The organism is Cupriavidus sp. CPT47-8839-RL05A, from assembly GCF_058792255.1.
Genome location: NZ_JBYTEG010000031.1, coordinates 1 through 56,907, shown reverse-complemented (window position 1 = coordinate 56,907; position 56,907 = coordinate 1). Strand labels below are relative to the sequence as shown.

At 68.1% G+C, this 56,907-nt stretch carries 49 protein-coding genes; 28 read left to right on the top strand and 21 right to left on the bottom strand.

Annotated elements, in window-relative coordinates:
- Window positions 1-59 precede the first annotated feature (59 nt).
- The 6 genes from AC3WVS_RS28935 (at window position 60) to AC3WVS_RS28910 (ending at window position 6,940) form a co-directional block, all read left to right on the top strand.
- Window positions 60-1,682, top strand: coding sequence for an ABC transporter substrate-binding protein (locus AC3WVS_RS28935; protein ID WP_492321393.1), 1,623 nt, complete (start codon window positions 60-62; stop codon window positions 1,680-1,682).
- Window positions 1,683-1,804: 122 nt separating this feature from the next.
- A complete protein-coding gene (locus AC3WVS_RS28930) occupies window positions 1,805-2,755 on the top strand; it encodes an ABC transporter permease (RefSeq protein ID WP_492321392.1) in 951 nt (316 codons plus the stop codon).
- 10 nt (window positions 2,756-2,765) lie between these two features.
- Complete coding sequence (locus tag AC3WVS_RS28925; protein WP_492321391.1) at window positions 2,766-3,653, top strand: ABC transporter permease; 888 nt, start codon at window positions 2,766-2,768, stop codon at window positions 3,651-3,653.
- A 3-nt stretch (window positions 3,654-3,656) separates the two neighbouring features.
- Window positions 3,657-4,688, top strand: coding sequence for an ABC transporter ATP-binding protein (locus AC3WVS_RS28920; RefSeq protein ID WP_492321390.1), 1,032 nt, complete (start codon window positions 3,657-3,659; stop codon window positions 4,686-4,688).
- 10 nt (window positions 4,689-4,698) lie between these two features.
- Window positions 4,699-5,712, top strand: coding sequence for an ABC transporter ATP-binding protein (locus tag AC3WVS_RS28915; protein ID WP_492321389.1), 1,014 nt, complete (start codon window positions 4,699-4,701; stop codon window positions 5,710-5,712).
- Between the two features lie 37 nt (window positions 5,713-5,749).
- Window positions 5,750-6,940, top strand: a complete 1,191-nt coding sequence (locus AC3WVS_RS28910) for an amidase (protein ID WP_492321388.1) — start codon at window positions 5,750-5,752, stop codon at window positions 6,938-6,940.
- Window positions 6,941-7,052: 112 nt separating this feature from the next.
- Here AC3WVS_RS28910 and AC3WVS_RS28905 read toward each other — a convergent pair whose 3' ends face one another.
- Together AC3WVS_RS28905 and AC3WVS_RS28900 are read right to left on the bottom strand one after the other, a co-directional pair.
- Window positions 7,053-10,166: an efflux RND transporter permease subunit gene (locus tag AC3WVS_RS28905; RefSeq protein WP_492321387.1), complete on the bottom strand. Its 3,114-nt coding sequence runs from the start codon at window positions 10,164-10,166 to the stop codon at window positions 7,053-7,055.
- Window positions 10,167-10,170: 4 nt separating this feature from the next.
- Entirely contained in the window at window positions 10,171-11,328 is a 1,158-nt protein-coding gene (locus AC3WVS_RS28900; RefSeq protein ID WP_492321386.1) for an efflux RND transporter periplasmic adaptor subunit, read from the bottom strand.
- Between the two features lie 382 nt (window positions 11,329-11,710).
- Here AC3WVS_RS28900 and hpnD point away from each other — a divergent pair, with 382 nt between their 5' ends.
- Together hpnD and AC3WVS_RS28890 are read left to right on the top strand one after the other, a co-directional pair.
- Window positions 11,711-12,547 carry a presqualene diphosphate synthase HpnD gene (gene hpnD / locus AC3WVS_RS28895; protein ID WP_492321385.1) on the top strand — a complete coding sequence of 279 codons (837 nt, stop codon included), beginning with the start codon at window positions 11,711-11,713 and terminating at the stop codon, window positions 12,545-12,547.
- A 43-nt stretch (window positions 12,548-12,590) separates the two neighbouring features.
- Window positions 12,591-13,853, top strand: a complete 1,263-nt coding sequence (locus AC3WVS_RS28890) for a Zn-dependent hydrolase (RefSeq protein WP_492321384.1) — start codon at window positions 12,591-12,593, stop codon at window positions 13,851-13,853.
- A 45-nt stretch (window positions 13,854-13,898) separates the two neighbouring features.
- Here AC3WVS_RS28890 and AC3WVS_RS28885 read toward each other — a convergent pair whose 3' ends face one another.
- Complete coding sequence (locus AC3WVS_RS28885; protein WP_492321383.1) at window positions 13,899-14,246, bottom strand: hypothetical protein; 348 nt, start codon at window positions 14,244-14,246, stop codon at window positions 13,899-13,901.
- 314 nt (window positions 14,247-14,560) lie between these two features.
- On the opposite strand from AC3WVS_RS28885, the gene ompR reads away from it, so the two are divergent.
- The 6 genes from ompR (at window position 14,561) to AC3WVS_RS28855 (ending at window position 20,425) form a co-directional block, all read left to right on the top strand.
- A complete protein-coding gene (gene ompR / locus AC3WVS_RS28880; protein ID WP_010810107.1) occupies window positions 14,561-15,283 on the top strand; it encodes an osmolarity response regulator transcription factor OmpR in 723 nt (240 codons plus the stop codon).
- Window positions 15,284-15,307: 24 nt separating this feature from the next.
- Entirely contained in the window at window positions 15,308-16,657 is a 1,350-nt protein-coding gene (locus tag AC3WVS_RS28875; RefSeq protein WP_492321382.1) for an ATP-binding protein, read from the top strand.
- A 235-nt stretch (window positions 16,658-16,892) separates the two neighbouring features.
- Window positions 16,893-18,194: an MFS transporter gene (locus AC3WVS_RS28870; protein WP_492321381.1), complete on the top strand. Its 1,302-nt coding sequence runs from the start codon at window positions 16,893-16,895 to the stop codon at window positions 18,192-18,194.
- 295 nt (window positions 18,195-18,489) lie between these two features.
- Window positions 18,490-19,038, top strand: coding sequence for a peroxiredoxin (locus AC3WVS_RS28865; RefSeq protein WP_010810110.1), 549 nt, complete (start codon window positions 18,490-18,492; stop codon window positions 19,036-19,038).
- 106 nt (window positions 19,039-19,144) lie between these two features.
- Window positions 19,145-19,666 carry a carboxymuconolactone decarboxylase family protein gene (locus AC3WVS_RS28860; RefSeq protein ID WP_492321380.1) on the top strand — a complete coding sequence of 174 codons (522 nt, stop codon included), beginning with the start codon at window positions 19,145-19,147 and terminating at the stop codon, window positions 19,664-19,666.
- A gap of 183 nt (window positions 19,667-19,849) precedes the next feature.
- Window positions 19,850-20,425: a GNAT family N-acetyltransferase gene (locus tag AC3WVS_RS28855; protein WP_010810112.1), complete on the top strand. Its 576-nt coding sequence runs from the start codon at window positions 19,850-19,852 to the stop codon at window positions 20,423-20,425.
- Here AC3WVS_RS28855 and ispF read toward each other — a convergent pair whose 3' ends face one another.
- Entirely contained in the window at window positions 20,426-20,935 is a 510-nt protein-coding gene (gene ispF, locus AC3WVS_RS28850) for a 2-C-methyl-D-erythritol 2,4-cyclodiphosphate synthase (protein ID WP_010810113.1), read from the bottom strand. It lies immediately after the preceding gene.
- Window positions 20,936-20,939: 4 nt separating this feature from the next.
- Window positions 20,940-21,752, bottom strand: coding sequence for a 2-C-methyl-D-erythritol 4-phosphate cytidylyltransferase (ispD, locus tag AC3WVS_RS28845; protein ID WP_492321379.1), 813 nt, complete (start codon window positions 21,750-21,752; stop codon window positions 20,940-20,942).
- Between the two features lie 149 nt (window positions 21,753-21,901).
- Between ispD and mfd the strand changes: the two genes are divergently transcribed.
- The 8 genes from mfd to AC3WVS_RS28805 all read left to right on the top strand — a co-directional run bounded on the left by mfd (window position 21,902) and on the right by AC3WVS_RS28805 (window position 31,884).
- Window positions 21,902-25,351 (top strand): transcription-repair coupling factor, encoded by a 3,450-nt coding sequence (gene mfd, locus AC3WVS_RS28840; protein ID WP_492321378.1) that lies wholly within the window; start codon window positions 21,902-21,904, stop codon window positions 25,349-25,351.
- A 70-nt stretch (window positions 25,352-25,421) separates the two neighbouring features.
- Window positions 25,422-26,639 carry an acetylornithine deacetylase gene (argE, locus tag AC3WVS_RS28835; RefSeq protein WP_492321377.1) on the top strand — a complete coding sequence of 406 codons (1,218 nt, stop codon included), beginning with the start codon at window positions 25,422-25,424 and terminating at the stop codon, window positions 26,637-26,639.
- Window positions 26,640-26,745: 106 nt separating this feature from the next.
- Window positions 26,746-28,113, top strand: a complete 1,368-nt coding sequence (locus AC3WVS_RS28830) for an amidohydrolase (protein WP_492321376.1) — start codon at window positions 26,746-26,748, stop codon at window positions 28,111-28,113.
- An 89-nt stretch (window positions 28,114-28,202) separates the two neighbouring features.
- Window positions 28,203-29,057, top strand: a complete 855-nt coding sequence (gene serB / locus AC3WVS_RS28825) for a phosphoserine phosphatase SerB (protein WP_492321375.1) — start codon at window positions 28,203-28,205, stop codon at window positions 29,055-29,057.
- Between the two features lie 213 nt (window positions 29,058-29,270).
- Window positions 29,271-29,558: a hypothetical protein gene (locus tag AC3WVS_RS28820; protein ID WP_492321374.1), complete on the top strand. Its 288-nt coding sequence runs from the start codon at window positions 29,271-29,273 to the stop codon at window positions 29,556-29,558.
- Complete coding sequence (locus AC3WVS_RS28815) at window positions 29,555-29,866, top strand: hypothetical protein (protein ID WP_492321373.1); 312 nt, start codon at window positions 29,555-29,557, stop codon at window positions 29,864-29,866. The genes AC3WVS_RS28820 and AC3WVS_RS28815 overlap by 4 nt, the downstream gene beginning before the upstream one ends.
- An 11-nt stretch (window positions 29,867-29,877) precedes the next feature.
- Window positions 29,878-31,527, top strand: a complete 1,650-nt coding sequence (locus AC3WVS_RS28810; RefSeq protein ID WP_492321372.1) for a PepSY-associated TM helix domain-containing protein — start codon at window positions 29,878-29,880, stop codon at window positions 31,525-31,527.
- Between the two features lie 117 nt (window positions 31,528-31,644).
- Window positions 31,645-31,884: a DUF2789 domain-containing protein gene (locus tag AC3WVS_RS28805; protein WP_010810122.1), complete on the top strand. Its 240-nt coding sequence runs from the start codon at window positions 31,645-31,647 to the stop codon at window positions 31,882-31,884.
- Window positions 31,885-31,890: 6 nt separating this feature from the next.
- On the opposite strand, the gene AC3WVS_RS28800 is transcribed toward AC3WVS_RS28805, so the two are convergent.
- From AC3WVS_RS28800 to AC3WVS_RS28780, 5 genes are all read right to left on the bottom strand, one after another.
- Window positions 31,891-33,114, bottom strand: coding sequence for a cystathionine beta-lyase (locus AC3WVS_RS28800; protein WP_492321371.1), 1,224 nt, complete (start codon window positions 33,112-33,114; stop codon window positions 31,891-31,893).
- A gap of 166 nt (window positions 33,115-33,280) precedes the next feature.
- Complete coding sequence (locus AC3WVS_RS28795) at window positions 33,281-33,895, bottom strand: hypothetical protein (protein ID WP_492321370.1); 615 nt, start codon at window positions 33,893-33,895, stop codon at window positions 33,281-33,283.
- 8 nt (window positions 33,896-33,903) lie between these two features.
- Complete coding sequence (gene bktB, locus AC3WVS_RS28790) at window positions 33,904-35,088, bottom strand: beta-ketothiolase BktB (protein WP_492321369.1); 1,185 nt, start codon at window positions 35,086-35,088, stop codon at window positions 33,904-33,906.
- 91 nt (window positions 35,089-35,179) lie between these two features.
- Window positions 35,180-36,538, bottom strand: coding sequence for a 30S ribosomal protein S12 methylthiotransferase RimO (gene rimO / locus AC3WVS_RS28785; protein WP_492321368.1), 1,359 nt, complete (start codon window positions 36,536-36,538; stop codon window positions 35,180-35,182).
- A gap of 156 nt (window positions 36,539-36,694) precedes the next feature.
- Window positions 36,695-37,663, bottom strand: a complete 969-nt coding sequence (locus AC3WVS_RS28780) for a tRNA dihydrouridine synthase (RefSeq protein WP_492321367.1) — start codon at window positions 37,661-37,663, stop codon at window positions 36,695-36,697.
- A 373-nt stretch (window positions 37,664-38,036) separates the two neighbouring features.
- Here AC3WVS_RS28780 and AC3WVS_RS28775 point away from each other — a divergent pair, with 373 nt between their 5' ends.
- Window positions 38,037-38,327, top strand: coding sequence for an addiction module antidote protein (locus AC3WVS_RS28775; RefSeq protein ID WP_492321366.1), 291 nt, complete (start codon window positions 38,037-38,039; stop codon window positions 38,325-38,327).
- A 55-nt stretch (window positions 38,328-38,382) separates the two neighbouring features.
- Here AC3WVS_RS28775 and phaR read toward each other — a convergent pair whose 3' ends face one another.
- The 4 genes from phaR to AC3WVS_RS28755 all read right to left on the bottom strand — a co-directional run bounded on the left by phaR (window position 38,383) and on the right by AC3WVS_RS28755 (window position 43,223).
- Window positions 38,383-38,934: a polyhydroxyalkanoate synthesis repressor PhaR gene (gene phaR / locus AC3WVS_RS28770; protein ID WP_010810130.1), complete on the bottom strand. Its 552-nt coding sequence runs from the start codon at window positions 38,932-38,934 to the stop codon at window positions 38,383-38,385.
- Between the two features lie 436 nt (window positions 38,935-39,370).
- Entirely contained in the window at window positions 39,371-40,111 is a 741-nt protein-coding gene (locus AC3WVS_RS28765; protein ID WP_010810131.1) for a 3-ketoacyl-ACP reductase, read from the bottom strand.
- A 76-nt stretch (window positions 40,112-40,187) separates the two neighbouring features.
- The gene (locus tag AC3WVS_RS28760) at window positions 40,188-41,369 is read right to left on the bottom strand and encodes an acetyl-CoA C-acetyltransferase (RefSeq protein WP_492321365.1); all 1,182 of its coding nucleotides are present in this window, start codon (window positions 41,367-41,369) and stop codon (window positions 40,188-40,190) included.
- A gap of 84 nt (window positions 41,370-41,453) precedes the next feature.
- Window positions 41,454-43,223: a class I poly(R)-hydroxyalkanoic acid synthase gene (locus AC3WVS_RS28755; RefSeq protein WP_492321364.1), complete on the bottom strand. Its 1,770-nt coding sequence runs from the start codon at window positions 43,221-43,223 to the stop codon at window positions 41,454-41,456.
- Between the two features lie 447 nt (window positions 43,224-43,670).
- Here AC3WVS_RS28755 and AC3WVS_RS28750 point away from each other — a divergent pair, with 447 nt between their 5' ends.
- Window positions 43,671-43,874 carry a hypothetical protein gene (locus tag AC3WVS_RS28750; RefSeq protein WP_492321363.1) on the top strand — a complete coding sequence of 68 codons (204 nt, stop codon included), beginning with the start codon at window positions 43,671-43,673 and terminating at the stop codon, window positions 43,872-43,874.
- Window positions 43,875-43,887: 13 nt separating this feature from the next.
- On the opposite strand, the gene pgeF is transcribed toward AC3WVS_RS28750, so the two are convergent.
- Together pgeF and AC3WVS_RS28740 are read right to left on the bottom strand one after the other, a co-directional pair.
- Window positions 43,888-44,685 carry a peptidoglycan editing factor PgeF gene (pgeF, locus tag AC3WVS_RS28745; protein ID WP_492321408.1) on the bottom strand — a complete coding sequence of 266 codons (798 nt, stop codon included), beginning with the start codon at window positions 44,683-44,685 and terminating at the stop codon, window positions 43,888-43,890.
- Complete coding sequence (locus AC3WVS_RS28740; protein WP_492321362.1) at window positions 44,669-45,931, bottom strand: RluA family pseudouridine synthase; 1,263 nt, start codon at window positions 45,929-45,931, stop codon at window positions 44,669-44,671. The genes pgeF and AC3WVS_RS28740 overlap by 17 nt, the downstream gene beginning before the upstream one ends.
- Before the next feature lie 17 nt (window positions 45,932-45,948).
- Between AC3WVS_RS28740 and AC3WVS_RS28735 the strand changes: the two genes are divergently transcribed.
- Window positions 45,949-46,779, top strand: a complete 831-nt coding sequence (locus AC3WVS_RS28735) for an outer membrane protein assembly factor BamD (RefSeq protein WP_011615082.1) — start codon at window positions 45,949-45,951, stop codon at window positions 46,777-46,779.
- A gap of 81 nt (window positions 46,780-46,860) precedes the next feature.
- Here the strand turns inward: AC3WVS_RS28735 and yoaA are convergent, their stop codons facing one another.
- The 3 genes from yoaA to AC3WVS_RS28720 all read right to left on the bottom strand — a co-directional run bounded on the left by yoaA (window position 46,861) and on the right by AC3WVS_RS28720 (window position 50,097).
- A complete protein-coding gene (gene yoaA / locus AC3WVS_RS28730) occupies window positions 46,861-48,996 on the bottom strand; it encodes a DNA repair helicase YoaA (RefSeq protein ID WP_492321361.1) in 2,136 nt (711 codons plus the stop codon).
- Between the two features lie 71 nt (window positions 48,997-49,067).
- Window positions 49,068-49,271 (bottom strand): DUF465 domain-containing protein, encoded by a 204-nt coding sequence (locus AC3WVS_RS28725; protein WP_010810139.1) that lies wholly within the window; start codon window positions 49,269-49,271, stop codon window positions 49,068-49,070.
- A gap of 34 nt (window positions 49,272-49,305) precedes the next feature.
- Entirely contained in the window at window positions 49,306-50,097 is a 792-nt protein-coding gene (locus AC3WVS_RS28720; protein ID WP_492321360.1) for a hypothetical protein, read from the bottom strand.
- Between the two features lie 169 nt (window positions 50,098-50,266).
- On the opposite strand from AC3WVS_RS28720, the gene AC3WVS_RS28715 reads away from it, so the two are divergent.
- The gene (locus tag AC3WVS_RS28715; RefSeq protein WP_492321359.1) at window positions 50,267-52,621 is read left to right on the top strand and encodes a Tex family protein; all 2,355 of its coding nucleotides are present in this window, start codon (window positions 50,267-50,269) and stop codon (window positions 52,619-52,621) included.
- A gap of 58 nt (window positions 52,622-52,679) precedes the next feature.
- Here AC3WVS_RS28715 and AC3WVS_RS28710 read toward each other — a convergent pair whose 3' ends face one another.
- Window positions 52,680-54,035 (bottom strand): ATP-binding protein, encoded by a 1,356-nt coding sequence (locus tag AC3WVS_RS28710; RefSeq protein WP_492321358.1) that lies wholly within the window; start codon window positions 54,033-54,035, stop codon window positions 52,680-52,682.
- On the bottom strand, window positions 54,032-54,703 hold the full coding sequence (locus AC3WVS_RS28705) for a response regulator (protein ID WP_492321357.1): 672 nt from the start codon (window positions 54,701-54,703) through the stop codon (window positions 54,032-54,034). The genes AC3WVS_RS28710 and AC3WVS_RS28705 overlap by 4 nt, the downstream gene beginning before the upstream one ends.
- A 217-nt stretch (window positions 54,704-54,920) precedes the next feature.
- Here AC3WVS_RS28705 and AC3WVS_RS28700 point away from each other — a divergent pair, with 217 nt between their 5' ends.
- Both AC3WVS_RS28700 and AC3WVS_RS28695 read left to right on the top strand, forming a co-directional pair.
- Complete coding sequence (locus tag AC3WVS_RS28700) at window positions 54,921-56,672, top strand: glycosyltransferase family 39 protein (protein ID WP_492321356.1); 1,752 nt, start codon at window positions 54,921-54,923, stop codon at window positions 56,670-56,672.
- 44 nt (window positions 56,673-56,716) lie between these two features.
- On the top strand, window positions 56,717-56,907 hold a 191-nt coding region (locus AC3WVS_RS28695; protein WP_492321355.1), incomplete at its 3' end, for an NAD-dependent epimerase/dehydratase family protein.

Genomic DNA, 56,907 nt, shown 5'->3' with positions numbered 1-56,907 from the left:
AGCCTGTGCACCACGATCCCTCCCTTCTCGCGAAAGGTCTCAAGTCAGCTGCCTCGGCCATGAGCGCCGCCGTGCTGGCGCTGCTCGCGCTGCCCGGTGCCGCCCATGCCGACAAGGTGCTGCGCATCGGCATGACCGCCGCGGACATCCCGCGCACGCTCGGCCAGCCCGACCAGGGCTTCGAGGGCAACCGCTTCTCCGGTATCCCGATGTACGACGGCCTCACCCAATGGGACCTGTCCCGGGGCAACGGCCCCAGCCTGCTGATCCCGGGCCTGGCCACCGAATGGAAGGTCGACGCCGCCGACAAGACCAGATGGGTGTTCAAGCTGCGCCCCGGCGTCAAGTTCCACGACGGCACCCCGTTCAACGCCGATGCCGTGGTCTGGAACGTCGGCAAAGTGCTGGACAAGACCGCCAGGCAGTTCGATCCCAGCCAGGTCGGCGTGACCGCCTCGCGCATGCCGACGCTGCGCACGGCCAAGAAGATCGACGACCTCACCGTGGAGCTGGTCACCTCCGAGCCGGATTCGTTCCTGCCCTACAACCTGACCAACCTGTTCATGGCCTCGCCCACGCAGTGGGAGAAGAAATTCGCCGCGGTGCCGGCCTCGGTCACCGATCCGGTCGAGCGCTCCAAGCAGGCCTGGGTCGCGTTTGCCGCCGACGCCGCCGGCACCGGGCCGTTCAGGATGAGCCGCTTCGTGCCGCGCGAGCGCCTGGAAGTGGTGCGCAATGCGCAATACTGGGACGCGAAGCGCGTGCCGAAGATCGACAAGGTGGTGATGGTGCCGATGCCCGAGGCCAACGCGCGCACCGCCGCGCTGCTGTCGGGCCAGGTCGACTGGATCGAAGCCCCGGCACCCGACGCCATCACCCAGATCAAGAGCCGCGGCTTCCAGGTCTATGCCAACGCGCAGCCGCATATGTGGCCGTGGCAGCTGTCGTTCGCGCCCGGCTCGCCATGGCTGGACAAGCGTGTGCGCCAGGCCGCCAACCTGTGCGTCAACCGCAGCGGCCTGAAGACCCTGCTGGGCGGGTACATGGCCGAGGCCAAGGGCATCGTCGAGACCGGCAATCCGTGGTGGGGCAATCCGAAGTTCGATATCAAGTACGACCCGGCCGCGGCGAAGAAGCTGATGCAGGAGGCCGGCTACTCGGCCGCCAAACCGGTCAAGGTCAAGGTGCAGGTGTCGGCGTCGGGCTCCGGCCAGATGCAGCCGCTGCCGATGAACGAGTACGTGCAGCAGAACCTGAAGGAGTGCTTTATCGACGTCGACTTCGACGTGGTCGAGTGGAACACCCTCTTCACCAACTGGCGCGTCGGCGCCAAGGACGCCAGCGCGCACGGCGCCAACGCAATCAACGTCAGCTTTGCGGCAATGGACCCGTTCTTTGCCATGGTCCGCTTCGTCAGCACCAAGACCCAGCCGCCGGTCTCGAACAACTGGGGCTACTTCGGCAATGCCGAGTTTGACAAGCTGATCGAGAACGCGCGCACCGCGTTTGACGAGAAATCGCGCGACGCGGCGCTGGCCAGGCTGCATGCCCGCATCGTCGAGGAGTCGCCGTTCGTGCTGATCGCGCACGACGTCGGCCCGCGCGCGATTTCGAAGAAGGTCAAGGGCGTGGTGCAGCCGCAGAGCTGGTTTATCGATATCGCGACAATGTCGATGGACTGATCCCGGCCGCGCCCGACGGACGCCGCGCGGCAGCCCGCCGCCCGCGCGGCCCGGCAACCCCGCCCGGTCTTCCCCGCGTGCCGCGCACGGCGCACGCACGCCCCAACTTGCCGGATCCTCCCATGCAATACCTGTTCCGCCGCATCCTCTATGCCATTCCCATCCTGCTCGGGGTGGCGCTGCTGTGCTTCTCGCTGGTCCATATCGCCCCCGGCGATCCGCTGGTGTCGGTGCTGCCGCCCGACGCCTCGGAAGACCTGCGCCGCCAGCTGACCGCACTCTACGGCTTCGACAAGCCCTTCCTGGAGCAATTCGTGCACTGGCTGGGCCGTGCGCTGCAGGGCGACCTGGGCACTTCGATCGCCACCAGCCGACCGGTGATGGCCGAAGTCGGCGCCGCCGTGGTCAATTCCCTGCGCCTGGCCACCGTGGCCACGCTGATCGGCTTCAGCTTCGGCTGCCTGTTCGGCTTTGTCGCCGGCTACCTGCGCGATTCCGTGGCCGACCGCACCGCGTCGCTGCTGTCGGTGCTGGGCGTCAGCATCCCGCACTACTGGCTGGGGATGGTGCTGGTGATCGCGTTCTCGGTGCTGCTGGGCTGGCTGCCGGCCACCGGCGCCGGGCCGGGCGGTTCGGGCGACTGGGCGTGGGACTGGGAGCACATGCAGTACATGCTGCTGCCGGCGGTGACCATGTCTGTGATCCCGATGGGCATCGTGGCGCGCACGGTGCGCGCGCTGGTGGCGGAGATCCTGGCCAACGAGTTCATCGTCGGCCTGCGCGCGCGCGGCCTGTCCGACCTGGCCGTGTTCCGCCACGTGCTCAAGAACGTGGCGCCAACCGCGCTGTCGGTAATGGGCCTGCAACTGGGCTACCTGCTGGGCGGCTCGATCCTGATCGAGACCGTGTTCTCGTGGCCCGGCACGGGCTTCCTGCTCAACGCCGCCATCTTCCAGCGCGACTTCCCGCTGCTGCAGGGGACCATCCTGGTGCTGGCGTTGTTCTTCGTGCTGCTCAACCTGCTGGTCGATGCGCTGCAGACGCTGTTCGACCCGCGCATCCAGCGCAACTGAGGAGGCCGACATGGACATGACCCTCGACCAATCACCGGCCGCCGCCGCGGTGCAGCGCTCGCCCGGCTACTGGACCACGGTCGGCCGGCGCCTGCTGCGCAACCGGCTGGCCATGCTGGCCGCGCTGGTGCTGCTGGGGCTGGTGCTGATGGCGCTGTTCGCCCCGGCACTGATGCCCGCCGATCCGTACGCGGCATCGATCCTCAAGCGCCTCAAGCCGATCGGCACCGAGCACTTTCCGCTCGGCACCGACGAGCTGGGACGCGACATGCTGTCGCGGCTGATGCTGGGCGCGCGGCTGTCGCTGTTCATGGGCATCACGCCGGTGCTGCTTGCCTTTGTCATCGGCAGCGCATTCGGCATCGTCGCCGGCTATGCCGGCGGCTGGACCAACACCGTGATCATGCGGCTCACCGACATCCTGTACGCCTTCCCGTCGGTGCTGCTGGCGATCGCGCTGTCAGGCACGCTGGGGGCGGGCGTGGGCAATGCGCTGCTGTCGCTGACCATCGTCTTTATCCCGCAGATCGTGCGCGTGGCTGAAAGCGTGACCACCCAGGTGCGCAACCGCGAGTTTGTCGACGCGGCGCGTGCTTCCGGGGCGTCGTCGCTGACCATCGTGCGCGCCCATGTGCTCAACAACGTGCTCGGGCCGATCTTCGTCTATGCCACCAGCCTGATCTCGGTGTCGATGATTCTGGCCTCGGGGCTGTCCTTCCTGGGCCTGGGCGTCAAGCCGCCCGAGCCGGAGTGGGGCCTGATGCTCAACACGCTGCGCACGGCCATCTACACCCAGCCGTGGGTTGCCGCCCTGCCCGGCGCCATGATCTTCCTGACCTCGGTCTCGTTCAACCTGCTGGCCGACGGCATCCGCTCGGCCATGGAAATCAAGGACTGAACCATGCCAGCACTGATGCAGGCCCCTTCGCCACAGGCCGGCCGCGATGTCGGCGGCCCGGCGCAGCCACTGGTGATCGCCCACCAGCTGGTCAAGCACTTTCCCATCAACTCCGGCCTGCCCGGCCTGCGCGCGCGCGCCGCGTCGGTGCGCGCGGTCGATGGCGTCAGCTTCGACGTGCTCAAGGGCGAGACCCTGGGCGTGGTCGGCGAGTCCGGCTGCGGCAAGTCCACCACCGCGCGGCTGCTGATGCAGCTGACGCAGCAGGACCGCGGCGAGCTGATCTTCGACGCGCAGGGCGTGGGCTCGGCCCAGCTGCCGATGAAGAAGTTCCGCAGCCAGGTGCAGATGGTGTTCCAGGACAGCTATTCGTCGCTGAACCCGCGCCTGACCATCGAGGCGTCGATCGCCTTCACGCCACGCGTCCATGGCGTGCCGGCGCGCGAAGCCACCGAGCGCGCCCGCTACCTGCTGCAGCGCGTCGGGCTGGACCCGGTGCGCTTTGCCGGGCGCTACCCGCACGAGCTGTCGGGCGGGCAGCGCCAGCGCGTCAACATTGCCCGCGCGCTGGCGCTGCGCCCGCGCCTGGTGATCCTGGACGAGGCGGTCTCGGCACTGGACAAGTCGGTGGAGGCGCAGGTGCTGAACCTGCTGCTGGACCTGAAGGCCGAGTTCGACCTGACCTACGTCTTCATCAGCCACGACCTCAACGTGATCCGCTACCTGTGCGACCGCGTGATGGTGATGTACCTGGGCAAGGTGGTGGAGATCGCGGATACCGAGACCCTTTATCAGCACCCGGCGCACCCATACACGCGCGCGCTGCTGGCGTCGATGCCGTCGATGGACCCGGACCGCCGCACCGCGGTCGCGCCGCTGACGGGCGACCCGCCCAACCCGATCAACCCGCCGTCCGGCTGCAGTTTCCATCCGCGCTGCGCCATGGCGCAGGACGTGTGCGGGCGGCGCGAGCCGCAGCTGACCGACCTGGTGGCCGGGCATCCGGTCGCCTGCCTGCTGGCCGCCGCGCCCTGAGGAGCCCACCATGTCCACCACCCCACAAAGCACACCCGGCGCGCCGATGATCTCGGTGCGGGACCTGCACGTCACCTTCTCCGGCGGCGGCAAGACCATCCGCGCCGTCAACGGCGTCTCGCTCGACGTGGGCGCCGGCGAGGCCGTGGCCCTGATCGGCGAATCCGGCTCCGGCAAGAGTGTCACGCTGCGCGCGCTGATGCGCCTGCACCCGCCGCGCCGCACCCGCATGGCAGGCCAGATCCGCGTCGACGGCGCCGACGTGATGGCGCTCGACCAGCGCGCGCTGGCCCGGCTGCGCGGCGGCACCATGGCGATGGTGTTCCAGGAGCCGCTGCTGGCGCTGGACCCGGTCTACACCGTGGGCCAGCAGATCGTCGAATGCATCCGCACCCACGACACGGTCTCGGCCGCCGAGGCGCGCGCGCGCGCGCTGCAGGCGCTCGAGTCCGTGCGCATTCCCAGCCCGGAGCGGCGGCTGGCAGCGTATCCGCACGAGCTGTCGGGCGGCATGCGCCAGCGCGCCATGATCGCACTGGCACTGTCGGCGCGGCCCAGGATCCTGCTGGCCGACGAGCCCACCACCGCGCTGGACGCCACCGTGCAGATCCAGGTGCTGATCCTGCTGCGCGAGCTGCAGCGCGAACTGGGGCTGTCCATTGTTTTCGTCACCCACGATATCGGCGCCGCGGTGGAGATCGCCGACCGCGTCGCGGTGATGTACGGCGGGCGCATTGTCGAGGAAGGCCCGATCCGCACCCTGCTGCGCGCGGCGCGCCACCCCTACACCATCGCCCTGCTGCAAAGCCGCCAGCATGGCATGGACCGCGGCCAGCGGCTGCAGGCCATCGGCGGCGCCCCGCCCGACCTGGCCGCGCTGCCGCCGGGCTGCACCTTCGCGCCACGCTGCCCGCATGCGCGCCCGCAATGCCTGGCCGAGGTGCCGCAGGCGCTCACCGTCGGCACCGGCCACCGCGTCAGCTGCGTGCTGGCCGCCGAGCCCGCGGTCGCCACCGCGGCATGACCCCCATCCCAGAACCCCAACGTATTCCAGGCCACCCATGACGCTTGCCACCCATCCTGCCCGTGCCTTCATGCCGTACCCACAGATCACCGTCCCGCACGCCGCCGGCGGCCCGCTGCGGGGCCTGAGCTTTGCCGTGAAGGACCTGTTCGACGTAGCTGGCTATCCGACCGGCGGCGGCAATCCGCACGTGCTGGCGCGCTCGGGCATCAAGGCCGCGACCGCGCCGGCGGTGCAGCGGCTGCTGGATGCCGGCGCCGCCTTCGTCGGCAAGACCCACACCGACGAGCTGGCCTTCTCCATGAACGGCCAGAACGCCCACTACGGGCGCCCGGTCAACGGCGCGGCACCGGAGCGCATCACCGGCGGCTCGTCGTCGGGCTCGGCCTCGGCGGTATCGAACGGCCTGTGCGACTTTGCGCTGGGCTCCGACACCGGCGGCTCGGTGCGCGCGCCGGCCAGCCATTGCGGCCTGTTCGGCATCCGGCCCACGCACGGGCGCATTTCACTGGAACGCTGCCTGCCGCTGTCCGAAAGCCTGGACACCTGCGGCTTCTTTGCGCGCGACATCGGCACCTTCGCGCGCGTGGCCGAGGTGCTGTTCGGGGCGGACCCGGCGCCGCTGCCGGCCGCGCCGCGGCTGCTGTTTGCCACCGACCTGTTCGGCCAGCCGACCCCGGAGGCCCGCGACGCGCTGGCGCCGGCTGCCGCCCGGATCGAAGCCGCGCTGGGCCACGCCGCGCCAGTCACCGTAGCCGACCGGCCGCTGTCCGAGCTGTGGTGGGCGTTCCGCTACGTGCAGGGCTGGGAGGCATGGCACAGCGACGGCGAACTGATCGAGCAACACGGACTGGAACTGGGTGCCGATGTCGCGGCACGCTTCGCCTTCTCGAAGGCCGTCACCCGCAGCCAGTTCGACGAAGCCAGTGCCGTGCGCCGCGACTTCACCGCGCACCTGGGCCGCCTGCTGGGGCCGGACGGCGTGCTGGTGCTGCCGACCATGCCCGATATCGCGCCGCTGCGCGCCGAACCGATCGAGTCCCTGGAGACCTACCGCAACCTCGCCGCCCAGACGCTGTGCCTGACGCCGCTGAGCGGCTTCCCGCAGCTGAACCTGCCGCTGGCCGGCCGCGACGGCGCACCGCTCGGCATCTCGCTGCTGGGGCCGGCGGGCAGTGACCGCAGCCTGGTCGCTCTGGCGGAGCGGATCATGGCGCACCAGGCTTGAACCAGTAACGCAAAGGGCACGCGGCATGCCGACGGCGAGGTCGATGCCGGCATCGTCTCGCCAGGACCGGCCCGCGGCTTCCGCGAAGCCGCAGCCTGAACCGCGCCGCGCCTCAAGTCGCCAGCGCCGACACCCCGCCCTCCGGCCGCTTGACGCGGAACCACGCCGCGTACAGCGCCGGCAGGAACAGCAGCGTCAGCACCGTGGCAATGATCAGCCCACCCATGATCGCCACCGCCATCGGCCCCCAGAACATCGAGCGCGACAGCGGGATCATCGCCAGCACCGCCGCGGCGGCGGTCAGGATGATCGGCCGGAAGCGGCGCACCGCGGCTTCGACGATGGCGGTCCACTGCGGCACGCCGGCGCTGACGTCCTGCTCGATCTGGTCGACCAGGATCACCGAGTTGCGGATGATCATGCCCAGCAGCGCGGTGATGCCCAGCTGCGCCACAAACCCCATCGGCGCGCGCAGCAGCAACAGCGTGGCGGCGGCGCCGATCAGGCCCAGCGGGCCGGTCAGGAACACCATGGCCGCGCGCGAGAAGCTGTGCAGCTGAAGCATCAGCAGCGTGAAGATGATGAAGATGCACAGCGGCAGCTGCGCCGCGATCGAGGCCCCGGCCTTGCCGCTCTCTTCTTCCGCGCCGGCCACGGTGATGCGGTAGCCCGGCGGCAACTGCGCGCGCAGCTTGTCCAGCTTCGGGTTGATCTGCGCGGTCACCGTCGGGCCCTGGATGCCGTCGACCACGTCGGACTGCACGGTCACGCCGAAGTCGCGGTTCTCGCGCCACACCACGCCCGGCTCCGAGCGCAGCGTCACGCGCGCCACCTGCGTCAGCGGCACCATGCGCCCGGTGTTGGTCGGCACCAGCATGTTGTTCAGGTCCGAGATCGCGTCGCGCTCACTGCGCGGGGTGCGCATCAGGATGTCGATCAGCTTGTCGCCGTCGCGGTACTGGCCCACCGGCACGCCGCTCAGCACGGTCTGCGTGACGCGGGCGATGGCATTGGTGGTCACGCCCAGTGCGCGCGCCTTGTCCTGGTCGATCTCCAGGCGCAGCATCTTGACGTTCTCATTCCAGTTGTCGTTGACCCCGACGGTGTTGGGGTTGGCGCGCATCTCGGCCTTGACCTGGTCGGCCAGCTGGCGCACCCCGGCGGCGTCCGGCCCGATCACGCGGAACTGCACCGGATAGGCCACCGGAGGCCCGTTGGGCAACAGCTTGACGCGGCCCCGCAGGTACGGGAATTCGGCATCCATCAGCTTGATGATGCGGCGGCGCAGCGCATCGCGCACCTCGGTGCTGACCGGCATCACGATCACCTGCGCCACATTGGTCTGCGGGAAGATCTGGTCCAGCGGCAGGTAGAAACGCGGCGCGCCGGTGCCGACGAAGGTGGTCAGGCTCTCGACCTCGCGGTCCTTGCCGACCAGCTGCTCGAAGCGCTTGGCCTCGGTTTCCATCTGGGCAAAGCTGGTGCCCTCGGGCATCCACAGTTCCACCATCAGCTCGGGGCGGCTGGAATCGGGGAAGAACTGCTTCTCGACAAACTTGAAGGCGTAGATCCCCAGCACAAAGGCCACCAGCGTGATCGCGATCACCACCTTGCGCCAGCTCACGCACCAGTCCACCAGCCGGCGAAAGCGCGCATAGAACGGCGTGTCGAAGACCTCGTGGGCCTCGCCCGCGCCGGGGCCGCGGCTCTTGAGCAGCAGGTAGCCCAGGTAGGGCGTGAAATAGACCGCCGCCAGCCACGACAGCACCAGCGCCAGCGCCGTCACCGCAAAGATCGCGAAGGTGTATTCGCCCACCGTCGAGCGCGCCAGGCCCACCGGCAGGAAGCCGGCCGCGGTGATCAGCGTGCCGGTCAGCATCGGCATCGCGGTGGAGGTATAGGCGAAGGTGGCCGCCTCCATCTTGGAGAAACCCTCTTCCAGCTTGCGCACCATCATCTCGACCGCGATGATGGCGTCGTCCACCAGCAGCCCCAGCGCCACGATCAAGGCCCCGAGCGAGATCTTGTGCAGGCCGATGCCGAAGATATGCATGAACAGGAAGGTCACGGCCAGCACCAGCGGGATCGTCAGCGCCACCACCAGCCCGGGACGCACGTCCAGCCGCAAGGGCCGCGTATGCAGGCCCAGCGCAATGAAACTGACCGCCAGCACGATCACCACCGCCTCGATCAGCACGCGCACGAACTCGCCGACCGAGCGCTTGACGGCTTGCGGCTGGTCCTGCACCTGGTCCATCTCGATGCCTACCGGCAGCTGGCCGCGCAGCTGGTCAAAGGCCGTGCGCAGGTTCTTGCCCAGCTCGATGATGTCGCCGCCCTTCTGCATCGAAATGCCCAGCCCGATCACGTCCTTGCCGTTGAAGCGCATGCGCGTCTGGGTCGGGTCGACATAGCCCCGGTAGACGTGCGCGATGTCGCCCAGGCGGATGTTGGCGATGCCGTTGGGCCCGCGCAGCACCAGGTTCTCCAGGTCTTCCACGCTGGCGAACTGGCCCGACAGGCGCACCTGCAGGTTGTCGGTCGGGGTGACCAGCACGCCGCTGCCGGTCAGGTTGTTCTGCTGCGAGATCTGGTCGGCGATGGCGTTGATATCCAGCCCCAGCTGGGCAAAGCGCGCCTGGTTGAATTCGATGAAGACCTTCTCGTCCTGCAGGCCGATCAGCGACACCTTGGCCACCGACGGCACGCGCAGCAGTTCCTGGCGCACCAGGTCGGCGTACTCGCGCAGCTCCTTGTAGTTGAAGCCGTCGGCGGAGAGCGCGTAGATGGTGCCGTACACGTCGCCAAACTCATCATTGAAGAACGGCCCGCGCACGCCCGCGGGCAGCGTCTGCTGGATATCGCCGATCTTCTTGCGCACGGTGTACCAGACCTGCGCGGTCTCCTTCGCCGGCGAGGTGTCCTTGAGCTGGAAGATCACCGTGGTCTCGCCCGGCTTGGAGAAGCTGCGGATCTTGTCCGCATAGGGCACTTCCTGCAGCTGGCGCTCGATCTTGTCCGTCACCTGGACGGCGATCTGCTCGGCGGTGGCGCCGGGCCAGAAGGCCTGCACCACCATCACGCGGAAGGTAAAGGGCGGATCCTCGTCCTGGCCCAGCTGGAAGAACGCCAGCATGCCGCCAAGCAGCAGCACCACCAGCAGGTAGCGGGTCAGCGGCTGGTGCTCGAGTGCCCAGCGCGACAGGTTGAAGCGGGAATGATCCATCCGCTCACCCCTGCTTCGGGGTGGCGGCCGGTGCCGATGCCGGGGCCGATGCAGGCCCTGCCGCAGGCGCGACCGTCTGCAGCGGGCGCACCTTCTGGCCTGCGCGCAAAAGGTGCACCCCGGCGGTGACGATGGTCTGGCCCGGGGCCAGGCCCTGGCGCACCTCCACCTCGTTGCCGATGGCCTCGCCCAGCGTCACCGGCACCGGCTTGACCGTGCCGGCGGCGGCGTCATAGATCCAGACCTGGTTGCGGCCCTGCTCCTGCAGCAGCGCGGTCAGCGGCACCCGGATGGCCGGGGTGGCGCCGGTGCGCATGAAGGTCACCACCGCGGTCATGCCGAGCTTGAGGTCGGCGGGCGGGTTCGGCACCGTCACGCGGGTGGCATAGGTGCGGGTGACCGGGTCGGCCGCCGCGGCAATCTCGCGCACGCGGCCAGGCAGCGTGCGCTGCGGCTCGGCCCAGGTATGGATGGTCACGTCGGTAATGCCGCGCAGCAGGTCGACCTGGTCTTCGGGCAGGCCGATCGCGACTTCCTTCTCTGCCGTCTGCGCCACGCGCACCACCGGCTGGCCCGGCGTCACCACCTGGCCCACCTCGGCATCGATCGCCGTGACCACGCCGTCGGCATCGGCATGCAGGACCGCGTAGCCGGTCTGGTTGGACTGGCTGCGCAGCCCGGCCTGGGCCTGGCGCAGCCGCGATTCGGCGGCGTCATAGTTGGCCTGGCGCCGGTGCTGCTCGGCAGCGCTGATAAAGCCCTTGGCGAACAGGTCGTTGTAGCGCTTCAGGTCGGCGGCGGCCAGGTCGCGGTCAGTCTTCGCGGCCTCGAACTGGGCGCGCGAGCCGGCCTCGGCCAGCGACAGGTCGGTGGGGTCCAGGCGCGCCAGCGGCTGGCCCTTGCTGACCACCGCGCCCACATCCACCAGCCTGGCGGCGATCTTGCCCCCGACGCGGAAGCCCAGCCGCGACTCCACGCGCGGGCGCACGTCGCCGGAGAACTCGAAGGCGGTCTTGCCATTGTGCGGGCTCAGCTGCATCAGGCGCACCGGGCGCACCTCCGGCGCCGGCTCGGCCTTCTTGCCGCAGCCGGCCAGGGCCAGCAGGCTGGCCGTCAAAAGTGTGGCCACGGCCACGCCTCGGCGGAGGTGGCGCGGCGGCATCGTAACAACAGGAGAATCTGCAGCCGCAACTTCCGGCACTTGGCAAAGCACTGGCATCGGTAGGCAACAAGTCGGATGGAACCACTGACAAGACTGGCCGGTGAGCGCAATCCCCTGCGCCCGGGAAGTCGTCGAGGCGCGGGGATGGCCGCGCGCAGCCGGCATCGGCAATAAATAACTTTCCGGTCAGTAATATAGCGACGCACCCCGGGTGCGTCAAACGGCAGGCGACGAAACCGCTGGAATGAAGACTCAGTTGCCGTTCCGGGCCGGTGAACTGCGCCGACAGGCTTCGGCATGCGCGACCATACCCTGCCCGGCGCGATGCTACAATCCGCCGCGCCGCTGGCGCTTCCCCCCACATCTTCGACCCGAGACCGGCGTGACGCCCGATCAGTATTGCCAAGAGAAAGTCGCCCAGAGCGGCTCGAGCTTCTATTACAGCTTCCTGTTCCTGCCGGCCGAGCGCCGCCGCGCCATCACCGCGCTGTACGCCTGGTGCCGCGAAGTCGACGACGTGGTCGACGACAGCCATGATGCTGGCCTGGCCCACCAGCAGCTGGACTGGTGGCGCGCCGAGCTGCGCCGCCTGTTCGAGGGCGAGCCGACCCATCCGACCACCAAGGCCCTGCAGCCGCATGTGCGCAGCGCCGGCCTGCCCCAGGGCGAGATGTCCGAAGTGCTGGAAGGCATGGAAATGGACCTGACCCAGACCCGCTACCTGGACGAGCCCGGCCTGGCCCGCTACTGCCATTGCGTGGCCGGCGTGGTCGGCACGCTCAGCGCGCGGCTGTTCGGCTATACCGACCCGCAGACCCTGGTGTTTGCCGAGAAGCTTGGCCAGTCGCTGCAACTGGTCAATATCCTGCGCGACGTCGGCGAGGACGCGCGGCGCGGGCGCATCTACCTGCCGGTCAATACCCTGCAGCAGTTCCAGGTGCCTGCATCCGAGATCCTGAAGGGCCAGCATTCCGATCGCTTTGTCGCGCTGATGCAGTACCACGCCGGCCGGGCCCGCGCGCTGTACCATGAGGCACTGGCGCTGCTGCCCAGGCAGGACCGCCGCGCCCAGCGCGCCGGCCTGCTGATGGGCGCGATCTACCACGCGCTGCTCGACGAACTGGAAGCGAGCCAGTTCCAGGTGCTGAACCAGCGCATTGCGCTGACCCCGCTGCGCAAGCTGTGGATTGCCTGGAAGACCTGGGTGCGCAACAGCTAGCGTCCTGCTCTCTTTCCTCTCCGACCCGCCAAGCCGTACCGCCATGACGCAGACATCCGCCTCCCTCGGCGACACCATCCTTGCCCACGCCAACCAGCTCGCCAGTTTCTCCGACATGGAAGGCGGCCTTACCTGCGCCTACCTGACCCCGGCCCACCGCGCCGCGCAGACCCGGCTTGCGCAGTGGATGGAGGCGGCCGGCATGCAGGTGCGGATCGACGCCATCGGCAACGTCATCGGCCGCTATGCAGCCGACCCGGCCGTGCCCGACGCGCGCGTGCTGATGACCGGCTCGCACTTCGACACCGTGCGCAATGGCGGGCGCTATGACGGACGGCTTGGCATCCTGCTGCCGATCGCCGTGGTCGGCGCGCTCAACCAGGCCGGCATCCGCCTGCCCTATCACTTTGAAGTGGTGGGGTTCGCCGAAGAGGAGGGCCTGCGCTTCAAGACCAGCTTCCTGGCCAGCAGTGTGCTGGCGGGCCGCTTCGACCCCGCCCTGCTGGAGCGCCAGGACGCGGACGGCATCACACTGCGCGAGGCACTGGCGGCATCGGACCTGCCCGGCGCGGGCGATTTGCAGGCCCTGCGCGCCGCGGCGGTCGATCCGGCGTCGCTGCTGGGCTTTGTCGAGGTGCATATCGAGCAGGGCCCGGTGCTGCTGCACCACGACCTGCCGCTGGGCGTGGTCACGCAGATCGCGGGCAGCAGCCGCTTTGCGGTGCGGGTCGAAGGCCTGGCCAGCCATGCCGGCACCACGCCGATGGGCATGCGCCGCGACGCCGCCGCGGGCGCTGCCGAGATGATCCTGCTGGTGGAGCAGCGCTGCGCGGCGGCGCCGACGCTGGTCGGAACGGTGGGCCAGCTGCAGGTGCCCAACGGGTCGAGCAATGTCATCCCGGCGGCCTGCACCTTCTCGATGGATATTCGCGCCGGCGAGGATGGCATCCGCGAGGCCGCCATCGCCGACATCGTGGCCGGCATCGGCCAGATCGCGGAACGGCGCGGGCTGGCCGCCCAGGTGGAGCGCGTGCCGCCGGTCAACAACGCGCCGTGCGCGCGCTGGCTGATGGACCAGTTCGGGGCGGTGCTGAAGAAGCGCGGGCTGCAGGCCTTCGAGCTGCCCTCCGGCGCCGGCCACGACGCCATGATGATGCAGCGCATCACCGACGTGGCCATGCTGTTCGTGCGCTGCGGCAACGGCGGCATCAGCCACAACCCGCTGGAAACCATCACGGCGGAGGATGCCCAGCTGGCGGCGGAGGTCTTCGTGGATTTCCTGCGGCACTTCCAGCCGCGCGCCTGAGCGCCACACTGGCGTACCATGGGGGCGGGGCACGATAAGAACGGATCAGCCGCCCTGGTAGATATCGCGCCCGAAGTCGTAGAGGTTCTTGCGCAGCTTGCGGCGCTCGTCCGGCGACAGGCGCGAGCCGCCGCGTTCGTCACCGCGCCGGCGCTCGGCGTCGCGCTGCTCGGCGCGATGGCGCTCGGCACGGGCCCGCGCCTCGCGCTGGCTGTTGCCTGGATCGCTGGCCTGGGTCGACGGGTGGCGCTTGAGCAGGTTGGCCATGCCGGCCGATTGCGCCTGCACCGTCCCGGCCGGAATGCACAGCGCCAGCACGGCCAGCGCCAGCGCAAGGCAGGCGCCGGCGACACCATGCTGCGGATGCCCGTGCCGGGTTCGGTTCACTTTCATTGATAATGGCGATCTTGGCTTCGGGAAAAACAGCCTTTGGACAGACTGGATGGACTGTCCCGAAGCCGGGAATTCCGGTACCCCGTCCGGCGCCGCGCCCTCTGCAAGCATCGCGCCAGCGCGAGCAAGGCAGGCTGGTCGAGACAGTGGTTCGTCGGTTGCAAATGCGTGGAAATCTGCCGCGCACGGCGCCCAAAAAGACGGATTGCGCAGTGTAATCGCACGATTGGTGCACACTGCCATACGCCGGGGTAAAGTATGTAACGTTTTGTTAAGCCATTTTGAGCGAAAGCGATAGTCGCTAAGATACCGCCATGGAAAATACCAGCCACAAGATTCTTGTCGTCGACGATGACCCGCGTCTGCGCGATTTGCTGCGCCGCTATCTGGGCGAACAGGGTTTCACCGTGCTGGTGGCGGAAAACGCCACCGCGATGAACAAGCTCTGGCTGCGCGAGCGTTTCGACCTGCTGGTGCTGGACCTGATGATGCCGGGCGAAGACGGCCTGTCGATCTGCCGCCGGCTGCGCGGGGCCAATGACCAGACCCCGATCATCATGCTCACCGCCAAGGGCGAGGACGTGGACCGCATCGTCGGCCTGGAAATGGGCGCCGACGACTACCTGCCCAAGCCCTTCAACCCGCGCGAGCTGATTGCGCGCATCCACGCGGTGCTGCGCCGCAAGGGCCCGGCCGAAGTGCCCGGCGCCCCGTCGGAAACGCCCGAGACCTTCGCCTTCGGCGACTTCGTGCTGAACCTGGCCACGCGCACGCTGACCAAGAACGACGAGGAAATCACGCTGACCACCGGCGAGTTCTCGGTCCTCAAGGTGTTCGCCCGCCATCCGCGCCAGCCGCTGTCGCGCGAGAAGCTGATGGAAATGGCACGCGGCCGTGAATATGAAGTCTTCGACCGCAGCCTGGACGTGCAGATCTCGCGCCTGCGCAAGCTGATCGAGCCGGACCCCAGCAACCCCCGTTTTATCCAGACGGTGTGGGGCCTGGGCTACGTCTTCATCCCCGATGGCGTGAAATAACCGATTACGGCCGCTGTTCCCATCGTGGCGACCGTTATCGGTAGAACCGCAACGCGGTTCTTTGGTTCGCTGTTCTGGCGAACCTTCATGCTTATCGCCCTGCTGCTGGCGATTTCGCTGGGCATCTGGTTCCAGAGCTACCGGCTGTTCGAACGCGCCCCGCGCGCGCAGCAGATCGCCATGCAGGTGGTCAGCGTGGTCAAGCTCACGCGCGCCGCGCTGCTCTATTCCGACCCCGCGCGGCGGCGCTTCCTGCTGCTCGACCTGGTGCAGAACGAAGGCATCAAGGTCTATCCGCGCGAGAAGGACGACGACTTCGCCGCGCCCACCGCCAACCCGTTCCTGACCGCCCTGGTGCAGCAGGAGATCCGCAGCCGCCTGGGCGAGGACACGGTGCTGGCCACCACCGTCAACGACATACCCGGCGTGTGGGTCAGCTTCGAGATCGAGGGCGACGACTACTGGGTGGCGATCAGCCCCGAGCGCTTCGAGCGCGTGCCCGGCATCCAGTGGCTGTGGTGGAGTATCGCCGCGCTGCTGCTGTCGATCATCGGCGCCGCCTTTATCACCGCGCGCGTCAACTACCCGCTCAAGCGGCTGGCCAACGCCGCGCGCGCCATCGGTGCCGGCGGCGACCCGCCGCCGCTGCCCGAGCACGGCGCCAGTGAGGTGGCGCTGGCCAACCACAGCTTCAACCAGATGGTGCGCGACCTGCGCCAGCTCGACGACGACCGCGTGGTGATGCTGGCCGGCATCTCGCACGACCTGCGCACGCCGCTGACGCGCCTGCGCCTGGAAACCGAGATGTCGCCGATGGACACCCCCACGCGCGACGCCATGATCGCCGACATCGAGCAGATGGACGCCATCATCGGACAGTTCCTCAACTACGCGCGCCCGCCGCTGGAAACCGTGGAACCGGTTGACCTGTCGGCGCTGGTGCACGATGCCGTGGGCGTCTACGCCGCGCATGACGACGTGCGCGTGCACGTGCGCGCCAACGAGCCGGTGATGGCCGTGGCCAACCGCATGGAAGTGCAGCGCATCCTGGACAACCTGGTCGAGAACGCGCGCCGCTATGCCAAGGACGAGCAAAGCGGCATGGCCGTGGTCGAGATCTCGACGCGCGTGGACGACAAGGAAGCCGTGCTGACCGTGGCCGACCACGGCAACGGCGTGCCCGACGGCCAGCTGTCGCTGCTGACGCGGCCCTTCTACCGGCTCGATGCCGCGCGCAGCGAGGCCAAGGGCGCCGGGCTGGGCATGTCCATCGTCAACCGCATCATGCAGCGCAACGGTGGCCGGCTGCTGCTGGCCAACCGCCCCGCCCCGGCCACGGGGCTGGTGGTCAGCGCCTGCTTCCGGCGCGCCTGAGCGTCAGCTGAGCGCGGCCTGAGCGCCATCCGCGGCGCATTGACAGGTTTTCGACAGCATTTGATAGCCTTCTGAAAGGCATTCGTCAGGGCAATGACAGGGTCGCGGCGCACACTGGCGCCCGTCATCAGGCGCGCGGCGAAATCCTTCCCACACGGCGTGACCCGCGCACGCCTGGCTGACTTCTCCGAACCATCATGCCGCCGGGACCGCCGGCGGTGCCTGAGAGACAGCCATGTCAGAGACCTCCGCAGCTACCCCCGCCGGGCAGCACGGGTTCCGCACCGTGTTCCGCGTCGTCAGCGGCAACTTCCTGGAAATGTATGACTTCATGGTGTACGGCTTCTACGCGGCCGCCATCGCCAGGACCTTCTTCCCCAGCGGCAACGAGTTCGCCTCGCTGATGCTTTCGCTCGCCACCTTTGGCGCGGGCTTCCTGATGCGGCCGCTGGGTGCGATCGTGCTGGGCGCCTACATCGACCGCCATGGCCGCCGCAAGGGCCTGATCATGACGCTGACGCTGATGGCCATGGGCACGCTGCTGATTGCCTGCGTGCCGGGCTACGCCACCATTGGCGTGGCCGCGCCGCTGCTGGTCTTGGCCGGGCGCCTGCTGCAGGGCTTCTCCGCGGGCGTTGAGCTGGGCGGCGTCTCGGTCTACCTGTCGGAAATCGCCAGGCCTGGCCGCAAGGGCTTCTATGTCGCGTGGCAATCGGGCAGCCAGCAGGTGGCGGTGATCTTCGCCGGCCTGCTGGGCGTGATCCTGCACGCCACGCTGGCGCCGGCGCAAATGGATGAATGGGGCTGGCGCATTCCCTTCCTGGTGGGCTGCCTGATCGTGCCGTTCCTGTTCCTGATCCGCCGTTCGCTGGAAGAGACCGAGGCCTTCAAGGCGCGCAAGCACCGCCCCGCCATCGACGAGATCTACCGCTCGATGCTGGACAACTGGCGCATCATCCTGGCCGGCTGCATGATGGTGGTGATGACCACGGTGTCGTTTTACATGATCACCGCATACACGCCGACCTTCGGCAAGACCGTGCTGAAGCTGGACGACACCGACAACCTGATCGTCACCATGTGCGTGGGCCTGTCCAACTTCATCTGGCTGCCGCTGATGGGCGCGCTGTCGGACCGCATCGGACGCAAGCCACTGCTGGTGTTCTTCACCGTGGCGACGCTGCTGACCGCGTACCCCGCCGTGTCATGGCTGGTGGCCGAGCCGTCGTTCTCGCGGCTGCTGATGGTGGAGCTGTGGCTGTCGTTCCTGTACGGCAGCTATAACGGCGCCATGGTGGTGGCGCTGACCGAGATCATGCCGCCCGCGGTGCGCACCACCGGCTTCTCGCTGGCCTACAGCCTGGCCACGGCGCTGTTCGGCGGCTTCACCCCGGCAATCTCGACCTGGCTGATCCACGCCACCGGCAACAAGGCGGCGCCGGGGCTGTGGCTGATGTTCGCCGCGCTGTGCGGACTGGTTGCCACGCTGGTGATCTTCCGGGCGCAACGAGTGGAGCCCGTCATGCATCCGGCCTGAACACGGCGGGTTGAACTCGCCGCCATCGTCACCAACTTGCCATAAGCGGGCCCAGCGCGCATGGCATACTTGCCCTTCCGCATCGAAGCCGCCTGGCCGATGCCGCGGCTTCCCATGCCGGGATTCGCTCCAGGCGTCACATGCCTTGCCTATCGGGCTCTTTGAGAATATCAATTAGCCCGGCACCTGGTGATGACGCATAATCACGTTTTGTCGCGGTAAGCCACGTAGCCGGCCCACGCCAGCCGCGCGGCAGCAGCGCCGCCCTCATTGCAACCGTATCAGGAGATAGTCTATGAAGACCGTTGGTGACAAGCTCGAAGCCTTCCACGTCGTCGGTGTCAAGCCGGGTTTCAACAATCACGAAGAGAACGGCCAGTCGGCTTTCGAAGACATCACCGAAAAGTCGTTCGAAGGCAAGTGGAAGATCATCTACTTCTACCCGAAGGACTTCACCTTCGTCTGCCCGACCGAAATCGTTGCCTTCGCCAAGCTGAACGGCGACTTCGCCGACCGCGACGCGATCGTGCTGGGCGGCTCGACCGACAACGAATTCGTCAAGCTGGCATGGCGCCGCGAACACAAGGACCTGAACAAGCTGAACCAGTGGCAATTCGCCGACGTGACCGGTTCGCTGATCGACCAGCTGGGCGTGCGTGACCACGCTGCCGGCGTTGCCCTGCGCGCGACCTTCATCGTCGACCCGGACAACGTAATCCAGCACGTGTCGGTGAACAACCTGAACGTGGGCCGCAACCCGGAAGAAGTCCTGCGTATCCTGGACGGTCTGCAAACGGACGAGCTGTGCCCGTGCAACCGTGCCGTTGGTGGCGCCACGCTGTAATTTGCTGTCAGTCGCCAGACACCGTCGCGATTCGCGGAGGGCGCTGCCCTCCGCACCAAAACCCGCTTGCGCGGGTTTTTTGGGCCCCTATCGATAGGAGAAATAAATGGAATTCCTCAGCACGATTAAGAATCTCATCCCCGATTACGCCAAGGACATCCGCCTGAACGTGGACGGCACCATCGCGCGCTCCTCGCTGGAAGGCAACGATGCGGTCGGCGTGGCGCTGGCGGCGGCATTCGCGGCGCAGAGCAAGGTGCTGGTGGATGCCATCCGCAATGCCGGCGTGCTGTCGCCCGAGGAAACCAACGGCGCGCTGACCGCTGCCGCGCTGATGGGCATGAACAACACCTGGTACCCGTACGTCGAGATGGCCGACGATCCGGACCTGGCCACCCAGCCGGCCGGCCTGCGCATGAACGCCTATGCCACCCATGGCGGCGCGGACAAGCGCCGTTTCGAGATGTACGCGCTGGCCGCCTCGATCGTGGGCAAGTGCCACTTCTGCGTGAAGTCGCACTACCAGCTGCTGAAGAATGAACAGGGCATGACCGCGCAGCAGCTGCGCGATGTCGGCCGCATTGCCGCCGTGATCGTGGCCGCCGCCAACGTGATCGCCGCGCAATAAGCCCCGCCACAGCGCGCCCCCGCGCCCTCCGCGGTGCCCTGCCACGGGCGCCGTAGCACAGCAGCCGGCAGCTTCCCATCAGGAGTTGCCGGCTGTTCCCATCCTGCAACCGCCCCGCGCCATGGCTGCACAGGTGCGGCGATCGGCCTACAATCCAGGCAGGACACGCACTTTCAGGCTGCCATGACCCTGCCTTCGCCGACTTCCCCCCGCTTCCACTACCGCCTCGCGGCGGTGCATGACTGGGGCGACATCGCCGCCGTCACGCAACAAGCCTACGGGCAATATGAGCTGGCCATCATGGAAGACTGCCGCGCGTCGTTCCAGCGCGGCATGCAGGCAGTGCTGGCGACCAGCCATCCGGATATGGAGTGGTGGGTGGCGGAAACCGATCACGGCATCATGGGGGCCGTCCTGTTCTGCCATCCGGGCGCCACGCTGCCGGCACTGGACGGCAGCACCATCACCCTGACCCAGCCGGAAGCGCGGCTGCTGTCGGTCAGCCCGCAGGCGCGCGGCCTGGGCCTGGGCCGCACGCTGATGCAGATCTGCATCCAGCGCGCGCGCGATATCGGCGCGTCAACGCTGGTGGTGCGCACCATGCCGGAAATGGCATCGGCCATCCGGCTGTGCCAGCAGATGGGCTTCACCAAGCGCACCGAAGCCGGTGCGCGCACCGGCGCAATGGCCCGCCTGATCGACTATACCTACGCGATCCCGCCGGAAAACGCCACGGCGCCAGACGCGGCGCGGCCCTGATCAGTCCTGCGCGTCGCCCACCGAGGCGCGCCAGAGCAGCACTGCGGCCTGCGCCACGATGCCTTCCTGGCGCCCTTCGAAGCCCAGCTTCTCGTTGGTCTTGGCCTTGACGTTGCAACGCCCGCGCGCAATCCCCAGGTCCTCCGCCAGGTTCGCCACCATCGCCCCGATATGCGGCGCCAGCTTGGGCGCCTGCGCGATCACGGTGGCATCGACATTGCCGATTTCATAGCCCGCCTCGCGCACGCGGCGCGCGGCCTCGCGCAGCAGCACGCGGCTGTCGGCGCCGGCGAACTGCGCGTCGGTGTCGGGGAAATGGCGGCCGATATCGCCCAGCGCGGCCGCGCCGAAGAGCGCGTCGGTGACCGCGTGCAGCAGCGCATCCGCATCGGAATGGCCAAGCAGGCCGCGGTCGTGCGGAATCTCGACCCCGCCCAGGATCAGCTTGCGGCCGGGCACCAGCGCGTGGACGTCATAGCCCTGTCCCACCCGGATATCGAAAGGCATCATGCGGTCAGTCTCCTTTGCCATCGTTGCCCAGCAGCACTTCGGCCAGTGCGAAGTCCTCCGGGTAGGTCACCTTGAAATTGCGCAGCGAGCCGTTGACCAGCCGCGGATGCAGCCCCAGACGCTCGATCGCGCTGGCCTCGTCGGTCACCACCGCGCCGGCCGCCATGGCGTCCTGCAGCGCCTGGCGCAGCACGCCCAGGCGGAACATCTGCGGCGTCTGCGCCTGCCACAGGCCCTCGCGCGGCACCGTGGCGCCGATGCGGGCGTCGTCCTGGGCGCGCTTGAGCGTGTCGGGCACCGGCACCGCCAGGATGCCGCCGATGGCGGCGTCCGGGTCGTCGTCGCCATCGCTTTCCACCGCGCGCACCAGCGCGTGGATCATCGCGGGGGTCAGGCCCGGGCGCGCGGCATCGTGCACCAGCACCCAGTCGCTGTCGGTCGCGCCCAGCTGCGCCAGGTGGTGCAGCCCGGCCAGCACCGAGGCATGGCGGGTCTCGCCGCCGACAAAGGCGGTATCGAAGCGCAGCCCGGCAAAGGCGGCCGCGCCGAAGCGCGATTCCAGCGGCATGTCGTCGGGCGCCAGCACCAGCGCGGTGGCGTTGATGGCGTCGCACGCCGAGAACGCCGCCAGCGCGTACCAGATCATCGGCCGGCCGGCCACGGTCTGGTATTGCTTGGGAACGGCGCCGCCGGCGCGGCTGCCGGTACCGGCACAGGGAATCAGGGCAAAGCGGCGAGCGGGCACAGGATCGGCGTTGAGTGAAAGAGGCGCGGGCGCCTGCTGGCCAGCATGGCCAGCGGGACAACCGGTGCGCATTCTATAATACGGCCCTTGCCCGTCGCCATGCCGCGCCATTCCGCATTGACGCGTGCCCGGCAGGCGCCACGGGCCGTTGAGGTCCCCTGCTCCGACCCCCGCCCGCAATGCCGGCGGGGTGTCGTCGTTTTGAACGCCCCGCTGCCCACATGCCTGACGCCAAGCCCGCCTTCCCCTTTGTCAACCTGCCGCTGGTCAAGCCGGGGCTGCGCCACAGCGTGGCCGGGCTGCGCGGCTCGGCCGATGCGCTGGCTGTGGCCGCGTACGCTCGGCAGCACCGCGAGCGCGCGCCGATGCTGGCCGTGGTCTGCTCCCACGCCGTCGATGCCCAGCGCCTGGCCGAGGAAATCCCCTGGTTCGCGCCCGAACTGCGCGTGCGCCTGCTGCCCGACTGGGAAACCCTGCCCTACGACAGCTTCTCGCCGCACCAGGACCTGGTGTCAGAGCGCCTGGCCACGCTGCACGACATCCAGACCGGGCAATGCGACGTGATGCTGGTGCCGGCCACCACCGCGCTGTACCGGCTGGCGCCGCCCGCGTTCCTGGCCGCCTACACCTTCTTCTTCAAGCAGGGCGAGCGGCTGGATGAAGCGGCGCTCAAGGCCCAGTTCACGCTGGCCGGCTACGAGCACGTCAGCGCGGTGATGCGCCCCGGCGAATACAGCGTGCGCGGCGGCCTGATCGACCTGTACCCGATGGGCTCGGCGCTGCCGTACCGGATCGACCTGTTCGGCGACGAGATCGAGACCATCCGCGCCTTCGACCCCGACACCCAGCGCAGCCTGTACCCGGTCAAGGAAGTGCGGCTGCTGCCCGGGCGCGAGTTCCCGCTCGACGAAGCCGCGCGCACCGCCTTCCGCGGCCGCTGGCGCGAGGTGTTCGAAGGCGACCCGACCAAGTCGCCGATCTACAAGGACATCGGCAACGGCGTGCCGTCGGCCGGCATCGAGTACTACCTGCCGCTGTTCTTCGAGCACAGCGCGACCGTGTTCGACTACCTGCCCGCCGATACGCAGCTCGCATTCGCCGGCAATGTCGACGAGGCCATCCGCCGCTTCTGGGCCGATACCACGCAGCGCTACAACTTCATGCGCCACGACCGCGAGCGCCCGCTGCTGCCGCCCGCGGACCTGTTCCTGTCCGAGGAGCAGTTCTTCGTCGCCGCCAAGCCGATGGCGCGCCTGGTGCTGCAGGCCGAAGCCAATGCGGACCAGGCGGCGTTCTCGGCCATCCTGCCCGACGTCGCGGTGAACCGCCGCGCCGATGATCCGCTGGTCAACCTGGAAGCACTGCTGCTCGACAAGCAGACCCGCGTGCTGATGTGCGCCGACTCGGCCGGGCGGCGCGAGACCCTGCTGCAGCTCTTTGCCGAAAGCGGCCTGCGCCCGCAGCCGGTGGACGACTTTGCCGCGTTCCTGGCCGGCGAAGCGCATTTCTCGATCGCGGTGGCGCCGCTGCAGAGCGGCTTTGCGCTGCCGCAGGGGCGGATCGCCTTTGTCACCGAGGCCGAGCTGTACGCCGGCACCGCGCGCCGCACCGGCCGCCGCAAGCAGGAGCAGGCCTCCGCCGTCGACTCGATGGTGCGCGACCTGGCCGAGCTGAAGGTCGGCGACCCGGTGGTGCACAGCGAGCACGGCATCGGCCGCTACCAGGGCCTGGTCACGCTCGACATGGGCCAGGGCGACGAGGAATTCCTGCACCTGGACTACGACAAGGGCAGCAAGCTGTACGTGCCGGTGCACCAGCTGCATGTGATTTCGCGCTATTCCGGCGCCGATCCCGATACCGCGCCGCTGCACCACCTGGGCTCGGGCCAGTGGGACAAGGCCAAGCGCAAGGCAGCCCAGCAGATCCGCGACACCGCCGCCGAGCTGCTCAACCTGTACGCGCGCCGCGCCGCGCGCGAGGGCTTTGCCTTCCCGCTCTCGCCCAAGGACTACGAGACCTTCGCCGAAAGCTTCGGCTTCGAGGAAACGCCGGACCAGGCCGCCGCCATTGCCGCGGTGATCGCCGACATGACCTCGGGCAAGCCGATGGACCGGCTGGTGTGCGGCGACGTGGGCTTCGGCAAGACCGAGGTGGCGCTGCGCGCGGCCTTTGTCGCGGTGCTGGGCGGCAAGCAGGTGGCGATGCTGGCACCGACCACGCTGCTGGCCGAGCAGCATTTCCAGACGCTGTCAGACCGCTTTGCCGAATGGCCGGTGCGCATCGTCGAGCTGTCGCGCTTCAAGACCAAGAAAGAGATCGACGCGGCCATCAAGCAGATCAACGAAGGCACCGTCGACATCGTCATCGGCACCCACAAGATCCTGTCCGACCAGGTCAGGTTCGAGCGCCTGGGGCTGGTCATCATCGACGAAGAACACCGCTTCGGCGTGCGCCAGAAGGAGGCGCTGAAGACCCTGCGCGCCGAGGTCGACGTGCTGACCCTGACCGCCACGCCGATCCCGCGCACGCTGGGCATGGCGCTGGAAGGGCTGCGCGACTTTTCGGTGATCGCGACCGCGCCGCAGAAGCGGCTGGCGATCAAGACCTTCGTGCGGCGCGAGGAAGACGGCGTGATCCGCGAGGCTATCCTGCGCGAGCTCAAGCGCGGCGGCCAGGTCTACTTCCTGCACAACGAGGTCGAGACCATCGAGAACAAGCGCGCGCGGCTGGCCGAGCTGGTGCCGGAAGCGCGCATTGCCGTCGCGCACGGCCAGATGCATGAGCGCGAGCTGGAGCGCGTGATGCGCGACTTCGTCGCGCGCCGCGACAACATCCTGCTGTGCACCACCATCATCGAGACCGGCATCGACGTGCCGACCGCCAACACCATCCTGATCCACCGCTCGGACAAGTTCGGCCTGGCGCAGCTGCACCAGCTGCGTGGCCGGGTCGGGCGCTCGCACCACCAGGCCTATGCCTACCTGCTGGTGCATGACGTCGAAGGCCTGACCAAGCAGGCGCAGCGCCGGCTCGAAGCGATCCAGCAGATGGAGGAACTGGGCTCGGGCTTCTACCTGGCCATGCACGACCTGGAAATCCGCGGCGCGGGCGAGGTGCTGGGCGACAAGCAGTCGGGCGAGATCCACGAGATCGGCTTCCAGCTCTACACCGACATGCTCAACGCCGCGGTCAAGGCGCTCAAGGCGGGCAAGGAGCCCGACCTGATGGCGCCGCTGGCCGCCACCACCGAGATCAACCTGGGCACGCCGGCGCTGCTGCCCAACGACTACTGCGCCGACGTGCACGAGCGGCTGTCGCTGTACAAGCGGCTGGCCAACTGCGAGACCGCCGAGCGCGTGGACGATATCCAGGAAGAGCTGATCGACCGCTTCGGCCGGCTGCCGGCGCAGGCGCAGGCGCTGGTCGAGACCCACCGGCTGCGCATCGCAGCGGCGCCGCTGGGCGTGCGCAAGATCGATGCGGGCGAGGTCACCATCAGCGTGCAGTTCGTGCCCAACCCGCCGATCGACGCGATGCGCATCATCGACCTGGTGCAGAAGAACCGCCATATCAAGCTGGCCGGGCAGGACAAGCTGCGCATCGAGGCCAAGATGCCGGACGTGGCGATCCGCGCGCAGACCATCAAGCACACGTTGCGGCAACTGGCCTAGCGTCCTGCATGGACGCGGCGCGCGGCCGGGTGTAGCATCGATTCCTTAACAAGTTAGCGATAACGCCCCCATGCCCGCCCAAGCCGCTTCCTCCCGCCAGCCCGTCACCGAAACCGCCGCGCGCGGCAGCGCGCTTGAATGGACCCAGCGGCTGGTCGCGTACGACACCACCAGCCGCAACTCCAACCTGGGCCTGATCGAGTCGGTGCGCGACCATTTCCTGGCCAAGGGGCTGAAGCCGCATCTGAGCTACAACCCGCAGCAGGACAAGGCCAACCTGTTCGTCACCGTGCCCGCCGCCGACGGCAACACCAACGGCGGCATCGTGCTCTCTGGCCATACCGACGTGGTGCCGGTGGACGGCCAGGACTGGACCACCGACCCGTTCAAGCCGGTGGTGCGCGACGACAAACTCTACGGCCGCGGCACCTGCGACATGAAAGGCTTTATCGGCACCAGCCTGTCGCTGCTGCCGGCCATCCTGCAGGCCAGCCTGCGCGAGCCGGTACACTACGCGCTGTCCTTCGACGAAGAGATCGGCTGCATGGGCGCACCCTACCTGCTGGCCGAACTGCGCGACCGCGGCGTGACGCCCGGCGGCTGCATCGTCGGCGAACCCACCAGCATGCGCGTGATCGTCGCGCACAAGGGCATCAACGCCTACCGTTGCTGCGTCAGGGGCCAGGCCGCGCACTCGTCGCTGACGCCGCGCGGCGTCAATGCGATCGAATACGCCGCGCGCCTGATTTGTTTCATCCGCGACATCGCCGATGAGTTCAAGGCCAACGGCCCCTACGACCAGGCCTTCGACGTGCCCTACACCACCGCGCAGACCGGCACCATCCAGGGCGGCATCGCGCTGAACACCATCCCGGCACTATGCGAGTTCGTGTTCGAGTTCCGCAACCTGCCCGGCGTGGATCCCGAAGCCATCTACTCCCGCATCCAGGCCTACGCCAACGACGTGCTGCTGCCGAAGATGCGCGCCGAGCATGCCGACGCCGGCCTGACGCTGAGCAAGATCGCCGCAGCTCCGTCGCTGGACGTGGCCGAGCAGGAAGCCATCACGCAGCTGGTGCGCGCGCTGACTGCCGACCGCGACACCAACAAGGTGGCGTATGGCACCGAGGCCGGCCTGTTCCAGCGCGCCGGCATTCCGGCCGTGGTGTGCGGGCCTGGCGATATCCAGCAGGCGCACAAGCCGGATGAGTTTGTTGCGCTGGAGCAGCTGGCTGCTTGCGAGGCGTTCCTGCACAAGGTAGTCGACAGCCTGCGCGTGGCGGACTGACAAGGTCGGCGCGGCTTTGTCGCTTGCACTTCGTCGATACGTCCGCATTCACCAAGAAGCCAACGTCCTGCCAGCATCAAACCAACAACAACGAAGGAGATCCTGCATGGCTGCACGTCAAACCGCATACCGTTCCACCACCCGCTTTGCCCTCGCCACCCTGGCGCTCGCCACCGGCCTGCTCTGCAACACCGCGCAGGCCCAGACGCAAGGCGCCGAAACCCTGCACGCCCAGATCGAAACCCGCGCCAAGGCCGTCGAGAAACAACTCATCGCGTGGCGCCGCGATATCCACCAGCATCCGGAACTGGGCAACTACGAGACGCGCACCGCCAAGCTGGTGGCCGACCACCTGCGCAAGCTCGGCATGGAAGTGAAGACGGGCGTGGCCAAGACCGGCGTGGTCGGCGTGCTCAAGGGCGGCAAGCCCGGTCCGGTGGTGGCGCTGCGCGCCGACATGGATGCGCTGCCGGTCAAGGAACGCGTGGACGTGCCGTTCGCGTCGAAGGCCAAGGGCCAGTACCTGGGCAAGGAAGTGGACGTGATGCACGCCTGCGGCCATGACACCCACGTGGCGATCCTGATGGCCACCGCCGAAGTGCTGGCCGGCATGAAGGACCAGCTGCCCGGCACGGTCAAGTTCATCTTCCAGCCGGCCGAGGAAAGCCCGGCCGACTTCGAACCCAATGGCTCCAACACCTGGGGCGCCAAGCAGATGGTGTCCGAGGGCGTGCTGGACAATCCCAAGGTCGACGCGATCTTCGGCCTGCACGTGAGCAGCGGCATCGAATCGGGCAAGCTGGGCTGGCGCAGCGGCCCCTCGATGGCGGCGGCCGACCAGTTCTGGATCGACGTCAAGGGCCGCCAGACCCACGGCGCGCGGCCGTGGGGCGGGATCGACCCGATCGTGGTGGCATCGCAGATCGTGATGGGCCTGCAGACCATCCAGAGCCGCCAGGTCAACGCCATGCTGGAGCCGTCGGTGATCACCGTTGGCACCATCCACGGCGGCAACCGCATGAACATCGTGCCGGAGAAGGTCGAGATGATGGGCACCGTGCGCACCTATGACGAAGGCATGAAGAAGGACATCCATGCCCGCATGAAGCGCACCACCGAGGCCATCGCCACCAGCGCCGGCGCCGAGGCCAGCTTCCGCGTGGTGGAGCTGTATAACACCACCATCAACCAGCCGGCCCTGACCGAGAAGATGGCGCCCACGCTGCAGCGCGTGGCCGGCGAAGGCAACTGGATGATCACGCCCAAGGCGACCGCGTCGGAGGACTTCTCGTTTTACCAGGAGAAGGTCCCCGGCCTGTTCTTCAACCTCGGGGTGACGCCCAAGGGCCAGGATGTGACCAAGGCGCCTTCCAACCACTCCCCTGAGTTCTATGTGGACGAGCCGGCGCTGATCAACGGCGTGCGCGCCCTGTCCAGCCTGACCGTGGACTACATGGTGATGGCGCAGCGCTGAGCGGCTCGCCCGGGGCGCTGCGGCGGGGCTACAATAGCGGTTTTGCCGCGTTGCAGCCCCGCGCGGCAAGCGCCCGATCTTCATCCGCCATGCCCCTGATCCTCCAGAGCACCGCCCCGCTTTCCCCAGCCGACCTCGACACCGCCCGCACCCTGGCCCGCGCCTCTGAACTGGTGCTGCGCAGCGACACCGTGGCCGCCGCCGAGGAATGCGCGCCGCTGACGCCGGCGCTGCGCGATGCGCTGGACGATTTCTGCGGCCCGCGCGCGATCGACTGGGCAGTGGTGCCCGCGGGGCGCAAGCTGTCCGACTTCCGCCTGGTGGCGATGGACATGGACTCGACCCTGATCACGATCGAGTGCATCGACGAGATCGCGGACTTCTGCGGCCTCAAGGCCGAGGTCTCGGACATCACCGAAGCCGCCATGCGCGGCGAGATCACCGATTTCAACGAAAGCCTGCGCCGCCGCGTGGCCCTGCTCAAGGGGCTGGACGCCAGCGTGCTGGACCGCGTCTATGAAGAGCGCCTGCGGCTGTCGCCGGGCGCCGAGCGCATGCTGCAGACCGTGCAGGCGCTGGGCCTGCGCACGCTGCTGGTGTCGGGCGGCTTCGTGCATTTCACCGAGAAGCTCAAGGCACGGCTCCAGCTCGACGTGACCCGCGCCAATACGCTGGAGATCATCGACGGCAAGCTGACCGGCAATGTCGTCGGCGAGATCGTCAACGCCGACGTCAAGGCCCGCACCGTGCAGGAAGTCTGCGCCCGGATCGGCGCCACGGCGGACCAGGCCATTGTCATGGGTGATGGCTCCAACGACCTGAAGATGATGGCCGTGGCCGGCCTGTCGGTGGCCTTCCGGGCCAAGCCGGTGGTGCGCACGCAAGCCAGCGTCGCGTTCAACCACGTCGGGCTGGACGGCCTGCTGGCGCTGTTCCCGCACTGATCCCGGGCCGCGGCAAACGCGGCAATGCGCGCCGGGCGGCAAGCGCCCGGCCGGCCCCGTCCGCCCGGGGCGCCAGCGACTAATCGCAACAGCCAGCGCAAATCCTTCCACCAAGTGCAGATAAATCCCTACTGAGACGCAACGCCTACTTAGCGCTTGCCTCTTCAAATGCGAATCATTACCATTAATGTTTCGTTTATCTGACATTTCCCCATGCAAGTTCTGGCTGCCCTTCTTGGCCTGGCTGCGGCTGCGTGCCTGTACCTGGCCGCGCCCAACCAGGTCCTGCTGCCGCCCGGCAGGGTCACGCAACCGCGTATGCTGGGCTGGCTGGGCCTGGCCCTGGTCATCGTCAGCACCTGGCTGTGGAGCACCACCGACGGCTGGCCCGTGGCCATTGCCGCCAGCCTGGTGACCGTGCCCTGCGCGCTGTCGGTATGGCCCTTCATCGGCACCCATGCCGCGCGCAAGCGCCGGGCAGCGCGGGAGCAACGGGCATGAGCGCAGACCAATCCGCGATGGGCACCAAATGGCTGGCCGGCGCGCTGCTCGGGCTGCCGCTGGCGGTGGCGCTGTGCACGCTGTTGATCCTGTGGCTGCCGGGCGGCTGGGAGACCGGCATCGTCGCGGCCGTGGTGGCCTGCCTGCCGGTGTGGGTGGCCATCATCAGCGCCAGCCTGCTGTTCCGTTCCAGCCGCACCGCCTGGATCTGGCTGGGTGGCGCCAACCTGCTCTGCTTCGGCGCGCTGTGGGTGTTGCGCCTGGCCGGCCTGGCGCCGGCTGCACTGGCCGTCCTGCCCGCCTCCTGAGAAAGCCCATCATGAAAACCGCAACCCTGCGCCTGTACCAGACGCTGCATACCTGGGTCGGCCTGATGGCCGGCTGGGCCCTGTTTATCGCCTTCTTTGCCGGGGCGGTCACCGTGTTCCACCACGAACTGCATGTATGGCAGTCGCCGTCGCGGCTCAAGGGCAGCGCGCCGGTCGAGGCCAAGGCCGACCCGGCCGCAGTCGACCGCTTCGTGCAGAAGCTGGTCGCGATCCACCCCGAGGCCGCGGCCAGCTCATACGTGATCATGCCTTCGGAGGGCGAGCCCAATATCTCGGCCTACTGGCAGGACAAGGCCGGCGAGTGGCAGATGACCACTGACGCCCGCCTGGCAGGCGACGCCGCGATGCAGCGCGACACCTCGCGCGACCACGTGATCGGCGAGCTGTCGGCGTTCCTGAACAGCCTGCACTACTCGCTGGGGATCCCGGTCGGCGGCATCTATTTCATGGGCGCGATCTCGGTGCTGTACGGGCTGGCGCTGGTGTCGGGCGTGCTGCTGCACCTGCCGCGGCTGAAGAAGGACCTGTTCGCGGTGCGCCCCGGTCGCAACCTGAAGCGTTTCTGGATGGACACCCACAATGTGCTGGGCCTGTTCAGCCTGCCCTTCCACCTGGTCTTTGCCATCACCGGCGCACTGTTCTGCCTGTCGCTGGTGCTGATGATGGTGTTCAACACGCTGACCTTCGACGGCCGCCTGTTCGAGGCGGTACCCCGCGCCACCACCGCCGTGCCGGAAGTGGCCGCGGCCAACCGCGCGGTGCCGACCATGCCCGCGGCAACGCTGATGCAAATCGCGCGCGAGCACGGCGGCGAGCGTTTCACGCCCGAGTCGTTCCGCTTCCAGCGCCATGGCGACGCCAACGCCGTGGTGGAGGTGCGCGGCACCAGCACGCAGGCCCTCGGCAACCTGGGCTCGGTCGGCATCCATGCCGCCAGCGGCGAGCCCAACGCGGGCCAGCTGACCGCCAACCAGACCGCCGGCACGCGCGACAGCAACCATGGGCTCTACAGCGCGCTGTACGCGCTGCATTTCGGCACCTTCGGCGAGTTGCCGGTGCGGCTGGTCTACCTGCTGGCCGGGCTGGCCGGCGCCTTCCTGTTCTATTCGGGCAACCTGCTGTGGATCGAGTCGCGGCGCAAGCTGCGCCAGGCCGAGCAGCCGCGCGTGCACCGGCTGCTGGCGCAGGGCACGGTCGGCGTGTGCATCGGCTGCTGCATCGGCGTGGCGCTGTGCTTCCCGGCCGCACTGCTGTGGCCGGAGCGCGCGGTGAGCTACACCTATTTCACGGTGTTTGGCCTGGCCTGTGCCTGGGCGCTGCTGCGCCCGCCGGTGCGCGCCGCGGTGGAATTGCTCTATGCCGCCGCGCTGGCCTCGCTGACGGTGCCGCTGGCGAACGCGCTCCTGACCGGCGACCACCTGCTGCACAGCATTCCCAGCGGGCACTGGATCATCGCCGGCTTCGATATCGGCGCGATCGCGCTGGCCGCGGGCTTTGTCGCCCTGGCCCGCGCCACGCAGCGCCGCGCGCGCAGCGGGCCGGCGGAGTCGGTCTGGGCGATGCCGCAGGCAACCCGGGCAGCCCGGGCCGCCAGGCCCACCGCGAGCGCCAAGACCATGCCCAGCACGGATACGCCCTGAGCGCATGGCGCCCGCACGCAAAAACGGACGCAGCAGCGTCCGTTTTTGTTTCCCGGGCAGCGCCGGCCCGGCCGCTGCCCTACACTATCTCAGGCCAACAACATCGAGCCGACCACCATGGAATCGACCTTCCACCAGTTTTCCGAACTGTTCGCCCAACTCGGCCTGGCCTCCGACGAAGCCAGCATCCGCAGCTTTATCGGCACGCACGCCCCACTGCCCGACGATGTCGAACTGGCCGAGGCACCGTTCTGGACCCCCGCCCAGGCCACGCTGCTGCGCGACGAGCTGCTGGACGACGCCGACTGGGCCGAGGTCGTCGACCAGCTCAATCTCGCCCTGAGACAGCCGGCCTGAGGCCGCTTATGCGGCCAGCGTAGCCTCCAGCGCCTGGCGCAGGTCGGCGATCAGGTCGCGCGTGTCTTCCAGGCCGATATAAAGCCGCACCAGTTCGCCGCTATCCTGCCAGCCGGCCGGCGGCCATGTGCCCGCCGGCCGCATGCCCTGCACGTGGTACGGCACGGCCAGGCTGTGGGCGCCGCCCCAGGACCAGCCGATCGCAAACAGTTGCAGCGCCTCGACCAAGGCATCCACCTGCTGGCGCGTATAGCTTGCCCGCAGGATGATGGCAAAGAGCCCGCTGGCACCGGTGAAATCGCGCCGCCAGTTGGCGTGGCCCGGGCAGTCCGGCAGCGCCGGATGCAGCACGCGCGCAACCTCGGGCCGCTGGCGCAGCCACTCCGCCACTTCGCGGGCCGCACGGTCATGCGCGGCCAGGCGCACCGGCAGGCTCGGCAGCCCGCGCAGCACCAGGTGGCAGTCATCGGCGGAAACCCCCCAGCCCATCAGCATGCGGGTGCGCTTCAGGCGCTCATGCAGCGCATCGTCGCAGGTCAGCACCGCGCCCATCAGCACGTCGCTGCCGCCGGACTGGTACTTGGTCAGCGCCTGCACCGAGATGTCGATGCCCTTGTCGAACGGACGGAAGTAGATGCCGGCCGACCAGGTATTGTCGATCGCGGTCAGCACGCCTCGCGCCCTGGCCGCGGCGACGATGGCGTCGCTGTCGGGCACTTCCATGGTCACCGAACCGGGCGACTCCATCCAGATCAGGCGCGTATTCGGCCGAATCATCGCCGCCATCGCAGCAGCGTCCATCGGGTCGTAGTAGCGCACGGCCACGCCGAATTCGCGTGCCAGCCACTCGCCGTGGTCGCGGTTGGGGCCGTAGACGTTGTGCGGCACCAGCACGTCGTCGCCGCTCTTGAGCAGCGCGAAGTAGACCAGCGAGATCGCCGCCAGCCCCGACGGCTGCAGCAGCGTGTGGCGCGCGCCCTCCAGCAGCGCCAGGTGCTGGCACAGCGCCTCGCTGGTCGGCGTGGCGTGCAGGCCATAGCGCCAGTAGGTGGTGGCACCGTCGCCATGGGCGCGCAGTTCGGCCAGGTTGCGGAACACCACGGTGGAGCCGCGGTGCGTGGCGGGAGAAAACGAGGCAAAGCCGGGCGCGATCTCCAGCTCGGGCTGGACCGCAACGGTTTGCAGGTAATGGGCGGGCGACGCGGGCTTGCCGGATGGCGAATCGGACACGGCGGTTTCCTTGCTGGCTGCTGGCGGGCCACGGCGCGCTGCCGTGGCGGTATCGCCCAGGCAGAAGCGCGGCACGGTCAGGAATGAGACTCGATGAGCCTCCGAGCTTACCAGCAAATGCCGGCCGCGCCACCGGCGATGGCAACGGCGGGCACCAGGAAGTGGCTTACCAGCCGGAAATCGAGGACTTCGGCGGCGGCGGCGCGTAGGTGACGCCGCTGTTGGGTGTCATGTCGAACGGGGGGATCACGAGCACGCCCAGAGGGCGGATAAAGAACGGCAGCACGATGGCCGGGTTGAACGCGTCGGTCCAGGTGCCGCGCACGGCGCCGCTGGCGTCGATGCTGCCTTCCCAGTTGCCCGATACGCGGGTGCCGTCGTCGGACTCCTCCATCAGGAAAGCGCCGTCCTCCCACTCGCCGGCCAGCAGGCGCACACCGGCGCCACGGCCGGCGTATTCTCCGCGCACGCTGTCGCGCTCGTCAGGCTTGGGGCCCAGGCGCAACCGCACCGGCTGGTCGCCGACCTTGCCGACATAGACCGGCAGCGACGCATACTCCGGCCGCGGCGCCAGAGGTCTTGGCGCGCCAGTGGAAAGCGAGGTGCCGCCGCGCCGGGCTTCGCCATCGCGAATGGCCTGGTTGATGCCCAGGCCTTCCCCGCCGATCACCGGGCCAGTCGACAGCTCGGTGCCCGGCGCTGCCTGCACCGTGCCCGCCAGCGCGAGCACGGCGGCCAGGCCGAGCGTGCAGAGGTTCTTCGTCAGCGAAGCCAGGCGCAAGGCTAACCTCAGATACGCTCGAAGATGGCGGCAATGCCCTGCCCGCCGCCGATGCACATCGTCACCAGCGCGTAGCGGCCCTGCACGCGGTTCAGTTCATGCAGCGCCTTCACCGTGATCAGGGCACCGGTGGCGCCGATCGGGTGGCCCAGCGAGATGCCCGAGCCGTTCGGGTTGACCTTGGCCGGGTCCAGGCCGAGCGCCTTGGTCACCGCGCACGCCTGTGCGGCAAAGGCTTCGTTGGCTTCGATCACGTCCAGGTCCGACACCTGCAAGCCGGCGCGCTCCAGCGCGATCTTCGTCGCCGGCACCGGGCCAATGCCCATGGTCTTCGGGTCCACGCCGGCATGGCCGTACGACACCAGGCGGGCCAGCGGCTTCAGGCCGCGGCGCTCGGCTTCGGCGCGCTCCATCATCACTACCGCGGCGGCGGCGTCGTTCAGGCCCGAAGCATTGCCTGCCGTGACCGTGCCGTTTTCCTTGACGAAGACCGGCCTGAGCTTGGTCATGTCGTCGATGGTGGCGTCATGGCGCACGTGCTCGTCGGTGTCGAAGGTAACGTCGCCCTTGCGGCCCTTGCTCACCACCGGGACGATCTGGTCCTTGAAGTAGCCGGCCTTGATCGCTGCCGAAGCGCGGCGATGCGATTCCAGCGCGGCCTCGTCCTGCTGCGCGCGCGAGATGTCGTATTCCTTGGCGACATTCTCGGCGGTCACGCCCATGTGGATGCGATGGAAGGGATCGTGCAGCGCACCCAGCATCATGTCGACCAGGCCGGCGTCGCCCATGCGTGCGCCCCAGCGCGCCGCCGGCGCCAGGTACGGGGCGCGGCTCATGCTTTCCGCGCCGCCGCCGATGGCGACGTCGGTATCGCCCAGCAGGATGGTCTGCGCGGCGCTGACGATGGCCTGCAGGCCCGAGCCGCACAGGCGGTTCACGGTCAGCGCGGGGGCGTTGATCGTCACCCCGCCGTTGACGGCCGCGACGCGGCCCAGATACATGTCGCGCGGCTCGGTCTGGATCACGTTGCCGAACACCACGTGGCCGACATCGTCGCCCGACACCTGCGCGCGCGCCAGCGCCTCGCGCACCACCAGTGCACCCAGCTCCGCCGGCGCCACATCCTTCAGGCTGCCGCCAAAGGTCCCGATCGCGGTACGGACACCGCCTACCACTACCACTTCACGCGTCATGACTTTGTCTCCATGAGGTTATGTTGCACCGCACAGTATAGCGGGACGCGGACGAAATCGAACGGGCGTACTTTTACCTAATCAACCCGTTTCAGACCTCGCCCCACAGGTCGTGGCCATCGGCGCCGGTGATCTTCACCTCGACGAACTCGCCGGCGCGATAGCGCTGGGAGTGGCGTTCCGGCGGCGCGATATAGACCAGGCCGTCGATTTCCGGCGCATCCGCGGACGAACGGCCGATGCCGCCATCCTGGTTGACCTCGTCCACCAGCACGCGCAGGGTCTGGCCGACCTTGCGCTGCAGGCGGCGTGCCGAGACCGCTTCGGCCACTTCCATGAAGCGGGCGCGGCGTTCCTCGCGCACCTCGTCGGGCAGCGCGCCCGGCAGGTCGTTGGCGGTGGCGCCCTCCACCGGCGAGTAGGCGAAGCAGCCGACGCGGTCCAGTTCGGCTTCGGCGATAAAGTCGAGCAAGGTCTGGAACTCCGCCTCGGTCTCGCCCGGGAAGCCGGCGATAAAGGTGCTGCGGATGGTCAGCTCAGGGCAGATCTCGCGCCAGGCGCGAATCCGGTCCATGGTCTTCTCGGCATTGGCCGGGCGCTTCATGCGCTTGAGCACGTCCGGGTGCGCGTGCTGCAGCGGCACATCGAGGTACGGCAGCACATGGCCTTGGGACATCAGCGGGATGATCTCGTCCACGTGCGGGTACGGGTAGACGTAGTGCAGGCGCACCCACGCACCGTACTGCGCGGCCAGCTCGCCGAGCGCCGCCACCAGTTCGGTCATGCGGGTCTTGAGCGGGCGGCCGTTCCAGAAGCCGGTGCGGTACTTGACGTCGACGCCGTAGGCACTGGTGTCCTGCGAGATCATCAGCAATTCCTTGACGCCGGCCTTGAACAGGTTCTCGGCCTCCAGCATGACCTCGGCCACCGGGCGCGACACCAGGTCGCCGCGCATCGACGGGATGATGCAGAACGAGCAACGGTGGTTGCAGCCCTCGGAGATCTTCAGGTAGGCGTAATGCTTGGGCGTCAGCTTGATGCCGGCGGCCGGCACCAGGTCGGTGAACGGGTCATGCGGCTTGGGCAGGTGCGTGTGCACCGCCTGCATCACCTCGCCCAGCGCATGCGGGCCGGTCACGGCCAGCACCTTGGGGTGCACCGACGACACGATGTCGTGGCCCGCCGCATCCTTCTTCGCACCCAGGCAGCCGGTGACGATGACCTTGCCGTTCTCGGTCAGGGCCTCGCCGATGGCGTCCAGGCTCTCCTGCACGGCCTCGTCGATAAAGCCGCAGGTATTGACCACGACCAGGTCGGCGCCGTCGTAGGTGCCGCTGATGGCATAGCCCTCGGCGCGCAGCTGGGTGATGATCTGCTCGGAGTCGACCAGGGCCTTGGGGCAGCCCAGGGAAACGAATCCCACACGCGGACTATGGTCTTTCTGGGTCATTGATTCTGAAGGGTTTTTCACAGTGCAATCCGAATGTGGGGGCGGGCGCGGCGGAATATGCGGGGACAAGGCCGGCAGCCGGTGAGCCAATCGCGCATTTTAACCGTTTGCCATGAATTCTCGGCGCCTGACTCCACACATGTGGCCCAGGCTGCGTCATTCCGGCGCGGTCGCGGCTCCCGGCAGGCCTTCCAGGACTCGCTCTATCTCCAGCGAGTCCTGCATGCGCCGGATGGCCGCATGCAGTTCGGCGGCCTGTGGCCAGGTCCGCTTGAGATAGCTGAGCCACAGTTTCACGCGCCCATGCTCATGGCACGAGGCGATACGGGCATGCAGCTTTTTCAGGTAGGTGGCGATCTGGCGCAGCACCAGCGGCCACTCCTGGTCCGACGGCGAACTGTCCATCAGCCCGCGAATGCGCAAGGCCAGGAAAGGATCGGACACGGCGCCGCGCCCGATCATCACGTCGGCGCAACCGCTGACGGCCCGGCAACGCTCCCAGTCGGCGACGGTCCAGACATCTCCGTTGGCAATCACCGGCACGTCCACCGCCGCCGCAATGCGCGCGATCCAGTCCCAGTGGGCCGGCGGCCGGTAGCCATGGTCCCGCGTCCGGGCATGCACGACGAGCGAAGCCGCGCCGCCTTCGGCCAGCGCCGTGGCGCAATCAATGGCCAGCGAGGTATCGGACACGCCCAGCCGCATTTTTGCCGTCACGGCGATATGGGCCGGCACCGCCGCGCGCACGGACGCAACGATCCGGTTCAACAACTCAGGGTTCGTCAGCAGCATGGCGCCGCCGCCATGCCGGTTGACGACCTTGGCGGGACAGCCGAAGTTCAGGTCGATGCCATGCGGCGACAAGGTCGCGGCATAGGCCGCATTGCGCGCCAGCCATTCCGGATCGCTGCCGAGCAACTGGATCACCATCGGCGTGCCGCTGCGGGTATAGCCGCCGGCGAGGATTTCGGGCGTATCGCGCTCGTAGACGCGGGCTGGAAGCAACGAACCCGTCACTCGGACGAACTCGGACACACAGCCGTCGTAGCCGCCGGTGTCGGTCAGCACGTCGCGCAAGACGTAGTCGGCAAGCCCTTCCATGGGGGCCAGGAACAGCCGGCTCATGGCGAAGCCTTCACCGAAGCGGAGAGCCGGGCCTTAAAGGCCGGACGAGCAAATTGGATAACGGAGGGCATGGGGTTTCGCGCACAAAAGGCGAGTCCACACTGAGCCGCCGCTGGAAGAAAGTTGCGTGATTGCGTGCGCCTGGGGGACGCAGACCGCGCATTCTACCTGCTTTGCGTCTGCCCACGGCTCGGGCTACCGCATCTAATTTAGCAACGCGGCGAGGTACAAGACCGCTTGCTGAATGGGAACCCCGGCGACGTTAAAGCCCTTGGCGGTGGGATCAGCGAAATGCGCGTGGATCAAGTCGACCCGGCACGCTGATTTGGAAAGAGCACACAATCTGGCGGCCAATCTTGATCTGGAGTGAGCCATGAAAGAACCAACCCGCCCTTGGGACTCCACTGAGCATCTGAGGAACGAGCAGGAGATCGCCGCCTACCTGGATGCCTGCCTGGCCGAGGCCGGCGACGACGATCGATTCATTGCCTACGCGCTCGGCGTGGTGGCACGCGCGCGCGCCATGACGCGACTGGCGCGCGAAACGGGGCTTTCGCGCGAAAGCCTCTACCGCTCGCTGTCAGGCGAAGGCAATCCGGAGTTCGGGACGATCTGGAAGGTGATGCGGGCGCTGGGCATCGGCCTGCATGCGAGCGCTGGCTGAGTGCCAGCCAGCGTGCGGGATATGCGGCGGACCGGGGCCCGCCGCTGCCGGTGTCTTACTTCTTGTCCGGCTGGTTGAACGGGAACGTCCCGAACATATTCTTGGCCTGGCTTTGCATCTGCTCCTGCATCTGCACGAACAGGTTCTTGCTCTGCTCGATGTAGTTGCTCATCATGCCCTGCATCATCGGGCCCTGCATGTTCATGAACTGCGACCACATGTCGGGGCTGAAGGTTTCGCCGGAATACAGGCCCTTGGAGTTCTCGGCCAGCTTGTTCTGGATGTCGATGAAGGCCTGGATGTTCTTTTCCAGGTAGGTGCCCATCATGCCTTGCATGGCATGGCCGTAGAAGCGGATGATCTGCGACAGCATCGCGCTGGAGAACATCGGCACGCCGCCCGTTTCTTCTTCCAGGATGATCTGCAGCAAGATGCTGCGGGTCAGTTCGTCACCAGACTTGGCGTCGACGACCTTGAATTCTTCTGAATCCATGACCAGCTGCTTGACGTCGGCCAGGGTGATGTAGGTGCTGGTCTGGGTGTCGTAGAGCCTGCGGTTCGGATACTTTTTGATCAGTCGCTCTGCGCCTTTTTTGGTCGTGGCCATCGGTGCTCTGTCCTTGTGTCATCGCTGTTTGCGCGCTGCTGCACCGCATGGGGTGCAGTGCGCAAATCGGTATCGCCCGCGCCATCTGCTTGTTGTCGTGCCGGCCATCTGGTGGCCCGTTCGCGCATGGCTGCGCGTGGCGGCCTGCAACCTCGCCCCCGCGAGGGCCGCGCTGCACGAACATGGTGCTGGCTGCGCCGCTGCCCTGATTCTATGCCCAACAAGGCACTAAGAAAAGCGACCGGGCTTAAGGAAAACCCGGTGAATTGGCGCAAAAAGGGAGGAATGCCGCGCTGGCAGAAACGATTCGCGGGCCTTGACGGCCCGCGAAACGGGCGGCGAAACGAAGCGCCCGCCGCCTTGTGCGCCGCGCTGGCTGCACCGCAATACGCGGGCGCCAGCGCCGGCTGCCGACTGGTTGAACCAGGCCGGCAGGTCAGCCCATATGCAGGCCGCCGTTGAGCGAGAAGTCGGCGCCGGTCGAGAAACCGGACTCCTCCGACGACAACCAGGCGCAGATCGAGGCGATCTCTTCCGGCAGGCCCAGGCGCTTGACCGGAATGGTCGCGACGATCTTGTCGAGCACGTCCTGGCGGATCGCCTTGACCATGTCGGTGGCGATATAGCCCGGAGAAACCGTGTTGACGGTCACGCCCTTGGTCGCCACTTCCTGCGCCAGCGCCATGGTGAAGCCATGCAGGCCGGCCTTGGCGGTGGAGTAGTTGGTCTGGCCGAACTGGCCCTTCTGCCCGTTCACCGACGAGATGTTGACGATGCGGCCCCAGCCACGGTCGGCCATGCCGTCGATCACCTGCTTGGTGACGTTGAACAGCGAGGTCAGGTTGGTGTCGATCACCGCATCCCAGTCGGCGCGGGTCATCTTGCGGAACACTACGTCGCGGGTGATACCGGCGTTGTTGATCAGCACATCGACCTCGCCGACCTCGGACTTGACCTTGTCGAATGCGGTCTTGGTCGAGTCCCAGTCAGCCACATTGCCTTCCGAGGCAATGAAATCGAAGCCCAGGGCCTTCTGCTGCTCCAGCCACTTTTCGCGGCGCGGCGAGTTGGGGCCGCAACCGGCCACCACACGAAAGCCATCCTTGGCCAGTCGCTGGCAAATGGCGGTTCCGATACCACCCATGCCGCCGGTCACATACGCAATGCGCTGAGTCATGTCCACTCCTTGATTGGCTCTTCGTTATCGTCGCCGGGTCCGCGCCAACCGCGCGCGGCCCCGGAAAACCCCTTCCTTATTTGCGCTCGACTGCCAGCGCCACGCCCATGCCGCCGCCGATGCACAGCGAGGCCAGGCCCTTCTTCGCGTCACGGCGCTTCATCTCGTGCAGCAGCGTCACCAGGATACGGCAGCCCGACGCGCCGATCGGGTGGCCGATGGCGATGGCGCCGCCGTTCACGTTGACCTTGGAGGTGTCCCAGCCCATCTGCTGGTGCACCGCCAGCGCCTGCGCGGCGAAGGCCTCGTTGATCTCCATCAGGTCCAGGTCCTGCGGGGTCCACTCGGCGCGCGACAGGGCGCGCTTGGAGGCCGGCACCGGGCCCATGCCCATCACCTTGGGATCGACACCGGCGTTGGCATAGCTCTTGATCGTGGCCAGCGGGGTCAGGCCCAGTTCCTTGGCCTTGGCCGCCGACATCACCACCACCGCGGCGGCGCCGTCGTTCAGGCCCGAGGCGTTGGCCGCGGTCACCGTGCCGGCCTTGTCGAAGGCGGGCTTGAGGCCGGACATGCTGTCCAGCGTGGCGCCCTGGCGCACGAACTCGTCGGTCTTGAAGGCCACCGGGTCGCCCTTGCGCTGCGGGATCAGCACCGGGACGATCTCTTCGTCAAACTTGCCGGCCTTCTGCGCGGCTTCGGCCTTGTTCTGCGAACCGACGGCGAACTCATCCTGCGCCTCGCGCGTGATGCCGTATTCCTTGGCCACGTTCTCGGCGGTGATACCCATGTGGTACTGGTTGTACACGTCCCACAGGCCGTCGACGATCATGGTGTCGATCAGCTTGGCATCGCCCATGCGGAAACCGTCGCGCGAGCCCGGCAGCACGTGCGGGGCGGCGCTCATGTTTTCCTGGCCGCCGGCCACCACGATCTCGGCGTCGCCCGCCATGATCGCGTTGGCGGCCAGCATCACGGCCTTCAGGCCCGAGCCGCACACCTTGTTGATGGTCATGGCCGGCACCATCGCCGGCAGGCCGGCCTTGATCGCGGCCTGGCGTGCGGGGTTCTGGCCCGAACCGGCGGTCAGCACCTGGCCCATGATGACTTCGCTCACCTGCTCCGGCTTGACGCCGGCGCGCTCCAGCGCGGCCTTGATGACCACGGCACCCAGTTCCGGTGCCGGGATCTTGGCCAGCGAGCCGCCAAACTTGCCGACCGCGGTGCGGGCGGCGGATACGATGACAACGTCAGTCATTGTGTAGTCCTTTCAATGGAAACGGGAGGGAACCTGCAGGCCTGCCGGCGCCGTGCATGACGCACGCCGGCACTCATGCAAGCGTCATGCCTTGGCTTTGACGTATCGCCCAGGCGCGGGTTCGATCGCGCGATAGCGCGCATTGCCATAGTTGGCGGGCGCGGCGCGTTTAGCGCCGGCCTGCCCGGCCAGCCATGCGGTCCAGTCCGGCCACCAGCTGCCGTGATGCTCGGTGGCGCCGGCCAGCCATTGCTGCGGCGACTCCGGCAACGCATCGTTGGTCCAGTGGCTGCGCTTGTTCTTGGCCGGCGGGTTGATCACACCGGCGATATGGCCCGACGCACCCAGCACGAAGCGCAGCTTGTTCGCCAGCAGCGCGGTCGAGGCATAGGCCGCGGTCCACGGCACGATATGGTCTTCGCGCGAGCCGTAGATGTAGGTCGGCACGTCGATGCTGGCCAGGTCCACCGGCACGCCGCACACAGTCAGCTTGCCCGGCACCTTGAGCTCGTTCTGCAGGTAGGTGTGGCGCAGGTACCAGCAGTACCACGGCCCCGGCAGGTTGGTGGCGTCGCCGTTCCAGAACAGCAGGTCGAACGGCACCGGCGTGTTGCCCTTCAGGTAGTTGTCGACCACGTAGTTCCACACCAGGTCGTTCGGGCGCAGGAACGAGAAGGTGTTGGCCAGCTCAAGGCCACGCAGCAGCGCGCACGGCGCGCCGGCGGCGCCGCCCAGCGTGGCCTCGCGCAGCTGCACATGGCCCTCGTCGACAAAGACGTCGAGGATGCCGGTGTCGGCAAAGTCCAGCAGCGTGGTCAGCAGCGTGACGCTTGCGGCCGGGTGCTCGCCGCGCGCGGCCAGCACCGCCAGCGCGGTCGAGACAATGGTGCCGCCCACGCAGAAGCCGAGCACGTTGATCTTGTCCTGGCCGCTGATGTCGCGCGCGACTTCGATGGCGCGGATGGCCGCGTGCTCGATGTAGTCGTCCCAGGTGCTGCCGGCCATGCTGGCGTCCGGATTGCGCCACGACACCAGGAACACCGTATGTCCCTGCTCCACCACATGGCGCACCAGCGAGCTCTCCGGCTGCAGGTCCAGGATGTAGTACTTGTTGATGCACGGCGGCACCATCAGCAGCGGGCGCACGTGCACCTTGTCGGTCAGCGGCTTGTACTGCAACAGCTGGAAGTACTCGTTCTCGAAAACCACGGCGCCTTCGGTCACCGCGACATTGCGGCCGACCTCAAACGCGCTCTCGTCGGTCTGCGAGATCTTGCCGCGCGTCAGGTCTTCCATCATGTTGCGCACGCCGGCACGCAGCGATTCGCCGCCCGACTCGATCAGCAGGCGCTGCGCCTCGGGATTGGTGGCAAGGAAGTTGGCGGGCGACATCGCATCCACCCATTGCGAGATCGCGAAGCGGATGCGCTGGCGCGTCTTGGCATCGGCCTCGACGGCATCGGCCAGCTCGGTCAAGGCGCGCGCATTGAGCAGATAGAACGCGGCAGCGAAGCGATATGGGAGGTTGGTGCGCCATGCGTCGCCGGCGAAGCGCCGGTCGTGCAGCGGACCGGTGGCCTCGGCCTTGCCCTCGGCCATGGCCTGCCACAGGGCTGAGAAGTCCTTCATGTAGCGCTGCTGGATATCACCCAGCTGCGCCGGCGCGATCTTGACGCCTGCCAGCGCATCCAGGCCCGGAATGCCGGACGCGGCCGCGTGGCCGTTGCCTTCAGTGCCCTGCCACTGGTGGGACCATTCCAGCCATGTGGCTGGATCGAATGGCCCCGGCGTGAACTTGAATGGTTGGGACTTGCCTTCCTGAGTGGAAGCTGCCGCGCCTTTGCCGGTCGCCATGATTTGATTGTCTCTCTGCCGTCACTATTCGAACCGGCTCCGGGCATTGCCCTGGCCGGCACTTTGCATGGGGAGATGCTATCCGAATGGACCCGGCTTGCGCCTCCCCCAAAGCGGGAGGGTCTGCCGGCACATCTGCCCTGGAACTGGCGGGAAGCCCTCGACCGCACCTGCTGCGGCCGTGGCTTGCGTCCATTCCGATAGCGGCTCCCCTTTTATCCGGCAAGCGCGACATCCTCGCATGGCAACGCCATGCGCTATGCTTGCCGGAGAAACCTGGGAATCGTCAGCGATTCCGAGACATTTGAGCCCATTGTTGCCTTGCAACGCACGCGCTGTCAATGCGGGAATCCGCCTCGGCGCTGCGCGCTTCCCGACCTACCGGACGGTATGCAGCGCTCGCATCTGCCGTGGCCACAGAGCATAGGCGAGAAGGATGAATTTTTGATGTACATCGTGGCCATTGGCTGGCTCTACGTGGCGCTGATGATGGCGATCACCGAGCACAACGTGGTGGCAGGGGTTGCCACCTTCCTGATATATGGCGTGGCACCGGTGGCGCTGGTGCTCTACATCATGGGCACGCCCGGCCGGCGCCGGCGCAAGGCCGAAGCCGAGCGCGCGCAGGCGGCCAGGGGCCAGGACGAGTGAGGCAGCGGCGGGCTCAGTCCGCCAGCCAGACCAGGCTGGCCATGCGGCCGGTCACGCCGTCGCGCCGATAGGAGTAGAAGCGACCGGCGTCGGCCACGGTGCAGGCGTCGCCGCCGTAGACCTCGGTGCAGCCGGCGCGCGCCAGCCGCGTGCGCGCCAGCGCATAGATGTCGGCAAGGTACTTGCCCGGGGCACCAGGGCGGAACGCTGCGGCAACCGCGGCCTGCTCATCGGCGCGTGCCTGGGCCAGGAAGGCATCGCGCACTTCGGCACCCACCTCGAACGCATCGGGGCCGATGGCCGGCCCCAGCCATGCCAGCCAGCGCGCGGCGCCGGCAGCGGCCTGCATCCGTGACAGCGTGGCTTCGATCACGCCGCTGCACAGGCCGCGCCAGCCCGCATGCGCCGCGCCCACCACCATACCCTGCGCATCGCACAGCAGCACCGGCAGGCAATCCGCCGTCATCACGGCGCAGACGTGGCCGGGTGCCAGCGCCAGGCTCGCGTCGGCCTGGGGCACGGGCGCGCCCGGGGCCGCAACATGGTCGACCGTGGCCACCGCGCAGCCATGCACCTGCTCCAGCCATTGCGGCATCGACGGCAGGCACGCGGCCAGCCGCGCACGGTTGCGCGCCACGTCGGCGGGGTCGTCGCCAACGTGGGTGCCCAGGTTCAGGCCGCCCGGGGCACCGCCGGCAAGCCCGTACGGGCCCTTGCTGACACCGCCCTGGCGCGTGGTTGACAACGCGCGCACACGCGCCGGCGCGGGCCAGTCAGGGACCAGCCAGGCGCGATCAGGCGCTGCGCTCATCGTCATCGTCGTCACCGTCTTCGTCATCACCGGCGTATTCCCAGTGGGCCTCGCCGCCTTCCCAGACTTCGTCCCAGCCTTCTTCTTCCTCGTCGGCCTGCGCGCTGTCAAAATCCAGCGCATCGATCAGCGCCTGCAGGTCTTGCGGCGGCTGCGCGGTCCAGGACATGCGCTTGCCGGTGGCCGGATGCACCAGGCCGAGCTGGTACGCATGCAGCGCCTGGCGCTCATACGGCACCGGCAGCGGTGCGCGGACTGCCGGGCGCTGCCCGCGCTGCGTGGCGCGGAAGTAGACCGGGTCGCCCACCAGCGGGTGGCCGATCGACTCGAAATGCACGCGGATCTGGTGTGTGCGGCCGGTCTCCAGCTTGCACATCACCATCGACACGAAGCCCCGCCCCAGCGGCACCGTGGCCAGCGTGCGGAAATGCGTGCGCGACGGCTTGCCGCTGGCGGTATGCACGACCGCCATGCGCGTGCGCTCGCGCGGGTCGCGGCCGATGGGCGCGTCGATGGTGCCCTCGTCATAGGTGCGGCCCCACACCAGCGCGATATAGGTGCGCTTGACCGTGCGCGCCTGCAGCTGGCGCACCAGGTCGGTCTGCGCGGTGAGCGAGCGCGCCACCACCATCAGGCCGGAGGTTTCCTTGTCGAGCCGGTGCACGATGCCCGCGCGCGGCAGCGACGCTGCGGCGGGGTCGCGGTGCAGCAACCCGTTAAGCACGGTGCCGCTCCAGTTGCCGGCTGCCGGATGCACCACCAGCCCGGCGGGCTTGTTGATCACCAGCAGGGTGTCGTCTTCATAGACCACGTCCAGCGGCACGTCCTCGGGCGAGAAAGCGGACGATTCCGGCGCGGCCTGCGGCTGGATCTCGATGCGGTTGCCCATCTGCACCGCATCGCGCGGCCGGCGCACGTGGCCGTCGACGCGCACCGCGCCGCTTTCGATCCACTGCTGCAGGCGGCTGCGTGAAAACTCGCTGAAGTGACGCGCGAGCAATTTATCGAGCCGCTCGCCATGCGAGGCGCTGTCCACCTCCAGCGACAGGGTCACGGCCGGCTCGGCAGCCGGCGCGCCGCCGGGCGGCGCCTCGGCAAGGTCTTCAAATTCCTCTGGACGGGCCTCGAAATCGGCCACGGACGCGGCTGCGCGCACCCGTTCTGGTGGAAGTCCTCCCACGCCAGCTCCTGCTTCGGGGTTGGGCTGGGGGCTTGGGCTATAATGCTTGACGCTATTTTTCTTCATCCGGGATACGATTGCCCATGCAATTGCAGAGCATGAAACGCGCGCGCTGGCGCACGACAATTGGAGCGGTTCTGCTCGCAGGCGGCTGCGTCATGCTGTCTGCATGCGGCCTGCTGGCGGACCAACCCGACGAGACCGCAGGCTGGTCGGCCAACAAATTATATTCGGAAGCCAAGGATGCGCTGGATGGCGGCGACTACACGCGTGCCGTCAAGCTGTATGAAAAGCTCGAAGGCCGCTATCCGTTTGGGCGCTATGCACAGCAGGCCCAGATCGATACCGCCTACGCCAACTACAAGGATGGTGAAACGGCAGCAGCCCTGGCTGCGGTGGACCGCTTCATCCAGCTGCACCCGAACCATCCCAATATCGATTACGCCTACTACCTCAAGGGCCTGATCAACTTCAACGACAACCTGGGCTGGCTGGGCCGCTTCTCGGGCCAGGACCTGAGCGAGCGCGACCCCAAGGCCGCGCGCGCCGCCTATGACGCGTTCAATACGCTGATCACGCGCTACCCGGAAAGCAAGTACACCCCCGACGCCACGCTGCGCATGCAGTACATCGTCAACTCGCTGGCCCAGCACGAAGTGCACGCTGCGCGCTACTACTACCGGCGCGGCGCGTACCTCGCCGCCGTCAACCGCGCCCAGCAGGCGCTGAAGGACTACGACGGCGCCCCGGCCAACGAAGAAGCGCTGTACATCATGGTCCGTTCATATGACGCGATGGGAATGAAGGACCTGCGCGACGACACCGCACGCGTGATGGAGCGCAATTTCCCGGACAGCGATTTCATCAAGTACGGCGCGCGCCGCAAGGACAAGTCCTGGTGGGAAGTGTTCTGACGCCGGCTGGCCAGCGGCCATAAAAAAACGGGACGTATCGGAGGATACGTCCCGTTTTTCTTTTTCCGGCACCTGTAGCGATCAGTCCGCTGCCGCGGCCTCCTTGCCGGGACCGCGCAGCGACTCCAGGAACCGCACCACCGTCGCTGCCTCACGCGTGCGCGTGAACGGCGGCAGGCTTTGCCAGATCTGCCGGCCATAGGGCTTCTCGACCAGCCGCGTATCGAAGATCGCCAGCACGCCGCGGTCCGATTCCGAACGGATCAACCGCCCCGCCCCCTGCTTGAGCGTGATCACCGCATGCGGCAGCTGGTGCACGGCAAACGGGCTCAGGCCCTTCTTCTGCAGCACTTCCATGCGCGCGGCCAGCACCGGGTCGTCGGGCGGCGCGAACGGCAGCTTGTCGATGATCACCAGCGACAGCGCCTCGCCGCGCACATCCACGCCCTCCCAGAAGCTCTGGCTTCCGACCAGCACCGCGTTGCCCAGCTCGCGGAAGCGGTCCAGCAATTCGGTGCGGCTGGCCTGGCCCTGCACCAGTAGCGGCAGGTTCAGGCCGCGCTCGGCAAACGCGTCATAGAGCAGGTCCGAGGCACGCTGCACCGCGCGCAGCGTGGTGCACAGCAGGAAGGTGCGTCCGCCGGCGGCCTCGATCAGCGGCAATGCCGCCTGCACCACCGCGTCGGTGAACTGCGGCGACTGCGGCTGCGGCATATCGCGCGGCACATAGAGCAGCCCCTGCTTCGCGTAATCGAACGGGCTGGGCAGCGTCAGCGAGCGGTCCTTGTCGAGCCCCAGCTGCGCCGCGTAGTGGGTGAAATTCCCCTTCACCGACAGCGTCGCCGAGGTGAAAACCCAGGCGCGCGGCTGGCCGTCGCGCTGGCGCGTGAAGATCGGCGCGATCGACAGCGGCGTGCGGTGCAGCTGCACAGTATGCGAGAACACCTCGACCCAGCGCACGGTTTCAGGGCCGGCGGGCAGCGCCGGCGCGGCTTCGCCTTCGCCCTCGGTCGGCTGCGGTGCCGGCGCGGGCGCGGCATCGGCGCGCCACGCGGCCAGCTTGTTGGCCAGCTCCAGCGCGCGGCGGTGGCATTGCTGCAGCGATTCGGCACGCTCGGCCTGGCTTTCGAGCATCTCGACGAAGTCTGACAGGGCCTCGTCCAGCGCATCGAGCGTTTCGTTGAAAGGCTCGGCGATACGGCGGTCGGCCTCGATCTGGCCCAGCGCCAGCCGCGCATTGTCCTTGCTGAAGGCCAGGCGCAGGTCGCGCGCGGCGCGCTCCAGCGGCGCGGCCAGCGCAACCCAGTCCACCGCATCGCGCGCGTGCGACAGGCCTTCGGCCACGGTATCGCGGGCGATTTCCAGCAGCTGGCTGGTGGACAGCGTCTCGCCGAAGAACAGCGTGGCGGTCTCGGGCAGCTGGTGGGCTTCGTCGAAGATCACGGTGTTGGCGGCCGGCAGCAGTTCCGCCATGCCGGTGTCGCGCAGCACCACGTCGGCAAAGAACAGGTGATGGTTGACCACCACCACGTCGGCCTGCTGCGCTTCCTTGCGCGCGCGCATCACAAAGCATTCCTTGTAATGCGGGCATTCCGATCCCAGGCAGTTGTCGCGCGTGGAGGTCACCAGCTGCCATACCGGCGCGTTCTCGGGAACGGACGCCAGCTCGGCCTTGTCGCCGGTGGAGGTTTCCTTGATGAAGCGGCCGATGTCGCGCAGCCACGCCGCATCCTGGCGCGACGCCAGGCGGCCGTTGGCCTGCGCGCGTTCCAGGTGGTAGTGGCAGACGTAGTTGGCGCGGCCCTTGAGCAGCGCCACCGAGACCGGCACGTTCAGCGCATGGCGCACGGTGGGGATGTCGCGCAGGAAGAGCTGGTCCTGCAGGTTCTTGGTGCCGGTCGACAGGATCACCTTGCCGCCCCACAGCATCGCCGGCACCAGGTAGGCGTAGGTCTTGCCGGTGCCGGTGCCCGCTTCGACGATGACGGAATCGTTCTGCACGATCGCGTCGGCGACGGCCTCGGCCATCTTGTGCTGCGAGGCGCGCGGCCGGTAGCCGGGAATCGCCTGGGCCAGCGTGCCGGTATCGGCAAAGATGGTGGCCAGTTCCGCGCCGCGGCTGGCGACGTCGTCGGCGGGCGCGGCAGGCGCGGGCGACCCGGCGTCGGTCAGGCTGACGGCTTCGGACGGCTCAGGAGAATCTGGAAGATCGGACAAGGCAGGGGGAGAATTTTGTATGGGCCGCCGGACAGCGCCGGCGGCGATCGGCAAGCCTGGCGCGGATGCGCTCAGGCCGGCACGTCGGGTTCGAGCTGCAGCTGCAGCAGCGTGATGGCGTCCTTCAGCTTGAGGCGGCGCTTCTTCAGCCGGCGCAGCTGCAGTTCGTCATGGACGGCATCGTTGGCAAGCCGGTCGATCAGGAAATCCAGGTCGCGGTGCTCGATCTGCAACTCCATGATGCGCCGCTCCAGGGTATTCAGGTTGCTGTCCATCTATGCCTCCGCTGCGCAGTCACGGTGCCGGACCTCAAAAGCCGAACGGGCGCGGCGCCGATGCCTGCCCCTGTTGCTCCTTCGCCTTGGCGCGGCGCTCTTCCAGCTCCTTCTGGCGCCGTTCGAGGTCGCGCTGCTTGGCCTCGTATGCCTTGGCATTCTCCTGCCGCTGGCGGGCCTGCTCGGCGCCCTTCTGCTGGGCCTCCTGCATGCGGGCATCGAAGTCAGACTGCTTCTTTTCGTACGCCTGCGCATTGGCGGCACGCTGCGGCGCCTCGCCCTGGCGCTGCGCCTCGCGCAGCTGCTGTTCCTGCTGCTTCTTCTGGAAGGCCTCGCGGCTGGACTGCTCGCTGGCCGAGCGCTTCGGCTGGCTGGCCTCGAACTCGGCGTTGCGCAGCGCCTGTTCGCGGTCGCGCTCGGCGGCGCGGTAGGCGCGTTCGGCCTCGCCTACCTCCAGTTCGCGCTTGCGCAGCACCTGCAGCTCCTCGCGCTGGACTTCCTTGGCGCTGTTGATGCAGTGGTTGACAAAGAACTTGCCGTAGCACTCGCGCTCGGCGGCGGCAAAGCGGTAGTTGGTCCAGGCGCGCGAATCCTCGACGGCCTTGCGTTCGGCGGCAAAGTCGCGCTGGCCGCTGGCGGCGGGTGGCGCCGCGGGCGCGGAAGCCTGGGCGCGCGCCTCGCGCAGCGGCATCAGCACGGCGCATGCAGCCACGGCCAGTGCAGCCAGGCGGCCGAAGCGGAACAGGGAAGTTTCAGGCACGTTGGCGAAGGTTGGCATGGCCAGGATGGTGGCCTTGGCGGCGGCCGGGCGGGACTTGACGATCATGACCGGATTCTAGCATCCGGGCCGGGCACCGGCCTGCCCTGCCGGGCCGGTGCGGACGTGCGCGGGACGCCGCCCGCCCCGCACCCGCTGCGCGCCCTGGCTGATCCCTCGCGCGCTTGTGGCAAAATGCCCCGCTTTCGACTGACTGCGTTTTTCGCCGCGCTCTCCGATGTCCAACCTGCCCGCATCCGTTTCGCAAAAGATCGTCTCGCTCATCGCGGCTGAACTGTCCGTGCAGCCCCGCCAGGTGGCCGCGGCCGTGGCGCTGCTCGACGAAGGCGCCACCGTGCCCTTCATCGCCCGCTACCGCAAGGAAGTGACCGGCAACCTGGATGACACGCAACTGCGCAACCTGGAAGAGCGCCTGCTGTACCTGCGCGACATGGAAGACCGCCGCGCTGCCATCCTCGCCTCGATCCAGGAGCAAGGCAAGCTGACGCCCGAGCTGCAAGCCGCCATCGAGGCCGCCGAAACCAAGCAGACGCTGGAAGACCTCTACCTGCCCTACAAGCCCAAGCGCCGCACCCGCGCCCAGATCGCACGCGAATGCGGGCTGGAGCCGCTGGCGCTGGCGCTGCTGGCCGATCCCACGCTGGACCCGCAGGCCGAGGCCGCCAAGTACGTCAACGGCAACCCCACCGCCGACGGCGGCGTGCCCGACGTCAAGGCCGCCCTGGACGGCGCGCGCGACATCCTGTCCGAGCAGTTCGGCGAGACCGCGGAACTGCTGGGCAAGCTGCGCGAGCACCTGTGGATCAACGGCGTGGTGTCCTCCACCGTGATGGAAGGCAAGGAAACCGCCGAGGAAGAGAAGTTCCGCGACTACTACGCCTACAGCGAGACCATCCGCACGGTGCCGTCGCACCGCGCGCTGGCGCTGTTCCGCGGCCGCAACGCGGGCGTGCTGATGGTCAAGCTGGGCCTGGGCGAAGAACAGGACGCGATGGTGCCGCACCCGTGCGAAGGCATGATCGCGCGCCATGTCGGCATCCAGCAGTTGGGCCGCCCGGCCGACAAGTGGCTGGGCGATGTATGCCGCTGGTGCTGGCGCGTCAAGGTGCAGCCCCACCTGGAAACCGAACTGCTGACACAGCTGCGCGAAACCGCAGAGAACGAAGCCATCAAGGTGTTCGGCCGCAACCTGCATGAGCTGCTGCTGGCCGCGCCGGCCGGGCCCAAGTCGGTGATGGGCGTCGACCCGGGCATCCGCACCGGCTGCAAGATCGCCGTGGTAGACAGCACCGGCAAGCTGCTGGACACCGCCACCATCTACCCGCACGAGCCGCGCCGCGACTGGAACGGCTCGCTCGCCACGCTGGCGCGCCTGGCAAAGCAGCACAATGTGGCGCTGGTGTCGATCGGCAACGGCACCGCCAGCCGCGAAACCGACAAGCTGGTGCAGGACCTGATGAAGCAGATGCCCGAGCTGAAGCTGACCAAGATCGTGGTCAGCGAGGCCGGCGCTTCGGTGTATTCGGCGTCGGAGCTGGCCGCCAAGGAATTCCCGGACCTGGACGTGTCGCTGCGCGGCGCGGTATCGATTGCCCGCCGGCTGCAGGATCCGCTGGCCGAACTGGTCAAGATCGATCCCAAGTCGATCGGCGTGGGCCAGTACCAGCATGACGTCAACCAGCGCGAGCTGGCGCGGGCGCTGGACGCCGTGGTCGAAGACTGCGTCAACGCCGTGGGCGTGGACGTCAACACCGCCTCGGCGCCGCTGCTGGCGCGCGTGTCGGGCCTGAACACGGTGCTGGCGCGCAATATCGTCGAGTTCCGCGACGCCAATGGCGCCTTCCCCAACCGCGACGCGCTGAAAAAGGTGCCGCGCCTGGGCGACAAGACCTTCGAGCAGGCGGCCGGCTTCCTGCGCATCAACGACGGCGACAATCCGCTGGACCGCTCCTCGGTGCACCCGGAAGCGTATCCGGTGGTGCAGCGCATCCTGGAACACGTGAAGAAGGGCCTGCGCGACGTGATGGGCAACCGCGACGCGCTGCGCGGCCTGTCGCCGACGCAGTTCACCGACGACTCCTTCGGCCTGCCGACCGTGCGCGACATCCTGTCCGAGCTGGAAAAGCCGGGCCGCGATCCGCGCCCCGAGTTCAAGACCGCAACCTTCCAGGAAGGCGTGGAAGACGTGAAGGACCTGCAGCCCGGCATGGTGCTGGAAGGCGTGGTCACCAACGTGGCGGCCTTCGGCGCGTTTGTCGATATCGGCGTGCACCAGGACGGCCTGGTCCACATCTCGGCGCTGTCCAGCAAGTTCGTCAAGGACGCGCACGAGGTGGTCAAGGCCGGCCAGATCGTCAAGGTCAAGGTGATGGAGGTCGACGTCAAGCGCAACCGCATCGGCCTGTCGATGCGCCTGGACGACGAGCCCGGCCAGGCCGCGGCGCGTGCCGGCGGCGACCGTGGTGACCGCGGCGGCCAACGCAACGGCGGCGGCAAGGGCTTCAACGGCGGCCGCCGCGAGGCGGAACCGGCCGGCGCCATGGCCGCGGCCTTCGCCAGGCTCAAGCGTTAAGCCGCAAGCCGATTGGCAGGACGCCCCGCTCGGGCCACCGTGCGGGGCGTCGTCGTTTTCAGCCGCCGTGCGCGATGCGCACGGCCAGGCCCTTGCCGGCGCCATCGGTACGGTTGGCGAACACAATCTCCAGCCCATGCAGCCGCGCCACGCGCTGCGCGATCGAAATGCCGAGGCCGTGGCCCTGCTCACGCTGCCCCGATCCGCTCCGGAAGAAGCGGTCGCCCAGCCGCGCCAGCACGTCAGGCGCGACGCCCGGGCCCTGGTCGCGCACGGTGACGCTGTCGGGCCGGAAATCGATGGTCACCAGCGCGCCCGGCGGGCTGTAGCGGATGGCGTTGTCAAGCAGGTTGCGCAGCAGCAGCGACAGCAGGTTGGTGTCCCCCGCCACCGGCAATGGCGCCTGCCCTTCCGGGGGCCACTCCAGCTCGACGTCGACCTGCTTCTGCTGCGCCAGCGCCAGGCAGTCGGACAGCGCCTGCTGCGCTACCGGAACCCAGTTGACCGCCTGGCGCGACGGCAGGCCGGCAGCATCTTCCAGCCGGCTCAGCGTCAGCAGCTGCGACACCAGCCGGCTGATGCGGTCGATGCCGGTAGCCACGTTGGCGCGTGCCTGCGCGCGCTCGGCGTCATCGGCCGAGCGCTCGGCGATTTCCCACTGCGCCTTCAGCGCGGCCAGCGGCGTGCGCATCTCATGGGCCGCATCGGCGGTGAGGCGCCGTTCATGCTCGATCGAATCCGACACGCGCGCCAGCAGGCGGTTCATCGCGTGCACTAGCGGCACCAGTTCGCCCGGCACGGCCTGCAGGCTGAGCGGCCGGCGGTCTTCGGGGGCACGGCCTTCGATATCGGTCGACAACGCGCGCACCGGCGCCAGCGCGCGCCGCATGAACCAGATCAGCAGGCCGATCAGCACCGGCAGGCCCGCTGCCCACGGCAGCACCTGCGCGGCGATATAGGACAGGATCAGCTCGTCGCGCTCGGCCAGTTGCTGGCCCACGCAGACGCGCCAGCCCGTGTCGGGATCATCGAGGTAGTAAAGCCGCCAGGGCTGCCTGTCGATGGTGACGTCGGTAAAGCCCTTCACACCGGGCGCACGCGGCAGCAGGTCGCCCTCGGGATCGATATGCAAGGGCTTGCCGTCCGGCAGCCAGGCGGCGATGGCAAGATCGCCCAGGCCGGCATCGCCCTGGTCACCCTCGACCAGCCCTGGCAGCCGGGTGCGCGACGGCGCCGCGGCGACGTCCACCAGCGGCACCACCGAATGCATCTGCAGCGCCATGCGCACCATGTCGGTGTCATAGAGTTCATTGATCTCGTGCCGGGCGCGCACGTAGGTCATGCCGATGGTCAGCAGCCACACCACCGGCGCGGCGATCAGCACCGCAAGGATGAGCCGGCGCTGCAACGTCATGTGCAGTCCTCGGCCGCGCCCAGCGTGTAGCCGGCGCCGCGGAAGGTGCGCACGATCTTGGGATGGATCTTGCGGCGCAGGTGGTGGATATGGACTTCCAGCGCGTTGCTTTCAATGCCGCCCTGCCAGTCATAGAGCTTGTCGCGCAGGAAGTCGCGCGTCAGCAGCCGGTTGGGGTGCGCCAGCAGCAGCTCCAGCAGCATGGCTTCGCGGCTGGTCAGCTCCAGGGGCTTGCCCTGCCAGTACGCCTGGCGCGCGGCCGGGTGGAATTCCAGCGCGCCGTGCTTCCACACTGGCGACGACAGGCCCGCGGCGCGGCGGGTCACGGCACGCAGCCGGGCCGCCAGCTCATCGAGCGCGACCGGCTTGACCAGGTAGTCGTCGGCACCGGCGTCAAGGCCGCCGATGCGGCTGTCGATCGCATCGCGCGCGGTCAGCACGATCACCGGGATGCGGCAGCCGCGCGCACGCCAGCGCGCGAGCAGCGACATGCCGTCTTCCCCAGGCAGGCCCAGGTCCAGCACCACGGCATCGTAGTGGACCACGCCGAGCGCATGGTCGGCTTCGGCACCGGTGCTGAACCAGTCGACCGCATAGTCGAGCAGCTGCAGGCCGCGCCGCAGCCCGTCGCCCAGCATCGGGTCGTCTTCAACGATAAGGATTCTCATATTCTCGGGTGGCCCGGACGTATCACGGTATTGTGCGCGCCCCGTCTTAATGTGCCATTAAGGTTCGCGAATTATCCTGCGCTCACTTTGCAGGCGCCCCGCTGTTCAACGCGGCGCGGGCCGCCAGCGTGGACATGGCCTCGCCGGCAAGCGCCTGCACGCCGCCACGCGCACCATCACTCACCCTCCCCCTTTCACGCCGAGCCGTTTGCGCATCATGCACCGTTCCGACCGCCTCGCCGCCGAGCCCGGGCTCATCAGCGCCCGGCCCGCCGCGCCGTGGCATGCCACGCGGCTGGCGGGCGTGCCCGCGGTGACGCTCGGGCTGGTGGTGCTGGCGTTCGCGCTGCTTTGGTTCGGCACGCTGGGCATGCGCCACCTGCTCGGGCCCGACGAGGGCCGCTATGCCGAGATCGCCCGCGAAATGCTGAGCACGGGCGACTGGGTCACGATCCGCTACAACGGGCTGAAGTACTTCGAGAAGCCGCCGTTCCATATGTGGGCCACGGCGGTGTCGTACGCGCTGTTCGGCATCGGCGACTGGCAGGCGCGGCTGTGCGTGGCGCTGGCCGGCATCGCCGGGCTGGGAATATCGATGCTGGCCGCCGCGCGCTGGTTCGGCGCGCGTGCGGGCTTGCTGGCCGGACTGGTGCTGGCAAGCGCGCCCATGTGGAACCTCGCCGCGCACTTCAATACGCTGGACATGACGCTGTCCGGCAGCATGGCCTGCGTGCTCGCGTGCATGCTGCTGGCCCAGCATCCGCACGCCACGGCGCCGGCTCGCCGCCGCTGGATGCTGGCGTGCTGGGCGGCCATGGGCGTGGCGGTGCTGACCAAGGGGCTGGTCGGGCTGGCGCTGCCGGGACTGGTGCTGGTGGCGTACACCTTCGTGACGCGCGACCTCGCGCTGTGGCGCCGCCTGCATGCGCCGGCCGGCATCGCCCTGATGCTGCTGGTGGCGATGCCTTGGTACTGGCTGGTGGCACGGCGCAATCCGGAATTCCTGCGCTTTTTCTTTATCCACGAGCACTGGCAGCGCTACACCTCGACCGTGCATGCGCGCAAGGGCGCGCTGTGGTACTTCATGCCGCTGCTGGTGGGCGGCTTCCTGCCGTGGCTCGGGCTGGTTCCCGGCATGGTCCGCGCGGTCGGGCAGCGTGCCGGCGTGGTTGGCGCGGGTGGGTCCAGGCCGTTCCAGCCTGCGCTGATGGCAGGGCTGTGGGCGGTGTCGATCTTCGTGTTCTTCAGCCTGTCGGGTTCGAAGCTGCCCGGCTACATCCTGCCGCTGTTTCCCGCACTGGCGATCCTGGCGGGCGCAGCGCTGGCGCGGACCGGCGACCAACCCTGGCGCAGGCAGCTGTGCGCCATGCTGGCGGTGGGAGCGATCGGCCTGCTGGCAAGCCCGGTCGTGGCCACGCTGGATTCCAACAACACCCCCAACGCGCTGTACCGCGCGTATGCCGCATGGGTGGCGCTGGCATTCGCGCTGGTGCTCGGCAGCGCCGCCATCGGGCTGTGGCTGCTGCGGCGGCATGGACGCCTGGCCAGCATCACGGCCTATGCATTCGGCATGCTGCTGGCGTTCTCCACCGCATTGCTGGGCCATGAAGCGATCGGCCGCTCCGCCTCGGGCATCGACATGGTGGCGCCGATCGAACGCGTGCTGCGCCCCGGCATGCCGCTCTACGGCGTCGGCATGCTCGACCATACGCTGCCCTTCTACCTGCGCCATCCGCTCACCATGGTGGCGCAGGCCGACGAGCTCGCTTTCGGCGCCGGGCAAGAGCCGCAGAAGTGGCTGCCGACCCTCGATGCCTTCGTCGATGCCTGGCAGCATGGCCCCCGTGCCATCGCGCTGCTCTCGCCGCAGTCATTCTCTGAACTGAGCGCGCGCGTGCCGATGCATGTCGTTGCGCGCGACTGGCGCCGCGTGGCCGTCGCCAACTTCCCCCTCGCCGGCGCGCGCTAGCCGCGCCGGCGCCTCCCGATTTCCCCTGCCATTCGTCAAATCCAATGCAAGGCAAGAAAGTACTGATCCTCGGCGTCAACGGCTTCATCGGCCATCACCTGACGCGCCGCATCCTGGAAACCACGCCCTGGGAGGTCTACGGCATGGACATGTCGTCCGACCGCCTCGGCGACCTCGTCGACCACCCGCGCATGCACTTCTTCGAGGGTGACATCACCATCAACAAGGAGTGGAT

Excerpts from the sequence above, each read along its gene's own strand:
- AC3WVS_RS28935 (WP_492321393.1), top strand. The coding sequence starts at position 60 with ATGAGCGCCGCCGTGCTGGCGCTGCTCGCGCTGCCCGGTGCCGCCCAT.
- AC3WVS_RS28930 (WP_492321392.1), top strand. The coding sequence starts at position 1,805 with ATGCAATACCTGTTCCGCCGCATCCTCTATGCCATTCCCATCCTGCTC.
- AC3WVS_RS28925 (WP_492321391.1), top strand. The coding sequence starts at position 2,766 with ATGGACATGACCCTCGACCAATCACCGGCCGCCGCCGCGGTGCAGCGC.
- AC3WVS_RS28920 (WP_492321390.1), top strand. The coding sequence starts at position 3,657 with ATGCCAGCACTGATGCAGGCCCCTTCGCCACAGGCCGGCCGCGATGTC.
- AC3WVS_RS28915 (WP_492321389.1), top strand. The coding sequence starts at position 4,699 with ATGTCCACCACCCCACAAAGCACACCCGGCGCGCCGATGATCTCGGTG.
- AC3WVS_RS28910 (WP_492321388.1), top strand. The coding sequence starts at position 5,750 with ATGACGCTTGCCACCCATCCTGCCCGTGCCTTCATGCCGTACCCACAG.
- AC3WVS_RS28905 (WP_492321387.1), bottom strand. The coding sequence starts at position 10,166 with ATGGATCATTCCCGCTTCAACCTGTCGCGCTGGGCACTCGAGCACCAG.
- AC3WVS_RS28900 (WP_492321386.1), bottom strand. The coding sequence starts at position 11,328 with ATGCCGCCGCGCCACCTCCGCCGAGGCGTGGCCGTGGCCACACTTTTG.
- AC3WVS_RS28890 (WP_492321384.1), top strand. The coding sequence starts at position 12,591 with ATGACGCAGACATCCGCCTCCCTCGGCGACACCATCCTTGCCCACGCC.
- AC3WVS_RS28885 (WP_492321383.1), bottom strand. The coding sequence starts at position 14,246 with ATGAAAGTGAACCGAACCCGGCACGGGCATCCGCAGCATGGTGTCGCC.
- ompR (WP_010810107.1), top strand. The coding sequence starts at position 14,561 with ATGGAAAATACCAGCCACAAGATTCTTGTCGTCGACGATGACCCGCGT.
- AC3WVS_RS28870 (WP_492321381.1), top strand. The coding sequence starts at position 16,893 with ATGTCAGAGACCTCCGCAGCTACCCCCGCCGGGCAGCACGGGTTCCGC.
- AC3WVS_RS28865 (WP_010810110.1), top strand. The coding sequence starts at position 18,490 with ATGAAGACCGTTGGTGACAAGCTCGAAGCCTTCCACGTCGTCGGTGTC.
- AC3WVS_RS28860 (WP_492321380.1), top strand. The coding sequence starts at position 19,145 with ATGGAATTCCTCAGCACGATTAAGAATCTCATCCCCGATTACGCCAAG.
- AC3WVS_RS28855 (WP_010810112.1), top strand. The coding sequence starts at position 19,850 with ATGACCCTGCCTTCGCCGACTTCCCCCCGCTTCCACTACCGCCTCGCG.
- ispF (WP_010810113.1), bottom strand. The coding sequence starts at position 20,935 with ATGATGCCTTTCGATATCCGGGTGGGACAGGGCTATGACGTCCACGCG.
- ispD (WP_492321379.1), bottom strand. The coding sequence starts at position 21,752 with ATGCGCACCGGTTGTCCCGCTGGCCATGCTGGCCAGCAGGCGCCCGCG.
- mfd (WP_492321378.1), top strand. The coding sequence starts at position 21,902 with ATGCCTGACGCCAAGCCCGCCTTCCCCTTTGTCAACCTGCCGCTGGTC.
- argE (WP_492321377.1), top strand. The coding sequence starts at position 25,422 with ATGCCCGCCCAAGCCGCTTCCTCCCGCCAGCCCGTCACCGAAACCGCC.
- AC3WVS_RS28830 (WP_492321376.1), top strand. The coding sequence starts at position 26,746 with ATGGCTGCACGTCAAACCGCATACCGTTCCACCACCCGCTTTGCCCTC.
- serB (WP_492321375.1), top strand. The coding sequence starts at position 28,203 with ATGCCCCTGATCCTCCAGAGCACCGCCCCGCTTTCCCCAGCCGACCTC.
- AC3WVS_RS28820 (WP_492321374.1), top strand. The coding sequence starts at position 29,271 with ATGCAAGTTCTGGCTGCCCTTCTTGGCCTGGCTGCGGCTGCGTGCCTG.
- AC3WVS_RS28815 (WP_492321373.1), top strand. The coding sequence starts at position 29,555 with ATGAGCGCAGACCAATCCGCGATGGGCACCAAATGGCTGGCCGGCGCG.
- AC3WVS_RS28810 (WP_492321372.1), top strand. The coding sequence starts at position 29,878 with ATGAAAACCGCAACCCTGCGCCTGTACCAGACGCTGCATACCTGGGTC.
- AC3WVS_RS28805 (WP_010810122.1), top strand. The coding sequence starts at position 31,645 with ATGGAATCGACCTTCCACCAGTTTTCCGAACTGTTCGCCCAACTCGGC.
- bktB (WP_492321369.1), bottom strand. The coding sequence starts at position 35,088 with ATGACGCGTGAAGTGGTAGTGGTAGGCGGTGTCCGTACCGCGATCGGG.
- rimO (WP_492321368.1), bottom strand. The coding sequence starts at position 36,538 with ATGACCCAGAAAGACCATAGTCCGCGTGTGGGATTCGTTTCCCTGGGC.
- AC3WVS_RS28780 (WP_492321367.1), bottom strand. The coding sequence starts at position 37,663 with ATGAGCCGGCTGTTCCTGGCCCCCATGGAAGGGCTTGCCGACTACGTC.
- AC3WVS_RS28775 (WP_492321366.1), top strand. The coding sequence starts at position 38,037 with ATGAAAGAACCAACCCGCCCTTGGGACTCCACTGAGCATCTGAGGAAC.
- phaR (WP_010810130.1), bottom strand. The coding sequence starts at position 38,934 with ATGGCCACGACCAAAAAAGGCGCAGAGCGACTGATCAAAAAGTATCCG.
- AC3WVS_RS28765 (WP_010810131.1), bottom strand. The coding sequence starts at position 40,111 with ATGACTCAGCGCATTGCGTATGTGACCGGCGGCATGGGTGGTATCGGA.
- AC3WVS_RS28760 (WP_492321365.1), bottom strand. The coding sequence starts at position 41,369 with ATGACTGACGTTGTCATCGTATCCGCCGCCCGCACCGCGGTCGGCAAG.
- AC3WVS_RS28755 (WP_492321364.1), bottom strand. The coding sequence starts at position 43,223 with ATGGCGACCGGCAAAGGCGCGGCAGCTTCCACTCAGGAAGGCAAGTCC.
- AC3WVS_RS28750 (WP_492321363.1), top strand. The coding sequence starts at position 43,671 with ATGTACATCGTGGCCATTGGCTGGCTCTACGTGGCGCTGATGATGGCG.
- pgeF (WP_492321408.1), bottom strand. The coding sequence starts at position 44,685 with ATGAGCGCAGCGCCTGATCGCGCCTGGCTGGTCCCTGACTGGCCCGCG.
- AC3WVS_RS28740 (WP_492321362.1), bottom strand. The coding sequence starts at position 45,931 with ATGAAGAAAAATAGCGTCAAGCATTATAGCCCAAGCCCCCAGCCCAAC.
- AC3WVS_RS28735 (WP_011615082.1), top strand. The coding sequence starts at position 45,949 with ATGCAATTGCAGAGCATGAAACGCGCGCGCTGGCGCACGACAATTGGA.
- AC3WVS_RS28725 (WP_010810139.1), bottom strand. The coding sequence starts at position 49,271 with ATGGACAGCAACCTGAATACCCTGGAGCGGCGCATCATGGAGTTGCAG.
- AC3WVS_RS28720 (WP_492321360.1), bottom strand. The coding sequence starts at position 50,097 with ATGATCGTCAAGTCCCGCCCGGCCGCCGCCAAGGCCACCATCCTGGCC.
- AC3WVS_RS28715 (WP_492321359.1), top strand. The coding sequence starts at position 50,267 with ATGTCCAACCTGCCCGCATCCGTTTCGCAAAAGATCGTCTCGCTCATC.
- AC3WVS_RS28710 (WP_492321358.1), bottom strand. The coding sequence starts at position 54,035 with ATGACGTTGCAGCGCCGGCTCATCCTTGCGGTGCTGATCGCCGCGCCG.
- AC3WVS_RS28705 (WP_492321357.1), bottom strand. The coding sequence starts at position 54,703 with ATGAGAATCCTTATCGTTGAAGACGACCCGATGCTGGGCGACGGGCTG.
- AC3WVS_RS28700 (WP_492321356.1), top strand. The coding sequence starts at position 54,921 with ATGCACCGTTCCGACCGCCTCGCCGCCGAGCCCGGGCTCATCAGCGCC.